Raw genomic sequence first — 57,671 nt, forward strand, 5'->3', positions numbered from 1 at the left:
TATCAGAAGGGCGAATGTTGTTACAGAATAAACAGGAACAGGTAACAGTTTTGACTCTCCTTCAAAACAAAGTATGCTATAATGTCTAACTTAGAGGACAGCCCTTAACAAGGCACAAAGAGGTGGAATAGCATGCGAGAAACGACAAAGCGGGCTCTAGCATGTATACTCATGCTCACTCTGGCGCTTACGGCTTGTACATCTTCGGAACCCGAGGAGGCTCAGCCTGTAGTTGTAAAGGAAGAGCAGCTGGAGGATGGCCAGACGATTACGCTTATTGAACCGAGCAATTATGAAGTAGCTGAAGTGAACAAGTATCAAATTCAGACACGATTAACGGACTTTCAATTAATCCATGGTTATGGCGGTCTAGCTTGGGGAGTAACGAGAAGCGAACTGCGTTTATACTATACCCGTGACAATGGGGAGACGTGGACTAACATTTCTCCATCATCTAATGTAAAATTTGCGACAAATCCGGTTTATGGAGAAGATATATTTTTCCTTGACGGCATGAATGGCTGGATTGTGCGTTCCGGGACTGACGGAACCGACAATGTGGTACTACGCACGAGTGACGGCGGTGAGAGCTGGATGATATCTTCGCTAGAGGAAACTCAGAAGGTAACCGCGCTTCATTTTGCCTCGGCCAAAGAAGGGTTCTTAATGACAAGTGACAATGCGGGTACCGGCAAAGAGGAGAAAAAAATATTCTCGACGCTGGATGGCGGGATGAATTGGTCTGAAGTGATGACTAGCTCACCGCTTCAACAAACGGATCACGCAATACCTCTTCGCGGATATGCCGAGGGTATGCAGTTCATGAGTGGTGATCGTGGTGTCGTATCCGTACTTGAGCTTGGTGCTCCAAAGATCTATTTAACCAAGAATGCAGGGAAGGCCTGGTCTATTAACGAGTCCTATTTCAACAGGTCATCAGCTTTGTACGAATCCTGTTCTTCTTATTCTCTAGGCGAAATAGAGAGTTTGAATACAGATCATCAGCAGATGTATCTTCCACTAGGCTGTGCGGAAGGCAGCGGTGTACAGTACAGCGGTTTGTTTACGACAGATGGAGGCTCCGTTTGGGAGCATATCCAGTTTAACCTGCCTTCACAGAGCGGTGTGAACAAGGATTTGTATCCTACTTTTCTCAGTGAGTCTGAAGGCTGGGCACTGCAGGGGTCTTATGTTTATCATACGATAAATCAAGGTGAGGATTGGGACGTATTGCCTGTAAGTGAAGTTTTATCAGAGAAGCTTGTAGATTATCCAGAGGTTGTCAAGCTGCAGTTCGTAAGCCCTAAAGTGGGATGGGTGCTGCTTGAGAATGCAAGTGAGAAAAAATCGATATTAATGCAGACAATGGATGGCGGGACAAGCTGGAATGTCCTTTAAAATTAATCCCATGAAGTATTTCTTCCCCTAACTGACAAGTTGACCGCCCTACAGCATATACATAAACAAGTAGTCGGTTATTTACAGACAATAATCAGAGGACGGGAGGAGACGGCATGGGATTTGAATCTTTCTGGATGTTTGATTTTTTCGGAACGGTATTCCCGGCAGTATTTGTCGTGATTCTCGGTATTATCGCATTGACCCTGGGAAAAGAGCTCCTTGCATGGGGACGGAACAATAAGCAGCCGGTATTGACTGTCCCTTCACGGATTACAGGAAGAAGGATTCAGGTATCGCAGCAGAGTCAAAACGAGGGGCAGAGTACTCGAACGATCTACTTTATTACGTTTGAAGTGGACAGCGGAGATCGGATTGAGTTCAAGGTCGGTGGAGATGAATATGGTCTTTGCTCTGAAGGCGATGAGGGCCAGCTTACTTTTCAAGGAACTAGATATCTTGGATTTAAGCGCTATAACAGGGTATATACCGAACGTGTTCGAGGGTAGAATTTGATTAATCATCCGTCCATTCAATGGGCGGTTTTTGTTTTCGGTTCCTAGTTGAGTTAAACCGTTTCAAACAAGACGTAGTCGATTAATTATTTTTGTTGGGGGAATCAATTTCATAATACCTTTAGCTGCTTAAATCATGTGTGTATATAGTTTTAAATTCACCATTTTAATGATTTATGAAATTGATTCGGATTTATGCAATGTAATAACCTCAATTGTGTAGTATAAAGACATTAGAGTAAAATTGCTCAATCTATAGTCGTAAGGAGAGGTATCATGAAATTCAAAGACTATGTTGTCATCGTCACAGGCGCAGCGCAAGGTATTGGTAAAGGTATAGCCGAAGCGTACGCTGAGCAAGGAGCTAAGGTTGTCCTTACCGATCACAACGAGGAAAAAGGAGCTGCTACAGCCGCTGCCATTCGTCAAAAGGGTGAAACTGCCATATTTATCGCCTGTGATGTTAGGTCTGAAGAAGCAATTGTACATTTAATGAATACTGTCGTGGAGGATTACGGGAGAATCGATATCCTCATTAATAATGCGGGTTATGGTATTTGGAAGTCTCCGCTTGAATTGTCTCTTAATGAATGGGATGACGTCATGAATACCAATGCCCGCAGCTGTTTCTTAACAACAAGAGAAGCGGCAAAATATATGGGAGATAATGAACACGGCGGAGCTGTAGTTAATATGGCCTCAACGAGAGCAACGATGTCCGAGCCGAACTCTGAAGCCTATGCTGCTTCCAAAGGAGCAATTGTTGCACTTACTCATGCGATGGCTGTTTCTCTTGCAGATAAACGGATTCGGGTCAATAGTATCAGTCCAGGATGGATTGAAACAGGGGACTATAGTGAACTTAGAGAAATAGATCATGTGCAGCATCCATCGGGAAGAGTCGGCAAGCCAGAGGATATTGCAAGAGCTTGTTTGTATTTAACGGCACCAGACAATGATTTTGTAACGGGGGAGAACCTGGTCATTGATGGCGGCATGACAAGAAAAATGATATATGAGCCCTAAACCTGGGACTGTAATTGAATAATCAGGCATAAGACTGAATACAGAAGAATGAGTCCAAGTTGAGCACCTGGGCTCATTCTTTTACTATTGTCCACTGCTATAATAACGTTGGTTCAAAAAAGAGAGGAGAATTGGAGGGAGGATATGAAACGCAATCATTCCCGCGGTTTGTTATGGTTTGTCTTATTCATAAGTGTTATATTAATGACCGCTTTTGAATCGACAAATCCATCCACGCGGGCAACGGCAACATGGTTATGGCAGGCAGAGACCATCGCAGATGGCGGCCAAGAAGTACTTGAATATGCCGACAATCAAAATATTGATCATATTTACTTAAGAATTGATATGAATCAGCCAGAGGAAATGTACCAGACTTTCGTACGAAACGCCCAGGAGCAAGGAATCAAGGTTGATGCACTCGCCGGCCATCCTTATTGGGCGACAGAAGGTGGAAGAGAACGGCTGCTTCAATTTGCTAACTGGGTTGTTGATTACAATGCTGTATCTGAGGAATCGGAACGATTTGCAGGTATTCATCTGGATATCGAACCGTATGTTCTGAATGGTTGGGACGAGGATAGCGAGTCAATAATTCAGTCCTATCTATCTAATCTTGAGCTGTTTTTGGACGTTGTTAATCAGGATGCTTCCCTTATCAGGGCCATTGATTTGCCTTTTTGGTATGACCAATATGAAGTACCAGAAACAGATATGCCGCTAATTCAATGGTTCATGAACGAGTTTGATCAAATCACTTTAATGGCTTATCGTGATAAAGCAACAGGTGACGACAGCATTTCTCATGTGATTGAGGAAGAGATGGAATGGTCGGAATCGTATGACGCGAAGATCGTAGTTGCTGTTAACACGAAACCGATGCCAGGAGAAGAGTACACCTCCTTCGCAGGCAAGTCACCAGAAGAAATGGAAGCCGTACTTAACGAGGTGTCTATATCTCTGCAGGAATACCGCAATTTTGCAGGCGTAGCGGTGCATGATTATGTGTACTGGTCCAACCTTAGCGAAAACGGTACAGAACCAGAGCCAACACCGGATCCAGAACCAACGCCAGAACCAGAGCCAACGCCGGATCCAGAGCCAACACCGGATCCAGAACCAACGCCAGAACCAGAGCCAACACCGGATCCAGAGCCAACGCCAGAACCAGAGCCAACACCGGATCCAGAGCCAACGCCAGAACCAGAGCCAACACCGGATCCAGAGCCAACGCCGGATCCAGAGCCAACGCCGGATCCAGAGCCAACACCGGATCCAGAGCCAACGCCAGAACCTGGCTCCATTCGGGGGACGTACATCTGGCAAGCAGAGCAAGTGATTCATGACAGTGAGCGCGTTCTACAATTTGTAGATGAGAAGAATGTGAATTATTTGTATGTAAGACTTGATTTGGAGCAGCCGTTTGAGCTGTATCGGAATTTCGTAAGTCAGGCAGCAGCCATGGGTATCGAGGTCCATGCAATGGGTGGTCACCCAATATGGGGCCTTGAAGAAAACCGACCACGTATTACCCGGTTAATCAATTATGTAAAGGAATATAATCAACATGCTTCGGAGCTCGAGAAATTCCATGGAATCCATGTTGATGTAGAGCCGTATACCAATGAAGCATGGCATATTGACCGTGACCGTGTACTTACAGAATGGGCTGCCAATATGGAGTATTTCGCACGCGAGACCAAAAAGAATTCTGATCTGGAGACGAGTGCCGATCTCGCTGTATGGCTTGACGCATATGAGCTTCCAGGGAAGAATATGACGGTAAGTGAATGGATGATTCGAACACTTGATCATGTTTCACTAATGGCCTTCCGTGACACAGCAGAGGGATCAAACGGAATTGCAGCAGTAGTGGCACAAGAAATGGAGATTGCAGACCGTTTAGGTAAGCCGCTTCTCGTCTCTGTTGAGATGAAACAAAGCCATGAAGGCGATCATATTACCTTCTACGAAGAAGGAGAAGCTTACATGGAAGAAGAGCTAGCTAAATTACCGGATTTGCTTGCTAACTATGCTGCTTACCAAGGTTATGTTGTCCATTCCTATGATTACTGGATTACTGCTAATCCGTAACGCAAGAGTTGAACAGCATGACAGTAATTAGAGAGTTGCCCAAACCAGGGCGGCTCTTTTTTTATCCATAGATGATTATACATAATTAGGATTCATAAAAAGAGACAATTCTGTTACACCATTTAACTAGAAATTTTATGTGGAGGATGAGATGAGCTGGACGAATATTCGTACTTCTTTTGGAAGCATGCTGATATGGGAAAGAGGTTCTACATATCCTGTATATCGCTGATTGATGCGAATACAGGATATTTTTGTATTTTTTTTGTAGAGAAGTGTCACGAACTGGGTGAATGCACAATAGGATATATGGTATTAGGCATGAGGCTAACGACATATAAGGGAGGTGGGAACGTATTTGGCGGTTATTAAAGCAAATTCTGAGGATGTAAAAGTGCTTGCAAGACTTATGAGAGCCGAAGCAGAGGAAGATGGAGAGACCGGGATGCTTCTGGTAGGTAACGTGGGTGTCAACCGGATCCTCGGCGGATGTCTTGATTTTCGTAACATTCGCTCCGTCAACGATATGGTATTTCAATCACCAGGCGGCTTTGAGGCAGTTCAAAAAGGATACTTTTATCAAGCGGCAAGAGAGTCCGAACTTCGCTTGGCCAGACGTGTAATTAACGGCGAAAAAATATGGCCTGCAAGCAATGCTCTCTGGTTCTTCAGACCAGCTGGTGCATGTCCGGCAACTTGGTATAATCAACAGAATACCGGAAGATACCGTGCACACTGTTTCTTCAGCCCATCTGGGGCAGATTGTCCAGCGGTTTTTTAGCTCTAAGCTGTACACCTTATTATTAGGGAGGTATTTAAATGTTTAACCAACCATATCAGCCTGTATCGTATAGGATCGGAAATTCAGGGCCTGCAAATGCACCGAGAAATATGCAAGGGATGCAGGGGGGAATGACTGTTGTTCCGCCGGAAGTTTCCAGCGGAAGTGTAATGACTCCGAATGGTACGGTCATTCAACAAAATATTCCGTTTACAGAACAATCTTTTGTTGAAAATATACTTAGATTGAATCTTGGGAAATTTGGTACTTTCTATGCGACATATGAAGGTAACAGAGAGTGGAACGCTAAAATTTTCCAAGGCATTCTTGAAGCGGCAGGCCGCGACCACATTATTATCAGTGATCCTAATACTGGTCAACGGATCATCATTCTGATGGTTAATTTTGATTATGCCACATTCGATGAGCCGCTGAATTATGAATATCCGTATGCACCAACAGCGCCTCGTGGAGGAAGACGGTAATAAGGGTTACTCAAAATAAGAAATAAGGAATAGTCTTTGATTATCCAGGGAGTTAAGAAGTCTGGATATCAAAGACTATTTTTTTGCCATTAAATCATTCGGAGCAGCATATATATCAGCATATCGGGAAACGGGACCCTTAATTGCAGCTGACAAAGCTAAATATCATACCAGTTGTCAGCTTGGCATGTTTTTTGCCCGTTATTGGACCGAATAATCTCCACAACAATAATAGTTGGAGGGAGCAGATATCTAATAAGACGATGGACTCCAATTCGTATCTTATTCGAATCACAATAAATATAAATCACGTTCTTTAACCCTACAGAAGTCCTCTATAGCAGGATTATTCATGTAGGATTTTTTTGGTGTTTTATTTTCTTGAAACTATGTAACCTTATGGCGATATACTCCGTACTATTTGTTAGATTTATCTACAATTACATATTGAGGAAAGGTGATGTCAATGTTTAAAGCTAAGAAGAATCAAAGAATCAGAATGCTGTTCCCTCTAATGCTGGTTTTCTCCCTATTTGCGGCCAGCTTCGCAGGTGCTGAAGAACTGCTTGAACCAGGAGCATTAACATCGAAGCCGCCTGAAGAAACAAGCTTAATTGCTCCACTTGCAACGTATAATTATATTACGAGTTTCTATTCAAGTGCTTCAAAGAGCGGTAACGGGATCTTGGTCTCGGGAAATACACGTGCAAATCTTGCTGCTGACTTTATTAGTGTGGATGTTACACTTCAGAAGTGGACTGGTTCAATCTGGACGGATGTTAGGATTATTACGAATTCAGCATATAACTCAAGCGGTGTTGATAAAAGCTTAACCGTTAGTAATCTTGAAAAAGGTTATTATTACAGAACAACTTCAACGCATACCGTAAGAATGGACGGGACGGTCGAAAAGGCAATTTTCAATTCATCATCCCAATTATTTGATTAGGCTGAGAATTAGAGGTTTTCAACTGAGTGCGTCATTGTTGAATTTCATTTAACAACTGATTTATAACTATGCTTAAGCGTGAAAAAGGTGTCTATACAGAAATGTAAGACACCTTTTTCGTATTACTGTTTCATTTGAAAGTGGTTCGTTTGTTGAATAGAATCAGCAATAAATATTAAGTTATCCTTAGAAATGGAGCCAGAGATCGTCACGAGTATTAGATTTTTTCTAAAAATGAGTTGATCGAAATTTCCATTCTCGTAATATACGGCATAAGATCCATCTTTGAGCTGTATTTCCTCAGGAACTCCACTGAATGCAGGGGATTGTTCAGTAAAACCCGGATTCTCTGAGAACATCTTATTAAAATTGACGGTGACTTTTCGTTCATTGCTCTCGTAGAACTCGATCTTAATTTCATCGGATTTGTAAGAATTTTCGGGATATACTGGATTCTCTTCATCTAGAAGCAGATAATGCTTGATGTTAGTCGGAGTAAAAGGAACCTCGAACTTATTTACGACAAATGTGGTATTGTTCAATGCTTTTTCCTCCGGTACCTCCACAAAAAACAAAGTGTGGTCTGAAGAAATCAAAAATTTATCTAATTTTGAAGACTCCTCATTTTCCTTGTAGTCTGGATTGCTCAAAATATCTGGAGGTGGAGGAGTTAGTGCACCAGAGTAATCCTGTTCAGGTCCCTCAAAAACAAGAATAAAATCATCGCCGATCTGCTGCAGCTTTTGAATAATCGTGCCAGCATAGGTTCCAATTGGAATACTGAATATGGTTGCGCCAATCGTAATGGAAGCAGCGATAACACCTACAAGCTGCCAACGTTTGATTCTTTCCTTGCGTCTCTTTATATTCTGAACCTCATGATTGACCTTGTCCCAAGATGCTGCCATCGCTTCCTTGTTCACCGATGTGGAGGCAGCTGCAGCATTCTCGAAAGCGAGGTCAAAGGCCTCTTCAAACTCTCGTTCATAGGCTTCGTCAAATTGCTCATCGAGCCAATCATCTGACTTTTCTTTGTTCATGTGCTGCACCCCACTCTCTATGCAACAATTTTTTGATACGTTCTCTGGCGCGGAAGAGACGCTGCTTAATTATATCTTCACTCGTGTCCAGCAGTTCAGCCATTTCACGATAGCTGAGTCCTTCCTTCCACCGTAATTCGATCAGAGATCTGTATTCGGGCTTGAGCTGATCCATATAGTGCTCTATGGATTCCTGCATCAGCTTCGTTTCCACTACGGATTCTATAGAAGCTGACGTCTGCTGCACAGCTTCTACATCTAAGAAAACACTGTCAGTGTCCAGTTGGTTACGATATTTTTTATTTTTTCTTAAATAATTGATTGCCGTGTTTTTGGTAACGACTTTGAGCCATGCTTTCAGCTTGGCTTCATTTTCAAATTCGGGCTTCTTTTTAATAATTTTGATGAATGCTTCCTGAATAATGTCCTCAGCGGCGGAGTGATCCTTCAACATATATACGATAAATCCGTACATCATCTGATAGTATTCATAGTAGATCTCTCTCTGCAGGGATTCGCCTAGATCATTATAGTCCGCAGCCAACAGCAGTTGGATCCGGTCTGACATAAATATCCCCTCTCTATCATGAAGCTTCTCTATTTTTGGACAATCATTCCATTATTTTACTATAATTTGAAAGTTTACTCCATAATTTTGAACGTTTCTATTGACATTGGACCCATTCCATAAAAAATCTCATGATTCTGATAGTTAATCTAGTCATGTGGTTAAAGTATGCGAGAAAGGAGTGATTTTTAAATGAAAGCTTTAACATATCAAGGTAAACAGAAGGTAAAAGTGAAAGAGGTCGCTGATCCAGCCTTGCAGGACAATAATGATATCATTATACGTGTCACTTCCAGTGCGATATGCGGATCCGATCTGCATATTTATAATGGGCTGATTCCTGGTATGCATGAAGATTATGTGATCGGGCATGAGCCCATGGGGATCGTCGAAGAAGTTGCCAAAGGCGTAACCCATGTCAAAAAAGGTGACCGTGTCATCGTACCGTTTAACGTATCCTGTGGTGAATGCTTCTTCTGTAAGCATGAAATGGAAAGTCAATGTGACCATGCCAATGATACAAAGGATAGTGGTGGTTACTTAGGGTATTCGGATACTTATGGAGGCTATCAGGGAGGTCAAGCGGAATACCTCAGAGTGCCATATGGTAATTTTATGCCCTTTGTTATTCCAGAAGACGCTGAATTGGAAGATGACAAATTGTTGTTCTTATCCGATATTCTCCCGACGGCCTATTGGGGCGTCAAGAATGCCGGAGTGAAGCCTGGCGATACGGTGATCGTGCTCGGCTGTGGTCCTGTGGGCCTCCTCACTCATAAATTTGCTTGGCAGGCGGGTGCCAAACGAGTCATTGCTGTCGATCATTTGAATTATCGTCTTGATCATGCCAAGCGGACGAATCAGGTTGAGACTTATAATTTTGAAGAAATTAAGGGCTTTGAAGGATATATGAAAGAAATTACGCATGGCGGGGCCGATGTCGTCATTGATTGTGTCGGTATGGATGCCAAGAGAACAGCTGTAGAAAAGGTGGAGACAGCACTGATGCTGCAAGGCGGGTCACTCGGTGCGTTCAGAACTGCATCCGAGGTTGTACGCAAGTTTGGTACGATTCAATTAATCGGTGTATATGGGGCCAATTACAATATGTTCCCACTCGGTCATTTGTTCGAACGAAATGTAGTGCTGAAGATGGGACAGGCACCGGTGATTCACCTGATTCCAGAGCTGTACGCACAGATTAAGTCAGGCAAAATTGACCCGACTGATATCATAACGCATCAGATGAGATTAGAAGAAGCGGAGCGGGCTTACGAGGTATTCAATAATAAGGAAGAAAACTGCATGAAGGTTATTCTCAAGCCTTGACCGAGCAGAAGCTTGATCGTACGACCCTGAACTGAACGGCAATTCCTAACATTGAACACAATCAAGAGCCCAGGTCTTAGGACCTGAGCTCTTTGATGTATTTATTCGATTAAAACGCCCAATTTCCTTTGAGGAAGATCGGTTCTTCCTTTCCGTCAGCTGTGATGCCATAAATGTCCATCTCACCAGAGCCAATCATGAAATCCACATGAGTTAGGCTGGTATTCAGTCCGGCAGCAGCAATTTGCTCCTGATCCATTTCTTTGCCGCCTTCGAGACAGAAGGCATACGCGCTTCCGATTGCAAGGTGATTACTCGCATTCTCGTCAAACAAGGTATTGTAGAACAGAATGTTCGTGTCCGAGATCGGAGATTTATGCGGTACAAGTGCGACTTCACCAAGGTAGTGAGAGCCTTCATCAATCTCTACCAGGTTTTGCAGTGCTTCAAGTCCTTCTTCGGCAGTTACGTTAACGATTCTTCCGTTCTCGAATGTGAGGGAGAACTTATCGATCAGGTTGCCCCCATAACTGAGTGGTTTGGTGCTGGATACAGTACCATTAACACCGGTCTTGAGCGGTGCAGTGAATACTTCTTCTGTCGGCATATTCGCTACAAAAGTAAAGCCCTTCTCATTGATACTGTCGCCTTGAGCCCAGAGATGTCCTTCCGGAAGCTCAATCGTAAGATCCGTACCCGGCGCTTTGTAGTGCAGCTTCTTATATTTCTTCTCGTTAAGGGTTTTAGACTTGCTCTCAAGTGTGGAGAGATGTGACTGCCAAGCAGCTACCGGATCGGCTTCGCCAATACGCACGGTTTGGAAGATAGCGTCCCATAACAGCGATACTTGTTCTTCTTGTGGAGCATCAGGGAACACTTTAGCTGCCCATTCTGGAGAAGGTACGGCAACGAGACACCAGCTGAATTTGTCAGCCTGCTGATAAGCGCGGTACTTGGCCATGGCTTTGCCGCGGGCTTTTTGAGAGGCGACGATTCGTTCCTGCTTGACTCCCTTTAGCAGGTCTGGATTTTCAGACAAGATATGTAACACGGCTGCGCCTTGCTCAACGAGCTCTGTCATCTCTCCGGCATACCATTTCGGCTCTTTCGAGAATACTTCATCAGCAGCAAGATCGTACTGCATCCGGGTAATCTGCTCATCATTCCATTGGACCTTGACCAGGGCCGCTCCGGCATCATAGGCTTCCTTGACGATCAGACGAACGAAATCCTTGGATTCGACCGGGGCATGAACGATCAGGGTTTGGCCTGGCTGAATGTTGATGCCAACTTCTACAGTAAGCTCAGCATAAGCTTTTAATTTGTGTGCAAAATCATTCATTTAATAATCCTCCAATACACGCTTGTACATACACAGCGCAATAATAATTTACCTATGGTAAAAAAGATGGGTGAAACGCATACCCAGTTTAACGTAAACGGGTTGCTTTCGTATATCTATTTTATTATTGTACAATATACGTGGTATTCATGAAAAAAACCATCAAAAATTTCATTAACAAGCTAAATTCAAAAATAGCAGTCTAATAAGGAGAGAAGAAAAGTGAGTTATAAAGTAATCAGAGCCTCTATGGGTAAGAATGAGGATAACGAATGGCTGGGCAGTACAGTATTTACTATGGATGAGAGTCCAGTGGAATATGAAATTTCTTTCTACAGCAAGAAAGGGAAGGACTGGGATTACAGTCTTCATTTTGCCGGAGAGCCTGGAGAAGAAGAGGAATTTATGAAGCTGGATGCCAGAATTGAAGAAGACGATAATCTGTTCGACGATTTGCTGGATGCGGCGATTGATACGATTCCAGAGTAAGAGAACTCATCAGCCTTATCATATTTTAAGTCTTGGTCAGTTAGTACTTGGTCTATTCCTATGACATGCTGACTATATTTAATAAGGTGAGTTCTCTGTTGTCTAACCATGTATACCTGAAGAAGGCTTGGGGTACTCTATAATCTGGTTACATAAAGGAGCGCATTCCAATATATTAATGGGAGGTATCCGTCATATGGAATCTGACAATCTGATTACTGAGGGCAAGACGGCACTGGAAGAGGTTGCACCCGATATATTGAGTTTGCGCACGTTATTTGTCAATATCTTGTTTGTAGGCTTGCCGGGTGCTAGACAATGGGTACTGATTGATACAGGTCTTGCAGGCTTTGCGAGCGACATTATCCATATTGCTGAGGAGCGGTTTATGGGGCCGCCGACGGCGATCATCTTGACGCATGGCCATTTTGACCACGTAGGCAATGTTATAGAACTGGTGCAGCATTGGGGAGCTCCTGTGTATGCCCACCCTATGGAACTTCCCTTTCTGACCGGAGTAAGTGATTATCCTCCTGCGGACCCGTCAGCGAGCGGAGGACTCCTTGCCAAGCTTTCTTTTGCATATCCGAATGAAGCCATTCATCTGGACGATCGGGTGGCTGAGCTGCCCACAGATCATTCCATTCCCGGAGCGCCGGATTGGCGCTGGATTCATACGCCAGGACATTCACCGGGACATGTTTCGTTGTTTCGAGACTTGGATCATGCTCTTATTGCAGGGGATGCAGTCATTACCGTTCAGCAAGAGTCACTATGGCATGTATTGTTTCAGGATAAAGAACTGAATGGACCCCCTACTTATTTCACAACGGATTGGGATCAAGCGAAACGCTCTGTAGAGAGCTTGACCAGACTACAGCCGGATCTGCTCGTTACGGGTCATGGTCATGTAATGAAAGGCGCCCAAATGAGTGATCAGCTCGAAAGGCTGGCCCGTAACTTTGAGATTCAGGCTGTGCCTAAACACGGGAGATATGTGTAACAGGAAGAGCTGATTGATTTAATAAATGATGAGAATAGCTTTAGCGAAGATTGTGGCCTCGATATATGTGGGGCTGCAATCTTTTTTTCGTTTGGAGCCGATGGATTGTTCTTTTTAGAATTTATGCAAATTCTCGTGCGTATAGATGCGGCTGCTCTTCTGTCCACGATAGAATTTTTTTGAATAACATGGTATATTCGTTCAGTAGGTAAACCAATTTCAAGTTATGAAATTGATTCAGGGAACTAGTTCAATACTAGATATGAAAGCGCTACATAATAGGAGGAATGATGAGAGAATGGCATTAGAACAAATTTATTCCGCAATTGAAGGCGTGTATGGTGGGCTAGCTGCAATCAAGCTGAAGCACGGTCCATATGAAGCTGCGCTCATTCCAGAAATCGGAGGCAATCTCGTCTCTTTTCGAGATGTAGAGCGTAATCATCAATATCTCAGAGAGCCCGGGGAAGATCATGTGGAGGAATTGAAAGCGAATCCTGGCATTTATGGTATCCCTGTACTATTCCCGCCGAATCGATATGAGGACGGAAAATTTCCATGGAACGGTGAGGTATATCAGCTTCCCGTAAATGAAGAAGCGACGGGGAATCATCTGCATGGATTTTTGCACTACATCCCTTGGAATGTAGTCAGTTATGGTGCGAATGATCAGGAGAGTTATGTCATTGTTGAACAGGTGGTTAGAGAGGGACATGAGTACTATCAATACCTCCCGTTTGAATATACGATTCGTTTACGCTATACACTGAGCAGAGCAGGTCTTCAGCAGCAGATTACGATTCAAAATGAAGGTCAGACATCCATGCCGGGTCTTCTTGCATTCCATACAGCCATTAATGCGCCGTTTGAACCGAACAGCACAGCGGCCGATTATATAGCCAAAGCTACCATTGGTCAGCGAGTAGAGCTGAATGAACGCAATCTTCCTACAGGCAGCACACAGCCGTTGACCGACGATGAAGTGCTGCTGAAGACGGAAGGAGTCAGCCCTTATTTTGCATCGATGGACAACCACTACACCGTAGAACCTCAGAACGGACGCAATTACATGGAGCTGACGAATAGGAAGTCCGGAACCAAGCTCGTTTATGATGTAGGCACGTCTTACAAGCACTGGATGATCTGGAACAACAATGCGTGTGAGCAGTTCTTCTGTCCTGAACCTCAAATGAACCTGGTTAATGCTCCCAATGTATCAGGACGCTCTGCAGAGGAGATTGGACTTGTTTCACTTAAACCGGGAGAGATCTTTGAGGAGACAAGCCGTCTGTATATTGTGAATCCAAAGTAACGCCCGATTTATATGTCAAGATGATAAAACATCCTATATCATATGCCTAAGGAGGAGTTGCAAGTGGAATATCGCATTGAGAAAGACACATTGGGTGAAATGAAGGTGCCTGCTGACCGATTATGGGGCGCACAAACGCAGCGCAGCAAGGAGAACTTTCCGATCGGGCAAGAGAAGATGCCAATAGAAGTGATCCGGGCTTTTGCCATATTGAAAAAAAGTGCGGCTGAGAGCAACTTGAAGCTTGGTAAATTGTCTGAAGACAAAGCAGCGGCGATTCGTTATGCAGCGGATGAGATTCTTGCGGGGCGCATTGATGATCATTTCCCATTGGTTGTGTGGCAGACCGGAAGCGGTACACAATCCAACATGAACACAAACGAAGTGATTGCCAATCTGGGTAATAAGTGGCTTGCTGAGCAGGGCAAAGAGGAAAGGCTTCATCCGAATGACCATGTGAATATGTCTCAGAGCTCTAATGACACGTTCCCAACAGCACTACACGTCGCAGGTGTATTGGCAGTGGAAGATCAGCTCCTTCCTGCCATCTCCGTGCTTAAAGAAACATTCCGCAATAAAGCAGAACAGTTTCAGGACATTATCAAGATAGGCCGAACTCATTTGCAGGATGCAACTCCAATAACATTAGGTCAAGAAATAAGCGGCTGGGAAGCGATGCTGGCAAAGAGCGAGCGAATGATCAAGACCAGTGTTGAATCCATGAAAGAGCTGGCCATCGGCGGAACAGCTGTTGGTACGGGTATTAATGCTCATCCTAAATTCGGTGAAATGACAGCTGCCGAAATAAGCAGCATTACGGGTAAAGATTTTGTCTCAGCTCCGAATAAATTCCATGCCCTGACGAGTCATGATGAAGTCGTATATACTCATGGTGCAGTTAAGGCTTTAGCGGCTGATCTGATGAAGATTGCTAATGATGTTCGCTGGCTTGCGAGCGGTCCGCGCAGTGGGCTTGGTGAAATTACGATTCCTGAGAATGAGCCGGGCAGCTCGATCATGCCAGGTAAAGTGAACCCGACACAGAGCGAAGCGCTGACCATGGTTGTAACTCAGGTTATGGGGAATGATGCGGCAATTGGTTTTGCTGCAAGCCAAGGAAATTTTGAGCTGAATGTATTTAAGCCGGTCATTATCTATAATTTCTTGCAGTCTGTTCAATTGCTGGCAGACTCGATTATTGCATTCAATGACAAATGTGCAATCGGAATCGAACCGAACCGTTCACAGATTGAACATAATCTGAATAACTCACTAATGCTGGTGACCGCGCTTAATCCACATATCGGATATGAGAACGCGGCGAGCATTGCCAAGCTGGCGCATAAGAAAGGCCTCTCCTTAAAGGAAGCAGCTCTGGAAACAGGACTGCTGACAGAAGAACAGTTCGAGGAGTATGTCGTTCCAGCCAAAATGATCGCACCAAAAGCATAATCATTGATATCATCGAACCAAAGCCAGAGAATTGTTCTCTGGCTTTTTTTGCATGGGAACAGGAGAAGAATTAGAAAATAGTAATTGACAAATCGTAAAGATTACGATAAATTAATTTCTGTTGTTCGTAATAGTTACGAAATGGCATAACACGAACTGCTACAGATACAATGCATTAATAAGGAGGTATCTTACGCAGTCACCTCTTATACATAACGCACGATCTGTTCAATAGGATAGTAGGTCAATAAGCGTGCTGCAGTTCCCAATTATAATACCGATACTAAAAGGAGAATCATTCTATGAAACCGAAACAGAGCAATTTGAATCATCTGAATTCTAATAAATACAAAACTAATACAAGAACTTACCTTCTTAAGATAAGTATGTTGTTAATATGTATTTGTTTGATCAGTGCTTGTTCTTCACCCTCACAAAGCAGCAGCGAGGGAGACAAACATCTCCATTTTCTATACAATTTTTCAACGAACTCGTTAGATCCTCATGTGGATTCAAGCTACGTTCCTTTAAGAGCGGGAATCACAGAAACTCTAGTGCGTCTTGATGAAGAAAATCTGACTGTTGCTCCCTGGCTTGCTGAAAGCTGGGAAGGCGAGGATGGTCAGCATTGGACAATTAAGCTAAGAGAAAATATTAAGTTTCACAATGGTAATCCAATGGATGCAGCAGCAGTGAAGGCTTCCCTTGAGCGGGCAATGAATGAAAATGTTGCAATACAGAATGCACTTAAAATAGATACAATCAAAGCTGAAGGATACCTACTCGAGATTACAACCAAAGAGCCATTCCCAGAGTTTGTATCTGAACTAGTAAATCCTAATGTCTCGATCATTGATGTAACAGAGACAGATTTTATTAACAATCCTGTAGGAACCGGCCCATTTGTATTACAATCCTTTGCTCCAGGCAGCAAGCTTGAGCTAGAGCGCTTTGAGGGTTATTGGGATGGTGCTTCAAAGCTAGATTCTGTTACGTTTTCGTTTAATGAGGATGCTAATGCCAGAACACTAGCTTTGCAATCCGGTCAAGTTGATATTGTGTATCGTCCGGAGACGGAGAGTTTAGAATCACTTGAGGCTCAGGGTGGAATTAAAGTTGAGTCTACTGCAACATTCCGTGTTCATCAGATGACAATGAATATGGAGCGAGAGAGTCTTCAGGATATCAATGTGCGACGTGCCGTAGATGCCCTGATTAATCGCCAAAAGCTTGTCGATAGTATTCTATTAGGTCATGCAGAACCAGCCGTGGGCCCATTTTTACCGTCACTGCCTTTTGCCCCAACCTACGAACCAAGTGAAACGGGAGCAGAAATTGCGGTCGAGCATTTGAAAAAAGCGGGATATTCTCTCGTTGATGGTGTTATGCAAAAAGACGGTGAACCGCTTAAATTCACCCTGCTAACCTATAGTGCAAGAGCTGACTTGCCGTTAATAGCTCAAGTGTTTCAATCTGACGCCAAACAAATAGGAATTGAGGTTGAAATTCGTCAAATCGATGTTCCTGAGGAATATATGGCTTCAAACCGAGATTGGGATCTTGCGACATATAGTAATCTTACAGCCCCTCGGGGGGACGCTGGGTACTATCTAAATGCAACCTATCATCCTACTGGCGCCCTCAACTTTAGCGGTACTGAGGAGCCTGAGCTGACGGCTATTATTGATGAACTTAACCGAACGGTCAATCAGGAAGAACGTGCGGCATTGGCAGAGCAAGCTGCTGACTATGTCCACGAGAATGTGATAAATTCGTTTGTACTGCACCCTTCGACGATCGTTGCCTACAACGAAGATAAAGTGAAAAATTGGGTGACTACTCGGAGTGAATACTACATGATTACAAACAAGTTGGATGTGAATTAAATGCTTCGAATTCTAGCTCGAAAATTATCCGAGATATTATTCTTTTTATTATTTATTACATTTATCAGCTTTTTATTTATTCGGCTTGCACCTGGCGATCCGGTACTCACCATCCTTAATGTGGATGAATTATCTGTAAGCCAGGAGCAGGTTGACGCTTTACGAGAGGAAATGGGATTTAATGAACCGCTGCTTGTTCAATACGGACAATGGCTGCTTAATTTCATACAGCTTGATTTCGGCAACTCCTATATTACCGGTCAACCCGTAATGGAGGTCATTCTAACCGGTGTTCCGGCAACACTAGAATTAGCTGTTGGAGCCTTGATTGTAATGCTGATTGTTGCCATTCCTCTGGGTTCTCTATCGGCACTTTACCGGAATAGCTGGATTGACCATTTAAGTCGGGTTCTCTCCATTCTTGGAGCAGCCGTTCCTAGTTTTTGGTTGGGTCTCATCTTCATTGATTTGTTTGGTGTACGTCTTCACTGGCTTCCGACCATGGGAAGAGACGGCTGGATCACTCTGATCCTGCCTTCTCTAACTCTCGGTCTAGCTATCTCTAGCGTATATGTACGCCTGCTTCGTTCGAGCTTGCTAGAGTCGCTCAGCCAGGATTTTATCCGTGCAGCAAGAGGGCGTGGATTGTCGGAGCAGAGAATATTTTTTATGCATGCATTTCGCCATAGTCTCCCTCCAGTCATCACTTTTTTCGGAGTTAGTCTCGGAAGTCTGATTGGCGGAGTTGTCGTTATTGAAGTATTATTTGCCTATCCAGGGGTTGGTAAGCTTGTTGTGGATGCGATACGTCAGCGTGATTATCCCTTAATTCAAGGTTACATTTTAATTATGGCGGTCACTGTATTTATTGTGAATACATTCGTGGATTTATCTTATCGTTATTTAAATCCTGAAATGAAGCTTAAAGAAAGGGAGACTTACTAATGAAAGGCTTGACTCTACAATTGCCAAGATCTAAAAAGCGTGTGTGGCAAGGGGGAGTAGCAATAGTGAGCTTACTCCTCATCCTTTTTCTTACCATCTATGCTTTCTTATTCTTACGGCATGATCCTACATTAACCAACCTGGATCAGCGTCTACAGGGAATGAGTCTACAGCATCCATTTGGTACAGATCAGCTTGGCAGGGATGTTCTTACCCGGATATTACTAGGTGCTCAGCAAACGATTGGATTCAGCCTCCTCGCATTATTGGTTTCCCTTTTGATCGGAATTCCTTTTGGACTTATTTCAGGATTTAAACGTGGAATGGTTGATCGTATTTTTATGCGGATAGCTGATGGATTTCTAGCTTTACCAGACACGATTGTCGCTATTGTCCTTAGTGGATTGCTCGGCGCAGGCATTAACAACCTTGTTCTTGCAATTGTTATGGTAAAATGGGTAAGCTACGCTCGCCTCGTAAGAAGTACAGTATTATCCGAGTCTCAAAAAGATTATATTCTCATTGCTAAAACGAATGGGCTGTCATCATCCAAAATCATGCGTAAGCATCTGTTCCCTCACATTGTGGGACATGTTCTCGTCCTTGCTAGTCTTGATTTGGGTAAGATCATTTTGCTTATTTCTGCTTTTTCTTATATCGGACTCGGAGCTCAGCCTCCTATTCCGGAATGGGGAGCTATGTTAAATGATTCACGGCCTTATTTCCAATCCAAACCAGAGCTTATGCTGTTTCCTGGTTTATCGATTGTACTTGCGGTACTGCTAACCAATATGCTCGGCGACTATTTGCGCGACTATTTTGACGTGAAGAAAGAGGTGGGATAATATGCTTTCGATTAAGCAAGTTTCAGTAAGCAGCAAAGAAAAGAAGCTTGTCGATCATGTATCCCTTTCTATCCGTGAGGGGGAATGGTTTGCACTAGTTGGTCAAAGCGGGAGTGGAAAAACTTTGCTCTCTCATGCAATTGGTCGAATGCTTCCGGCTAACTTGCAGGTACATGGGAATATTCATTTTAAACAACAGGATCTTATGTCTTTGACAAATAGAGAGATGAGATCCCTTCGGGGTAAGAAAATATCATATATTTTTCAAGATTATCAAGGCTCCTTCACTCCATTTAGAACCATCGGGCAGCACTTTGAAGAATATCAGAAGATTCATGGAATTTCAGATGCATCCACTCGGCTGAATAACACCTTGGAAGCACTAAATTCTGTTGGTTTAAATGGTTCTCTCTTGAAGCGATATCCATTTCAATTAAGCGGTGGGCAGCTTCAACGTGTATCTATTGCAACGGCACTTCTGCTGTCACCAGATTTAATTATTGCGGATGAAATTACTACGGCACTTGATAGTATCTCTGGACATAAAATTCTTGAGTTGCTGGCAAGACGACAAAAAGAGATCGGATTCGCCATACTATTTATTACACACGATTGGCGTCATGTCAGACGATATGCGAACCATCTAGCTGTGATGAAGGAAGGGCAGATCATTGAATCAGGTAAGAAAGACCAGATCCTTTTTGAACCACAGCATGCATATACTAAAGAACTAATCAAGGCCGCTCCGACACTTCAGCGCAGCGTTTCTAATCACTTGCAGGAGGGGGTCATCATATGAAGCTGCTTACTGTTAAACAATTAACTAAATCTTATGAGGGAGAAAAAACGGCAGTAGACAACATCTCTTTTGAGCTGAATCAAGGGGAATGTTTAGGCTTGGTTGGTGAAAGCGGTTGTGGTAAAAGTACGCTTGCCCGTTGTTTGCTTCGAATTGAACCAATCAGCGATGGTTCAATCTATTTCAAGGATGAAGCTATTGAGAATCTTAATGAACGCAAGCTGCAGCCTTTTCGGCAAAAGATGCAGATCGTTTTTCAAAACCCTTCTGCTGCTTTGAATCCAAAAATAAAAGTAAAAGATTCGCTAATAGATCCTTACGAGCAATATCATAAAAAGCTTAATCTTCAGCATTTTACCTATACTTCTAAGGAAGCCTATGTTAAGCAGCTTCTCGAAGCAGTCGAATTACCTGAGAAGCTTGCCAATCAGTATCCGCATGAATTGAGTGGCGGACAGCGTCAGCGTGTGACCATTGCACGTGCCATAAGTATCGAACCGGAGTTGATTGTATTAGATGAACCTACCGCAAGTCTTGATGTCATCTCTCAAGGTGCGGTTCTTTCTTTATTGACAGAACTCCGCCAGACCTTAAATCTGTCTTACCTATTTATCTCTCACGATTTAGCTGCTGTGGCCCAAATGAGTCAACGTATTATGGTAATGAGAGAAGGGAAAATTGTTGATCATTTCGGTCTTGATCGGTTGTTCTCTGAGGAACGACATGACTATACTAAAGAGCTGATTTCAATTTTTTAAGGTCTTTTATGTGTAAAGGAGGAAGACAGGCACTTGAGTCAGCTTAAGCCTCTTTCGATATCATTTATTCGTTTTTATATTTTAGCGTTTCTATTCTTTGCAGCTAATTCCTTACTGACCATTATTCTGCCGCTTCAAAGTGAAGCCGAAGGCATCGGACAAGCCGAAATAGGTCTTATGATGGGGGCATACATGCTGACATGTATGTTTCTGCGTCCCTATGCGGGACAGCTCTTGGGGAAATATGGACCTTTGGCAGTGATGAGAGGCTTGTTGCTTGTTCACTTTCTATGTCTCGTCTTGTATACCTTCAGTGGAGCAGAAGGGTTTATATGGCTGCGAGCGCTGCAAGGAGCAGGAACGGCTTTCTTCTCCATGACGATGCAGACAGGCATTGTTGAACAGCTTGCAGACAAAGACCGTGCACAGGGCATGTCCATGTACACACTCTTCACCATGGTTCCCTCTTTGTTTGTACCCATCGTAGCAATGGAGGTATGGGAGAGCGGAATGGGTTGGATCTATACACTCGTTGTCATCTCTATCGGGGCACTAACCCTCTTGGTCGGCTTCAGCGTTTCACTTCCAAAGCAGACGGAACACAAGAAATCTTATACGTTGACAGAGATGTTTAAGTCATTTGGGATGATTGGAAAGAGCAGACCGCTTCTTGTCAGTTCAATCGTCATGCTTCTAGGCTCTTGTATCTTCGGAGCGACGGCAACCTTTCTTCCGCTATACATGGTGTCAAATGGAGCAGGCAGTGCCGGTTTGTATCTTATGATTCAAGGTATTGTCGTTGTCGGCTGCAGATTTGTACTGCGCAAAAAGATCCCTTCTGATGGAAGCTGGAATACGGCTCTGATCTCATCCATGCTTCTATGTGCCGCCGCAGGATCGTTACTGCTCGTGCTGATGGATTCAATTGGAGGCTTTGTATACATCTCTGCCGTCTTTAACGGAATTGCTGTTGCACTGCTTTATCCGACACTGACGACATATTTGTCTTTTGTGCTGCCTGTGGAATCAAGATACGTACTAATGGGGCTATTCATGTCCTCGTATGACCTTGGGTATTCTTTAGGCGGGCTCGTTATGGGGATTGTAATCCAGTCTCTATCTTACCAAGCGATGTTTGCTGTTTGTACCGTACTGGCACTTGCCGCAGTGCTTGTGGTATGGGTCAGCAAGAAGCAAATGGAGAAGACTCCGAAGAACTCATCTCTAAGTGTATAGAGGAGAGCAGATATATATAGGGTTCGAAGAACACAGATAACGGTATCCTAGATACGATACGGTTATCTGTGTTTTTTTATTTTGAGGACATATGTCCTTTTCTAATGCTTCACCGTGTTATTTAATAGTAACAGTCAGATTCAACAAAGTAAGCTACACGTAACGACGAAAGGGGAACACGGCAAGTGAAAGGTATTTTATATGCAGCATTGGGAGGAGCCTGTATTACACTGCAAGGAATCGCCAACGCAAAGATCAGTACCGATGTAGGGACATGGCAGGCTGCAACCATTACACAGCTAACTGGATTTATTCTAGCTTTATTCATTCTTATGCTTATACGTGATCGAAGCTGGAAAGAGCTGAAGAATGTGAAGCCGCTCTATATAACCGGTGGAGCTATGGGGGCGATTATCATTTTTAGTGAAGTATCTGCCATTCAACAGGTAGGGGTTACGTTGACCATATCAGCACTGCTGATTGCCCAGCTTAGTCTTACTTATCTTGTTGATACAAACGGGTGGTTTGGTGTGATGAAACGGAAAATTACGCTTCCCGGCTTAATAGGCATAGCGATGATGATATCGGGTGTCATCATATTAAAGCTGTAAAGCAGAAAGGAAATTATATTATTATGGCACTTGGAATTATATTGGCTCTGGTTGCCGGAGCATTCGTAAGTCTGCAGGTGATCTTTAATAGCAAAATGAACGAGCACACCGGCTCTTGGCTGACAACTACCATTGTGCTGGGACTTGGAGCGATCGCTGCCTTGACTGCCAGCCTCATCTTTGAAGGGGCAGATACGTTCGAGCTTCAGCATATGAAGCCTTGGTACTGGTTCAGTGGAATGATTGGAGTAGCGGTTGTGTATAGCCTCATGCAAGGGGTTAAGCTGCTCGGTCCGACCTTCTCAACGTCGATTACACTCACCTCTCAGCTTGGCTTTGCCGTGCTGTTTGATTCGTTAGGACTGTTCGGACTGGAAAAAATCGATTTTTCAGTAAACAAAATGCTGGGTGTTCTGGTCATCATCGGAGGGATCCTGCTGTTTAAATACGGTGAACGATTGGGGGATAAGAAGAGGGGCAGGGTATCCGAATAACAGTTCTGTTATCCATAGAACCAAAATAAATATAGAACAGAACCAAAATAAATATAGAACAGGAACGACTCTAGATGTGGATGGAGGGTCGTTCTTTTTTTGGAGAAAAATATTTATTGTTGTATATTCCCAAAGTGCATTTTGATGTTATAATAGTTAACAATACTCGGTTTAACATTACATAATATGTTAGATATGAAAGAGGTGTGTTCCAATGCAGTTAACGGTAAAAGAAGCCTTATCCATATATCCGCTTTCGGAAGCAAAGCTTGTTGCGGGTGCTGAAGGGACCATGCGGACACTCAAGTCAGTGAATGTCATGGATGCACCTGATATTGCAGATTGGATCAAGTCGGGCGAGATGTTATTCACCACCGCTTTTGTCATGAAGGACAGCGAGGATGATGCGGTTAAGCTGCTGCGCCGGTTGAATGATAGAGGCTGTGCAGGACTCGGTGTAAAGCTGGGCAGATTCTGGCAGAACATTCCTGCACAGATTATTGAGGAAGCGGATGCGCTTCAACTACCGCTGCTTGAACTCCCCTTTCAATTTACTTTTTCAGATCAGATGAATGCCTTGTTTAAGGCCGAATATGAACGGAATACACGAACACTGGAGACCGTTGTAAATAAGCAGAAGCGACTTATGCAGTTTGCGCTTGAACAGGACCAGAAGAACGATGTTTTCTCGAAATTAGCTGCCGTCCTGAATTACCCCATTGCAGTGATCGGTTCCCGTGGCCATATGCTGTATGTTAGCGAAGAAATGAAGGATACGAATATCCAGCAGGGCTGGCCCTTCAAAAATGTAATGCACCGCGTCAAATGGGACCATGGAAGCTGTTATCGTGTGCCTGTTATGCAAAAGGACGAGGATTATGGATTCTTGTTAATTTACACAGATGGGGCGTACGGACTTAAGGCTGAGGAGGAGCTGTTCCAGCAGGCTTCCGAGGTGCTTGCATTTTATATGGATATGACCTATCGGGAGCACATTAATCCTACCGTTCAGGATGAGATTAGAGTAATCGTGAAGCAGTATTTGGACCGCAAGCTGGGCTGTGAAGAGCTGATCCGCAGGTCGGAAGGGCTGGGGGTTCAATTGTTTCAGGATTCGGGGACCTATCAATGTGTGCTAACGACAATCGAGTCTGAGGGATATGTGGAAGGGAAGCTGATCAAGCAGGTGCATCGGGAGCTTCAGTATAATCCGATGATGCAGCTGACTGCATCACACCATATTCAGATGGATGAGGGAATTCTATCCATTTATGCATGTCCGGCGGACAAAGATTACGGTGAAGAGCTCTCTAGGTTTCTAACTTCGCGATTTGAAGATTTGATAGGGGGAAGGAAGCCGGGAGGTGCAGGACCGAGATTCTGGATCAGCAAGATGAAGCATGAGCCGAAATCACTGCGTGAAGCATTCCAGGAGTGCCTCGATACACGGGCGATCGCCAGCCGGTTCGGAATGCAGGATACAGCGCTGCAATTTGAGATGCTCGAATTCGCCTATGTGTTTCAGCATGTTCCTGAATCCATTATGAAGACATACTGCAACAAAGTGCTCGAACCTCTCTTAGTGAAGGATGGAGATCCGACACAGGTGTTAATGAACACTCTTGAAGCGTTTATTGAGAATGACGGACTTATCAATGAGGCTGCGAAGCAGCTCTTTGTGCACCGTAACACCGTGACTTACCGAATGGACAAAATAAGCAGTCTGCTGCAAATGGATTTCAAAAAATCGAATGATCTGCTTAAGCTCAAGCTTGTTTTTACCTTCCGCAAATTTCTTCAGGATCAGGGAGTGCATAAGTAACTGTTGTGAAAATGTAACAATCCATACGTGCATGAGACACAAAGGATATGGCTTGCGTTATTTTATATAACAAAATCGCGTGATTTATATTGTCACATGGCTACTTCGCACACTACAATGCTCATATAAATTCGATCCGGAGGTGAGTCTTTCTGAAATTATCAATAGATGATGTTAACTCTTATACTAAAGAACAGTTCACAGAAGCCTTCGGCACTTTATTCGAACATTCACCTTGGGTTGCAGAGGAGTCGTACAGCAAGAAGCCATTCACTTCGATGGTTCAACTACACGAACAAATGAAGAGCACCGTCGAATCGGCGGATACGGAACGGAAGCTGATCCTTCTGCGAAACCATCCGGATTTGGGAGCCAGAATCGCGATGAGCAATCATTCTGTCCAAGAACAAGCGGGAGCTGGACTTCAAACGTTGTCGGAGGTACAGCACAGTATACTGTCCGAATTGAATCAGAAGTATACGCAGACCTTTGAGTTCCCATTCATCATTGCGGTGAAAGGGAAATCGGCGGACGAGATCATCGCTGCGATCAAAGAACGTGTTCATAACAGCTATGAGACGGAATTTGATACAGCTCTTCGAGAAGTATATCTCATCAGCTGGTACCGGCTTGACGCATGGATGAAAGAACCTATGGAAGAGGAGAGGTAATCAAGATGACAAGAGAGCAGCTGGAATCCAGAACGATGTATTACGGCAAGGGAGATGTGTGGGTGTTCCGTTCCTATGCTAAACCGCTCACAGGGATTACGGTCATTCCTGAATCTCCTTTTCGCGGCAGAGAAAATGTTCTGTTCGGAATGAATATTAAAGTTGCGGTGAAGGGCGAGGATTTTCTTACCTCTTTTACAGAGGGTGACAATTCCCTCGTTGTTGCAACGGATTCAATGAAGAATTTTATATTGAGACATGCCGCTCACTACACCGGAGCTACGGTAGAAGGTTTCTTGGAGTATGCAAGCCGCCGTTTCATTGAGACTTATCCGCAGATGACCGGAGTGCGTATGAACGCTACACAAGTGCCATTCGAAAATGTCCAGATTGGCTCTCCTGATGGCATTGCCCCAAGCGATCTCGTCTTCAAATACTCGCACAACGAAAGTGCAGGAGCGAGTGTAGAGGTAGAGCGAAGCGGCGAGAATATTGAATTAACCTACGCCCAGAGCAGTGTGAAAAATCTACGGCTTATTAAAGTGAAAGGCAGCGGATTTGCAGGTTTTGTCCGCGATGAATATACAACATTACCCGAAACTTCTGACAGACCGCTGTTTATCTTCCTCGATATCCATTGGAAATACAAGAATCCGGCTGACGGACTTGATGATACCCGTCAGAATTACGTTGACGCAGAACAAATCCGCGATATTGCAGCAACCGTTTTTCATGAGAATAACTCTCCATCCATTCAATATCTAATCTATCTTATCGGTCTTCGGATCTTGAAAAACTTCAGTCAGCTGGAAGCAGTATCGTTTGAGTCCAATAACCGTACATGGGAAACGATTGTAGAAACCGTAGATGAAGGTCCGGGTTCCGTATTTACTGAACCGCGCCCACCTTATGGCTTCCAAGGCTTCTCTATGACTCAGGAGGATCTTGCTGCTTATGAGAACAAGCCTCAAGAAGCAGGAAGTGTATAGATGGCAGGCAAACTCACGACCCATGTGTTGGACACAAGCAGAGGTATACCGGGAAGAAGCATGAAAGTTGAGCTCTATTTCATAGAGAGCACAGGTGAAGCGAAATACCTGGTGTCAGCGCTAACGAATGATGACGGAAGAATAGATGCTCCCTTTCTCGAGGAAGAGCTGACAAGCGGAACTTATGAGCTCCGGTTTTATGTGCGAGAGTATTTTGAATCATTTTTGAATGAAACGGGAATCCGCTCGATTTGGGATGTAATTCCGCTGCGATTCTTTGTTGCAAACGGAGAGGAACATTATCATGTCCCGCTGCTGGTTTCACCTGGAGGCTACAGCACTTATAGAGGGAGTTAACATAAGACGGCAGATGCCTCAGCTATAGATAAGCTATGCGTCTTTAAGGGAGGGCTTCTGATGAAATCACATTACGAGATCATTATCCAAGGCGGTCAAGTTGTATTGCCGCATGGAGTAGAGAAGATGGATATCGGCATTAATGACGGAGTCATTATCGCGATTGAGCCGCAATTGATTCCAGATGGGGATACGACGATATATGATGCAGCAGGTCTTGTCGTTATGCCGGGGGCAATCGATGCGCATGTCCACTTCAATGAACCGGGACTGGCTTCATGGGAAGGATTCGAGACAGGCTCTGCATCTCTGGCAGTGGGTGGCATTACAACTTATATTGATATGCCGCTGAATGGTGTGCCTCCGACGACTACAATGCGTGGCTGGGAGCTGAAGGAGGCGCGGGCGAAGGATCACAGTTATGTGGATTATGCTTTTTGGGGTGGTCTGGTTCAAGGTAATCTAGACGAACTAGCACCTCTTGCAAACGCTGGTGCGGCCGGCTTCAAGGCTTTTATGTCTGAGCCGGGTGGTGAAGGGGAAGAAATCTTTACACGTGCGAATGATCAGACCCTGATTAAGGGAATGAAGCGCATTGCCGAGATCGGCGGGGTGTTAGCACTTCATGCTGAGAGTGATGAGATGACCAGCGCATTGTCATACGCCAAGCAATCGCAGGGTTATGTCTCTGCAAGAGATTACCTGGACTCGCGTCCACCCGAAGCGGAGATTGAAGCCGTTCAAAGAGCATTAGTCTATGCCAAAGAGACCGGCTGTCCGCTTCACTTTGTACATATTAGTACACGGCGTGCCGTTGAGCTTATACAGACAGCGAAGATGAACGGACTGGATGTCACCGTAGAGACTTGCCCCCATTACCTGGTCTTGAACGAGGAGGACGTGCTTGAACGAGGAGCCATTGCAAAATGTGCGCCTCCGCTGAGAAGCGTTACAGAGCAGGAAGAGCTGTGGGAAGCTATAGAACGTGAACAGATTGATATCATCGCCTCGGATCATTCACCGTGCCTTCCTTCTATGAAAGAAACCGATAATTTCTTCGAGATCTGGGGAGGTATCGCTGGTGCTCAGAGCACTTTGCTTCTTATGCTTGACGAAGGGTATGTCAAGAGAGGCATTCCACTGACGACAATTGCAAGACTGCTCTCAGCAAATCCAGCGGCAAGATTCGGATTAGCTGGAACCAAGGGAGAAATTCAGATTGGCAAAGATGCAGACTTCGCTATCGTCGATTTCAATCAAGGTTATGTACTTTCCGAGGAGGAAATACGTTACCGCCATCCGCAATCACCCTATCTGAACAGAAGCTTCTCGTGCCGAATTAAAGGTACATTCAGCCGGGGCATTCTAGTCTACAATGATGTTACGGGATTAATAGAGCAGAAGCCGGGAAGATTCCTTCCGGCTGGAGTAAGGAAGACGATTGCAAGCAAAGGAGGAGATATATATGCCTGATTCTGCTGATATTACATCATTGCCGTTGTTTCAGGAAGAAGCGTTCGAGGCATATTCAGCTCTTCTACATAAACTGCTGGATGATTTAGAAGAAATGTCCGCCAGTGAGGCGGGAGGCTGCACTAGGCTGCTGTACTCTCCTTCTTGGCTGAAGGCGCAGCATCATTTGGCGAAATTCATGGAGGAACGAGGGCTTGCTGTATCGTTTGATGAAGCTGGTAATCTGTATGGATTCTTGCAGGGAACAGAGAACGATGCTCCGCTGTATACCGGATCTCATATTGATACTGTTCAATCTGGCGGCAAGTTTGACGGTGCGCTGGGTGTAGCAGCAGGCATAGCCGCATTGCTGTATTTGAAGGAAAGATACGGAGATCCACATCGTTCATTGGTAGCCTTATCACTTAGCGAAGAAGAAGGCAGTCGATTTCCTTTTGCTTTTTGGGGATCAAGGAGCATAACTGGGCTTAGCTGCTGGAATGTAACCGGAGGACTTAAAGACGCTGACGGAATAACATTGCAGCAGGCTGCTGAAGGAGTGGGGTTTGGACCTGGTTCAGGACACACTTCTGGAATCCTAGCACCTGCTGGTTATGTGGAGCTCCACATCGAGCAGGGCTCGGTACTGGAACGAACAAATACATCCATTGGCGTCGTGACCGGAATTGTTGGGCAGAAGCGAATTGATATCAGGGTTCAGGGTGAGGCCAATCATGCAGGCACGACGCCAATGTCTTATCGAAAGGATGCTTTGGCAGGAGCAGCCGAGATGATTAGCGAAGTAAGGAAACTTGCGATAGCTTATGGTGATCCGCTGGTAGCAACCGTCGGCAATGTAGAAGTATTCCCTGGAGCAGTGAATGTGGTGCCGGGAACGGTCGAATTTACACTGGATATCAGACACACGGATCAAGTAATCCTTCATGAATTTACAGAGCTCATCTTACAACGAATTCAAGCTATTGCAGATTCATATGAGCTAATTACCCGTTCAGAGGAGCATCTATCTGTTGAACCGACGCCAATGAATCCAGAATGGGTAGAGAAAACCGTAGATATATGTGAGCAATTAGAGCTCAGTTATCGAAAAATACCAAGCGGAGCCGGACACGATGCCCAGATATTTGCGAGCATATGCAATGTTGCAATGATCTTTGTGCCCAGCAAGGACGGGATCAGTCACAATCCGCTGGAGTATACGTCACGCGAACAGATCGATCAAGGATTTAAAGTGCTCATAGAGCTGCTGTATCAATACGGCTACAGGGGGAAGACAGATGAAGAAATATAAGGAACTAAACCCTTCACTTCGAACAATCATGACGCCGGGACCTGTGGAAGTAGATCCACGTGTACTCCGAGCCATGTCATTTCCTATATTGGGTCAATTTGATCCCGAATTTACGTCCTTAATGAATGAAACGATGGACTTGGTCAGGGATGTATTTCAAACGAATAATCAGTGGAGTTATCCGGTAGACGGCACGTCCAGATCTGGACTGGAAGCGGTGCTTGTAAGCATTATACAGCCTGGTGATAAAGTGCTGGTTCCGATCTATGGCAGATTCGGACACCTGCTGGTTGAAATTGCGGAACGCTGCGGAGCAGACGTCGTCTATATAGAGACGGAGTGGGGCGGTGTATTTGATCCAGAGACGGTGATCCAAGCGATTCATGAGCATAAGCCAGGTATTGTTGCAATGGTGCATGGAGAGACCTCTACAGGGCAGATGCAGCCACTCGCAGAGATAGGCAGAACTTGCAGAGAGCTTGATATTCTAATTGTTGTTGATGCGGTCGCTACCATTGGCGGCGTACCGGTAGAGACAGATAACTGGATGCTCGATGCTGTTATGGGAGGTACACAGAAGTGTATCTCTGTTCCTTCAGGCATGGCTCCGATTACTTATAATGACCGAATCGAGTATAAGCTCTTGTCACGTAAACGAGTTGAGCGAGGACTAAGAGACCCCGCTAATATTGAACTTGCGAATGATGGAAAGATGATTCGAAGCAACTATTTTGATCTGAGCCAGATTCAGGATTACTGGAGTGCTGCAAGGCTGAATCATCACACGGAAGCGACATCCATGCTGTACGCTCTTCATGAAGGACTCAGAATTTTGCTGGAAGAAGGTCTTGAAGCAAGGTTCCTAAGACATGAACTTAATGCCAGAGCTCTCGTGCAAGGAATTAAAGGGATGGGCCTCACATTGTTCGGTAATGAAGAGAGCAAGCTCCCATGCGTAACTTGCATTAATATCCCAGAGGGTGTTGATGGAGAAGTTGTTCGCAGCAGATTGCTACATGAATTCGGAATCGAGATTGCCAGTTCCTTCGGTCCATTGAAAGGGAAAATATGGAGAATTGGAACGATGGGCTTCAGCTGTAATCAGAAAAATGTGCTCCACACCTTGGGAGCTCTGGAGGCTGTCCTCATCCGCGAAGGGTATCGCTTGCCGGCTGGTGAAGCGGTTCAGGCTGCACTGGATGTATACTCTGTGGTTAATAAGGAGGAAATTTCATGCTGAATCAAATGCCTGTAGGTATGGAAGTTATGGTTACCTCACCACATTATCTAGCCAGTAGTGCGGGTGCGAGAATGTTGGCAGATGGCGGTAATGCTTATGATGCAGCGATTGCAGTAAGTGCTGCCCTGGCTGTTGTGTATCCACATATGACTGGACTGGGTGGCGATTCTTTTTTTCTGACTTATAATGCAGAATCAGGGGAGTTATCTGGATACAACGGTTCGGGCCGCTCACCTGGTATGCTGACCAGAGAAATGTTTGAACAAATGCAGCTTAAATCGATTCCGCAGCGCGGCGTGCTGAGTGCGTTGACGGTGCCAGGGATGGTGGATGCCTGGTGGGAAGTATCTCAGAAGTTCGGAAAGCTCGCGTGGTCCGAGTTGCTCGCTCCTGCAGTCTTCTATGCGGAGAACGGATGTCCGGTATCTCGCAATTTGAGAGAATGGCTGGTCAAGGATGAGGAGTTCATCCGGGCGGATCAAGGACTATCATCCGTATTTTTAAAGGATGGAGAACTGATCGAGGAAGGCGACATTCTTGTTCAGCAAGAGCTGGCAGCATCGCTTAAATTACTGCAAAGCGGCGGGAAGGACGTCTTCTATAAGGGGGCACTTGCGGATCAGATTACGAATGCCGTGAAGAAGGATGGAGGCTTTCTGCAAAAAGAGGATTTTGAGAATCATGCCGGTGAATGGGTAACCCCTGTATCTACAGATTATCGGGGTTTTGATGTATATCAAATGCCTCCGAACTCGCAAGGCTTCTCTGTGCTGATGATGTTGAACATGCTTGAGCATACGGAGCTATCCTCTGTCGAACGCATTTCCAGTACTTATTATCATCTCATGACAGAAGTGACGAAGAAGGCTTTCCGAGATCGTGATCGATATTTAACAGACCCGGATTTTAGAGAGATTCCTCTGGACAAATTATTGTCTAAGCCATATGCCGATAAGCTATGGCAGGAGATTGAACAGCATCCGAATAAGGCGGAGCCGACACTTTCCAAAGCAATGGGTCAGGATACGGCCTATGCAGCGGTTGTGGACCGTGAAGGAAACGCAGTTTCCTTTATTCAAAGCCTCTATTTCGACTTTGGCTCTGGTTATATGGCAGAGGGTACCGGTATCGTCTTGCAGAACAGAGGTTCCTTCTTCTCTCTTGATCCAAGTGAAGCAAATGTACTGGAACCAGCCAAACGCTCCTTCCATACCTTGATGCCTGGAATGGTATTCAAAAATGATAAGCCCTACCTGCTGTTGGGGACCCAAGGCGGTGAAGGACAGCCGCAAACCCAGCTGTCACTCCTCACTGCTGTGCTGGATTACAACTTATCCGTGCAAGAAGCCATCGGTCTGCCTCGCTGGGTGTATGGGCGCACTTGGGGAGAAGAAGGGGATGAACTGAAGCTGGAACAGAGATTTGATAATGCCATATTAAGTGAGCTCGAAGAGATGGGACATAAAGTACGTGCCCTCGGTCCATGGGATGATCTGATGGGTCAGGCGCAGGGAATTCTGATTCAAGAGAACGGATTACGAAGCGGGGCTGCTGATCCGCGCGGCGATGGCGCTGCCATCGGATGGTAAGAGATCAATTGATTTGTGAAGAGCACCCAAGCATTTGAATCTAGATCAAGGGAGGTCGTTATATGGGAACGATCCTCATTAAAGGGGCTCAAATCGTCACCATGAATCCGAATGAAGAAGTGCTGGAAGGTGATTTATTAATAGAAGATAACCGGATCAAAGAAATTGCTGCAAGTATTGAGGTTGCAGCTGATCAAATCATTGATGCCCAAGGCAAAGCACTTCTGCCTGGATTCATACAAACACATATCCATCTGTGCCAAACCTTGTTCCGTGGAAGAGCGGACGATCTGGAGCTCATGGATTGGCTTCGCAAGCGGATCTGGCCGCTGGAAGCAGCGCATGATGAGGAGTCGGTCTATTATTCGGCTCTGCTCGGGCTGGGTGAGCTGATAGCCAGCGGGACGACCACCATTCTGGATATGGAGACCGTTCACCATACAGAATCTGCATTTCAAGCCATTGCACAGAGTGGAATCAGAGCCCTCTCTGGAAAGGTCATGATGGATCACGGTGATGAGGTACCGCTGCCGCTGCAAGAGACAACAGCGGATTCCGTCCAGCAGAGCGTCGCTTTGCTTGAGAAATGGAACGGATTTGGCGGAGGAAGGATCCAATATGCCTTCTGCCCGAGATTTGTTGTGTCATGTACAGAGGAGCTCTTGACCGAAGTTCGTGATCTGTCTGCACAATATAATGTGAAGGTGCATACCCATGCTTCGGAGAATCAAGGGGAAATTGAGCTTGTCGAGAATGAGCGGGGCATGCGCAACGTCGTATATCTGGATCACATTGGACTGGCGAATCAAAGGCTAATCCTTGCACATTGTGTGTGGCTAAGTGAAGAAGAGAAGGAGATTATTCGCAAACGGGATGTCAAGGTAACGCATTGTCCAGGCTCGAATATGAAGCTGTCCTCCGGTATCGCTGATATACCGGATCTGTTGAACCGACAGGTTCACGTAGGCATTGGTGCGGACGGTGCTCCTTGTAATAACAATCTGGATATGTTCCAGGAGATGCGATATACAGCACTCATCCATAAAGTAGAGCATGGACCGACGGTCATGGATGCGAGAACGGTGCTTCGCATGGCTACAATGGGCGGTGCTGAAGTGCTCGGTCTGGCCAAAGAGATTGGAAGCCTTGAGGTTGGGAAGAAGGCAGATCTGGTTCTGCTCGATCTGAATGATTTTCATACGTATCCATCTCATGCGGTTGATATCTATTCCCGAGTTGTCTACTCAGCCACGAGAAGCAATGTCGAAACAGTGATAATTGATGGTCAGATTGTTCTTGAGAATCGGATGGTCAAGACCATCGACAGGGGCATTGTTCTGAGAGAAGCAGATCAAAGTATAGCCAGATTATTGAAAAGAAATAAGCATATTTCATAATTCCAGAGCTTGCATAATTCAATTTCGTATATTATGCGAGCTCCAGAGCCACATGGATTGTCCCGAATACGGGCGGCAGCTGCCGCTCGTATTTATGCATTCTGAAGCCATGTCAGCTTTGTGCAACCAATATCATTAGGAGGGATTCGGTATGGATATGCATGATATCTGCAAGCTGGTTCAGTCCACTGAAACGAAGCTTGTGCTTGCTACCGCTGTATATGTAGAAGGTCATGCCTACCGTAAGCAAGGTGTATCTATGCTGTTCGCAGAACAGGGGCTCATGTATGGAAGCATTAGTCCTGGATGTATAGAGACCGATCTCTCCTTGCATGCAGAGCATGTAATGTCTACAGGACTGCCACAAAAAATCGTCTACGATATGCGCCCGGATGATGATCTCTCTTGGGGCGAAAATATGGGCTGCGGCGGTTTGCTCCACATTCTGTTGGAGCCCGTCGATGCTGCATTGAAGCAGATACTGCTGGAAATGGGAGGGCTGCTAGATCGCGGAATCCAAGTTGATTTGCGTAGAACCTGCTCTGGCGAAGTGGGGGGAATTCGAGACTATTCCGTTCAATGCATCCCTCATATGAATAGCGAACCTTCCAAATCGCGTGCCAAAATAACCAGCTATCTAAGCCCCGCAGCTCAAGAGTGGCACAGTGGGGCGTGGCTGTACTCTCATACCTACACACCGAAGCCGAGGCTTATTGTAATCGGTGCGGGGAATGACACGATTCCTGTCGTTCGCATGGCACTGGCGTCCGGGTTTCGTGTAGTGGTAGCGGATTGGCGTGAAGCGTTAGTCACCGCAGAACGATTTCCGGGTGCAGAGCTCTTGGTCGGTTTTCCAAATGACATCTATCCACGTCTCAAAGTAACAAGCCAAGATTATATTTTGCTGATTAGTCATCACTATCCACATGAACGGACCTTCCTTGAACTGTTGTCGGCTGCTGATACAGATACAAATATAAACATGTCTTACGCCTATTTAGGTATTTTGGGTTCCCGTACGAGAACTTCCAAATTGATTGAAGGGCTACCGGCCTTGCCTCGTCTTCACGCACCTGTGGGCTTAGCCATTGGATCAGAAGGTCCTGAGGAAATTGCGATTGCCATTGCCGCAGAGCTTATTTCAGTTAAGCGAGGTCAACAATGGGGGGCCGGTAAGGAGGAGAAGGCAGATGCGGAAGGCAGGAATCATTCTGGCTGCAGGAAGCAGTCAGCGAATGGGTGAACCCAAGGTGAATCTTCCTCTGATGGAAGGGATGACTATGGGAACCGCGGTACTTCATACTGCAGTGGCTTCTGAGCTGGACTTCATCGTCGTGGTTGTTAGACCAGATGATCCGCTGACATGGGTGAAGACAGCCGAAGAGCAAAGGGTATATATATCCGTGTGCCAAGAAGCCCGGAATGGAATGGCTTATTCACTTAGGCAAGGGATTTGTACCGTGAAGGAATATGGCGCAGCGTGTGCGATGATACTGCTAGCAGACCAGCCCCTCATTCAACAGGTTCACATCAATCAATTGATTGCATGCTTTATATCTTCTCCTGAGCTTGATTATGTAGCAGCCAAAGACCTTGACGAGCTTAAGCCGCCCATTTTGTTCAGCAGTACAATGTTTGAAGCTATGATGCAGCTCAAAGGGGATGAAGGAGCCAGAAAATTGCTGCGAAGCAGCTCTTATCAAGGAATCGGCATTTCTTTTGAGAAGGATGTGTTTCTAGATGCGGATACAAAGGAAGAGCTTGCTGTAATCAAGCAAAAGCTGCACTGAAGGCAGGTAGCCAGTACATTTCTGCATTCAGGTGATCTCTCTATAAAGATACATAGGAAGCTAAAGGGGGTACTTCAATGTCATTGAATGAGCATAATCCAATAACGTATCCGACGGTTTGGCAGCCTGCCAATATATATGAAGCGAGGACTGTGGCAGAAAAATTACATGCAGGTTATGTCTGGGCTTCGGGAACCACGCTTCTGCGAACACAGTGGGAGATGGGCACAGCGCTGATGCCCGATCATCTGATCAGTCTGGATCGAATTCAGGAGATCCGTAATATATCAGAAGATCCAGAGAAGCTGAGTATTGGTGCCATGTGCAAGCTCCGGACATGTAGCGAGCATCCTCAGATTCAGGACAGCTTCCGGCTCATTCAAGATGCAGCCGAAGTCATTGCCGCTCCCTCTATACGGAATCTAGCCACAATCGGCGGCAATGTCGCTTCGGGTGTGGGGGATACCATTCCAGCACTTCTCGTCTATGATGCTTCACTGCTATGGATAACCGAGAACGGGCTTGAAGAAAAGAGTCTTGAGTCCTGGCTCGAGGAGTGGAGAACAGGACAGCGTAATGCATCGGATCTGCTGCTGAACATCTATATACCTAAAGAAACGAAGAAGAATACGAACGGACAGAAATACCAGCCTGTATCCTTCTTCCACAAGATTGGCAGGAGAGAAGCCTTTACCCCATCACTTGTGACCGTCGCTGTACATGGATTAATGAATGAGGCAGGGGAGTGGGATTCCATAGCTATTGCAGCAGGCGGGGGCTCAGGTCACGCGATGAGGCTTAGAGAAAGTGAAGCATTGCTGCGCGGCCACAAGATGAACGCATCCTCTTTATCCAAGCTTGCGGAAACGATTGAAGCTGAATTTATGACCTTCACAGATCTGTACGCCTCAGAATCTTATCGCAAGCAGTCGGCTTCTAATCTGATTGTATCGGGCTTATGGAAGTCCTTGAAATAGTAGTCATGGGAGAAGGAGTGAAGCTTAATGCTGCTAAACAAGGAAAACAGCGGAAAGAGATGGTATACCCGCCCAGATGGCAAAGAAAAAGTAACAGGCACGCTTCAATATTTAACAGACAAATCTCTTCCCGGTATGCTGTATGGAAGGGTACTTCGGAGCATACATCCCTATGCAAGGATAGGGAGTATAGATATAGCCGCTGCCATAGAGCTCCCTGGTGTGCAAGCAGTGCTTACGCATAAAGATATTCCTGGAATGAACGCCTTCGGTATTGCTACCCCTGACCAGCCTGTCTTCTGTGATGAATTCGTTCGCTATACAGGAGATGCAATCGCAGCGGTCGCCGCAGATACTCCACAAATTGCGGAAGCTGCCCTTAAGCTGATCAGGGTCGAATATGAAGTGCTGTCACCACTCAGCTCACCAGAAGCAGCGATTGCACCAGATGCGCCTAAGCTACACCCGCATGGAAACATTTTACATCGTACAGAAGTGAAGCGGGGGGATGCATCAGCTGCATTCAGAGTGACGGAGCATATCATCAAGGAGACATACTATACCCCTCGTCAAATGCACACTTATATGGAAACAGAGGGTGGATTGTTCGTTCCGGAGGAGAACGGCAGACTCAGTGTGTATGCACCTACTCAGCATGGCTACAAAGACAGAATGCAGTTATCACGAATATTAAATATGGATGAGGAAATGATTCGGGTCGTCTCCAGTCCAATCGGGGGATCGTTTGGGGGCAAGGATGAGCTGAATGTTCAGCCCTATGGCTCGCTTCTTGCTCTTAGAACCAAACGCCCAGTCAAAATTCATAATTCTCGCAAAGAGTCTGTGCGTGCCGGCTTGAAGCGGCATCCGATGAAGATTGAGATGGAGACCGGATTTACAAAGGAAGGAATGATTACAGCTCACCGTGTACGAATTATGGCCGATACAGGAGCATATGCGACACTTGGCGCACCTGTATTAAACTTTGCGACAGAGCATTCCATGGGGCCCTATGCGATTCCTCATGTGGATGTAGAAGGACTCTCGGTATATACCAATAATGGGGTTTCGGGTGAGTTCAGAGGGTTTGGCGGAAATCAGGCAATCTTTGCTATGGAAGGTCAGATGGATCGTGCCGCTGCACAGCTGGGAATAGATCCATGGGAGCTCAGAAGACGAAACCTCAGAAGTAACGGTGACCCGGGACCACTGGGTCAGCAAATTCTGGTTACAAACGGTCTACAGGAAGTATGGGAAGCTGTTCATCATTCCGATCTATGGATACAAGAGGAGCGTACAGAGCTTCCCCCTTGGATTCATAAAGGGAAGGGAGCTGCCATTGCGATGCACGGTGCGGGTCTGGGTTATGGCATACCTGATCCAGCAGGAGGCAGATTAAGGCTGAATGAGGAAGGCAAGATCGAAGCTGCTTTTAGCTACGAGGAGTTTGGGCAGGGGCTCGTGTCAACGCTGGAAATTATGCTGTGTGAGCTGTTTAACTGCATCAGGGAGGATCTTGAGATCGTAATAGGGGATACGGATCGTGTACCACATAGCGGTTCCAGTACAGCGTCACGTTCTACAACGATGGCTTGGATGGCATTGCAGCGGTTAAAAACACCTTTCCAAGATAAATTAATTCTGCTAACCAGTGAAGCGATCGGTATTCCTGCACATGAGCTTGTAACCGGTCCAGGGGGAATATGGCGCTTGGGCCAGGAGAATCAGCAGGATAAACATAGGGTCATATCGTTTCAAGAAATTACACAGCTTGCGTCAGCCGAAGAGCTCACTTTTGATACCAAATTTGACTACCCAACAACACCGGACGAAGTCGTCGGTGGACATTATTTATATACGTATGCAGCGGTTATGGCCGAAGTTGAGGTGAATACCTTGTCAGGTCAAGTTAAGGTTGAAGACATCAGACATGTCGTAGCTGCGGGTCCGGTTATGAATCCGATGGGATATGTGGGCCAGATAGAAGGCGGCAGCGGGATGGCTCTCGGGTTTACTCTTATGGAAGATACGATCATGGAGAATAGTGAATATATGACGACGAATCTGGACACGTATCTCATTCCAACCATTCAAGATATGCAAAAAAGACTGGATGTAGAAGCTATTGAGAATTTGCCGGAAAATGATCCATTTGGTCCTAGGGGAATCGGAGAAATCGGGTCGGTTGCCTTGGCACCTGCTATTGTCAGTGCCATATATCAGGCAACCGGGATTTGGCTCAATAGGCTGCCCATTCAGAGAGAGCAGCTGATCAGGCCCATATTCAGCGACACGAAGGAAGGAGTGCAGCCATCATGATGGGAAATGAAATGATCGAGTGGAGCTGTACGATTAACGGAACGGATGTTCAGCTGACGGTTCCGGCAACCGAAAGACTGGTGACCATCCTCCGGGATCGTCTTCAGTTGACAGGTACGAAAATAGCATGTGAGATCGGTCGCTGTGGAGCCTGCATGGTACTCTTGAATGATGAGCCGGTAAACTCCTGCCTGCTTATGGCTTATCAATGTGACCATCAGCAGATCGTTACGATTGAAGGTCTCGCACCTTCTAATGCGGATGAGCTTCATCCCATACAGCAGGCCTTTATTGATGAAGGGGGATTCCAGTGTGGATATTGCACACCAGGCATGATTTTGACTACAAAAATATTGCTGGATGCACATCCTGATCCGAGTCTGGAGCAAATTGAGAAGGCACTATGCGGCAATTTGTGCCGTTGTACCGGGTACGGGGGAATTGTCCGAGCTGTACAGCAGGCAGCCTGTGCGAAAGCTGCGAAGACGGATCAAGCTTCGGCCGAGTAGAATAGCTGGACGACTTTATTTTTTTCTGGGTGCGTTTGGCAATGGAGACTGGAAAGACGTCTTATCCTATCCGCTTAGTCCTGGTCAATTGGTCTTGAAAATGGCATGAAGATAACTTGGTGCATTGTCTGATCATGCGAATTGCACTATGATACATAGCAGAGCAGTCAATTGAAAAGAATGAATTATCCAATTAATCCATGCATATAGGAGAGTTTACTTCATGTTATTAAGAGAGATTGAAGAGAGAGATAATAAGCAAGTTGAGGATTTGATCAGAACCTGTCTGATTGAATTTGGAGCGAACAAACCGGGGACCGCGTGGACGGATCCGAATTTGGGAGATTTCTACCATCTATACAACCACGAAGGCTCTAAATATTGGGTTGTTGAGGTGGATTCCAAGATTATAGCTGGCTGCGGCATCGGACCCATCAGTGGATTTCCGCATATATGCGAGCTGCAAAAAATGTATGCGTACAAGGAAGCGCGCGGTACTGGAGCAGCAAGTGAGCTGCTGGAAGTCGCTTTGGATTACGCCAGATTGCACTACAATGAATGTTATCTTGAAACCTTTAACAATATGGTTGCTGCCAACAAGTTCTATCAGAAGAACGGATTTAAAGCCTTAACGAAGCCTCTGATGGAAACGGAGCATTTTGCTTGTGATGCATGGTATATTAAATCTCTATAACTGGGTTAGATAGAGGGATTTTATTCCTATAAGGCGAATAATAGGGTTGAGAATTCATTTTCTATAAGGGAGCGGGAACGGTACGATGATTAGTAGAATAGGCCAGATTATGCTGTATGTGAATGACCAAGATGGGGCCGTGAAATTTTGGACTGAAAAAGCAGGCTTCCATGTCATCTCAGAACAAAATAATGAGCACGGCATGAGATGGATTGAAATTGCACCATCCAAGGAGTCCGAAACGAGCATCATATTGCATGATAAGGAAACGGTTGCTCAAATGTCTCCCGGCCTACATCTGGGCACTCCTTCGCTTATGTTTTTCACAGAGGATTTAGATCATCTATACTCACATTTATCCAGCAATAAGATTACGGTTGGTGAGATCGTGACCATGCCAACGGGCAGAGTGTTTAACTTCTCAGATGATGAAGAGAATTATTTTGCGGTTATGGAAGTTAGTAAATCATAATAACATATAGTAAGAGAAGGCGGCTCGCTTAGGCGGCCGCTTTTTTGTTTTCTTAAGCCTTTTGTCTTATAGGCACACAGATTTCACATCGATCGTTGATTATCATATAACCAACATATCTTTCTATAACCGGTTTATGATCTATTTGATATCTGCTTTTTTCGATATAAGGGTATTCATGTTATAATTTCCTTTCCTTGAGTCTATTTTGTTCATTGATGAATCTAACATGGTATAAAAATATATTCATTATTTCTTTTTATAAGGAGCTGCTAAATCAGGAATAATTAATGTTCGTCTAAATTGTGCTAAAGTGAGGACTTATTAATCAAGGTTTATGAAATGTAAATAAAATAAAATGGTGTACATATGAACAAACAAAGTAAAAAAGATGGATTGGAGTGCATCGTATGCAGTACACAAACCCCGTTATTTCCGGATTTCATCCTGATCCGAGCATTTGCAGAGTGGGCGAAGACTACTATTTGGTCACTAGCTCATTTCAATACTTTCCAGGTGTACCGATATTCCATAGTATTGATCTTGTGAATTGGAAACAGCTTGGACATGTGCTCACTACAGAGCAGCAGCTTCCATTGAGGAATGTACCTAGCTCATGCGGAATATTTGCTCCTACACTCCGATATCACGAGGGCTGGTTCTATATGGTGACCACAAACGTAGGCAGCATCGGCAATTTCTATGTGAAGACCCAGAACCCTGCGGGCAGCTGGTCTGACCCTATCCTTGTAGCCCAAGATGGCATTGATCCTTCCCTTTTATTTGACAGGGATGGCAGCGTATATTTTCAATCAACCCGTACAGGAGATCAGGGAGACGGAATCTATCAATGTGAGATTGACATAGAAACAGGAGAAATGCTCACAGACAGTCGTCTAATTTGGAAGGGGACAGGAGGTTCATACCCGGAAGCCCCTCATTTGTATCAAATCGGCGATTATTACTATTTGATGCTTGCTGAGGGGGGGACGGAGTACGGGCATATGGAGACGATCGCAAGAAGCAAGGAGCCTTACGGCCCTTTCGAAGCTTGTCCCCATAATCCGATTCTATCCCATCGCAGTCTGAAGAGCAGCATTCACGCTACAGGCCATGCGGATATTATTGAAGCTCATGACGGCAGCTGGTGGGCTGTGCTTCTTGGCGTTAGGCCAGCTTCTTACCCTATGCGGCATCATTTAGGAAGAGAGGTATTCCTCGCACCCGTGACTTGGACCAAGGATCAGTGGCCGATGATCGGTGAAGGCGGACGAATTGAACCTATTATGGATGCACCGGAATTTATAGGGGAGCCGTTGCCAAGAAAGCCCATCAGGGATGAATTCGATGAGGCTGAGCTTGGTGTGGACTGGATTTTTCTACGTAATCCGAGGCCGGATAGCTGGTCATTGTCAGAACGGACAGGATATCTGGTGCTCCGAGGAGACTCGGTTACACTCGATAATGTGGGATCTCCGGCATTCATAGGGCGCCGGCTCAGTCATTTTAATAGCAGAGTAGCCACTTCAATTGAGTTTGATCCGGCTGAAGATGGAGATGAGTCAGGACTTACCGTTTATATGAATGAGAAATACCATTATGAGCTGGCGATTACTTCGGTGAAAGGATGCAAGAAGATTCTGTTCAGAAGAACCGTAGGTTCCTTGAAAGTCGAAGCGTCCTATGACTGCCCTCCAGGACCTGTTCAGCTTGAGATTCAAACCGATCGAGAATCCTTCACCTTTTCCTTTCGAGATGCGGCTGGTGTAGTTACTGTAACAGCTGGATCGGCAGAGACGGCCTTTCTATCTACCGAAGTAGCTGGCGGTTTTACTGGTGTCATGATTGCTATGTACGCGGCAAGTCTTGCTGGTCATTCTGGACCTTCCTACTTCGATTGGTATGAATATGAACCGAAGGATGAATAGAGAAGAGAAGGAAGAAGACTCTAGTTGCAGAACATCCAGCACTACTGAATGTAAAACTGTAGATTAAGATGACAAAAGAGATAGGTTGACATCAAAACTGATGTAAACCTATCTATTTGTATAATCCGCATTATTCAATTCTCTAAAAAATCAGGATGGTTCACTTTGCCTGAATGCTTTTGGCGACATTCCATATGCTTTTTTAAACTGTCTAGCGAAATAATTACTGTCATTAAATCCGGATTGAAATGAAATTTGCGTAATCGGGAGTCGGGTTAATCTTAATAATTGGCAGGCCCGCTCTAACCTTAGACGCTGCAGGTATGCCATGGGTGAGGTTTGGTAATAGGATTTAAAGATCCGGTTTAAATGCCTTACTGAGATATCAGAATGTTCTGCAATCTCCTCAAGAGTAATCGCCTCCAAATAATGGTCTTCAATGTAGGATACAGCCGTAGCCAAATGCATGACATGGCTGTCTGTATCGGTATCACTGCTCTCATACTGACGGGATAAGTACACAACAAGCTCGATAAGTCGGGAGGTGAGCATTGTTTTATAGCCCGGATGTTTATTTTTATATTCATTCATCATGGCAGTAATCAGTGATGAGACATATTCCAAATTGGTGAGAGACATGTACAATTTACTCTCATTCGACTGAATGTTCCGATAGAGAGGCTCCAATACAAACAGCGCTTGATAACCTTTAGAGGCGTTCAGATCAGAACCAATGTAGGTTAACAAATCAGGCTTGTACATAATATTGCATATTTTGAAATCCTGAGGATCTTTGTATCCGTGAATGGTCTCACCGTTAATTACAAACACATGTCCCTTCTTGATAAAGGATACCTCATTATTGACCACATGGGTTGCATGACCCTGAAGGACGATGACCAGCTCTGAGAAATCGTTATGCCTGTGCAAGGACGTATCTTCGTCATGACCGCCATATTGAATAAAGAAGGGAAATTCTTCATCATTTGTGAACCAGTTTAATTGGACCTTACTCAAAATACCACCACCGAGCAGTTCGTTATCATGTCTATATCATCCTATATTGCTGACTGAAAAATCAAGGTTTGCATTGTTAGAATTCCATATACTTTTAATTGAAATGATGTAAACGCATTCATCTACAGAATTAGAAACGGTGCTATTCGTCGTTAATAATGTAGAAGGAGCAATTCCATAAGAAATAGGGGGATTTTAGAGGATGAGACCAAATGGCAAGAAAATAGGAGCATGGCTTCTGGCAAGCAGTTTACTCCTAGCTGCTGGATGCGGCAGCTCCACGGAAAGTGATGCACCCGCGAGTTCAGATGAGAATGGGCCCATTACATTTACATTCTTCGGGGCAGATGCCAGTCCCAATTGGAACAGAATGCAGGATGCAGTAGGACAAAAAATTACTGAAATGACGGGTGTAACCATCGAAGCGGAATATGATATCTCCAGCGGTGGCGGAAATGACCGGATTTCACTCATGGCTGCAAGCGGCGATTATCCCGATTTAATCTTTCCTAAAGGGAATTTGTCCAGACTCGTCGAAGCTGGAGCCATGCTCGATCTTACAGAGCTAATTGAGGAGCACGCACCGAACATAAAAGAGGCGTATGGAGAACATTATAATCGCTTGAAATACAGCAATGACGATCCATCCATTTACTGGCTTCCAACCAACGGTGCCATTGACCAGACGTATTTTGATGCTACTAATGGGGTTGCTATTCAGCACCGTGTTGTCAAAGAGCTTGGGTATCCCGAGATCAAGACTATAGAGGATTACGAGAATGTGATTAGAGAGTACTATGAGCTGCACCCAACTACAGAAGACGGTCAGCCGACCATCCCACTTACACTTAGCGCAGATGGATGGCGTCGGATGATTACCGTGACAGACCCGGCGGTTATGGCTACCGGTGGTCCTGGTGATGGAGAGTATTTTATTGATCCTGAGACTTATGAAGCGCAGCTTCATTACAAGCGCCCTGAAGAGAAGGAATATTTCAGTTGGTTAAACAAGCTGTGGAATGATGGTCTAATTGATAAAGAAAGCTTTGTTCAGAAGGATGATCAATACAAGGCCAAGATCGCTAGCGGTCGTGTGCTGTCTCTCTTCGATCCAAACTGGGGATTCAGCGATGCAGAGAATGCGCTCAAAAGCGCGGGTCTAGACGAAAACACTTATGGATTTTATCCAGTTACGTTGGATGAGTCCTTCAAACGTGCGGATTTTCAGCCAATGGGCTTTGATGGATACGGTATTGGTATAACGGTTGATGCGGAAGACCCGGTGCGTGCAATCAAGTTCTTAGACTGGATGTCCTCCGAGGAAGGACAGATCTTAAGAAATTGGGGTATCGAGGGTGAGCATTATGTTGTAGAGGATGGGGTACGCAAGATTCCAGCAGATATTCAGGAACGGAAGAACAACGACAACAGTAACTTTACCAAAGAAACCGGAATTGGTCTCTACAATATATTTGGAGCGCATTATGGTGACGGAGTGAAAGATTCGACGGATAACTATTTCACGACGAATTTCCCGGAGCAGATACAAGAGGGTTATTCAGAGGTTGAGAAGGAAGTGCTTGCAGGCTATGGAATCAGTACCTGGAAGGAACTATTCCCATCCGAAGATGAATTCCCGGTTAAAGAGTGGGGAGCAGCATACAATATGCCGATCCCAACTGACAGCGGAAATTACAATGTCATCTACCAAAAAACGCAGGACATTATTCAGAAGCGCATTCCTGAAGCGATCATTGCAACTCCGGATCAATTCGATGCGATTTATGACAATATGCTAGCTGAACTGGATAAAGAAGGCGCAGTTGAGATGGAGCAGCAATATACAGAATGGATTAAAGAGCGGGTCAGATTATGGACGGGTAAGGATGTAGAATAAGTTACAAGGAAATAAGAGGGTTGTTAGTCGTTTGAAATACGATGAATGGATTACGAAGTCGCCTTTTTTGGCGACTTTTTCTATATTTACAATGCTTGATCACACGATACCCTGTGAGGATCAATCGTCAACGTTAAAGAAATGACTTAACAAATAGACAAGGAATGCTTATAATGTTCAGAGCTTTGTCTTTTTCGGAATCTCATGCTTGTGCATGCATCTACAGAGGGACAAGCCAGTGGCTTGTTATTTTAAGACCGAAACAACATAAGCTAAATTTCCTAAGAAAATAGGTGTTTACTACGCATGCTGCACAATCCAACCGGTAAAGAGCGGCTAGCCTTAGCATTTCTGTTGAGCTTGCTCGGAATATTAGGACCATTCAATATCGATATGTACCTTCCCAGCTTCCCCGAGATTGGCGAGGATCTGGGTGCGAGAGCTTCACTTGTCCAGTTAAGCTTAACTTCTTGCTTGATTGGTCTTGCTATAGGTCAGGTTATCGTGGGTCCCATTAGTGATGCCCGCGGGCGAAAGGTCCCGCTCCTGATTTCACTCAGTTTATTTGCATTGTCCTCGCTATTTTGTGCGCTGGCGCCTAATATTACAATGCTTATTGTGGCAAGGTTCCTTCAAGGCTTTACCGCTGCTGCGGGACTTGTTATCTCACGTGCGGTGGTGCGTGACGTGTTTGACGGCAGAGAGCTCACGAAGTTTTTTGCATTGCTATCGGTCATTAATGCTGTAGCTCCGATGGTGGCCCCAATGTCTGGTGGAGCTATCCTGCTCATTCCATCAGCGAACTGGCAATCGATCTTCTATTTTCTCAGTTTGTTTGGACTCTTTATCGTGCTGATCATAGGGATGCGTCTCAAAGAAACGCTGCCTCCAGAGAGAAGAATGCCAAGTTCGCTTGGACATTCTGTGAAAACGATGGGAGAATTGTTCAAGGACCGGGTATTCATCGGATATGCTCTTACCGTTGGGTTTGTTCATGGCGGAAGCTTTGCCTACGTCTCAGGAACGCCATTCGTTTACCAGGAAATCTATGGAGTGTCACCCCAGGTGTTCAGTATTCTGTTCGGCATTAACGGGATTGCGATCATCTTCGGTAGCTTTCTGATTGGCCGTTTTGGCGGTATTGTTCCTGAGCGAACACTGCTTAGAATTGGGGTTTGGATAGCTGTTAGTGCTACACTGCTGCTCTTGATCACGACTGCGCTTCGTGGCCCTTTATTCCTTGTTGTTATTTGTATCTTCATCTATATGATTACCATCGGGATTGTTGCTACAAGCACCTTCACGCTAGCGATGGAGCATCAAGGACATCGAGCGGGAAGCGCGAGTGCGGTATTAGGATTGGTGCCGTTGCTAATTGGCTCAGCCGTATCTCCGCTCGTCGGTATTGATGAAACGACGGCAGTACCCATGGGTGCTATATTATTCGTTACAGCCTGCCTGGGAGCATTCGTATTTACGAAGCTAACCGGTGAGAATAAGGTAAATATAAAGAGTGAGGCAGCCGAATAGGCTGTCTTTTCCTATATACAGTCTTTGTATGAAAAATCACTAAATTCATTTGTATTTCTTCGTTTTGAACTCCGCTGCTTCCGGTTATTAATAGTATAGTTCTTGTAAAATAAGGGGGAACTTAATGTCTGACTTATTTAAAAAAAGCAAGCATTGGGAAAGTCTGTTCTACAGAGCTCCAATCCCCTGTGCTCTTGTGTTGGAAAAAGATGGAGCTTGCGTCAGAGTGAATAAGGCCATGGAGAACTGGCTGGGTGTAAGCAGTGATCGCGAGGAATCAACCCTGACATTATGTGATATCATCGTAAATTCGGATCGTACTAAATTTAATTTTGACCTTATTGTTCAGGAGCTAAGGGCACATGACGAAACGTCAGCAAGCCGCCGTGTTCAAGTGGTGAATCAGCAAGGTGGTGTCTGCACAGCGGAAATGTGGATCAGCCTTCTGGAGGCAGAAGAAGGTTATGCCGTCGTACAGCTTGTCCCTTCTCCATTGAATAGTCCAGTGAGCAAGGTACAGCATACAGAGCCTGAAGATCTGGAACGAGAACTGCAGGAATATAAATCTTTATTTAAATACAATCCGCTCGGTGTAGCCTCATTGGATCTAAATGGTAATTTGATTAGAGTTAATGAGGGTCAATGTGCGTTAACAGGGCATACACAAGAGGAGCTGTTGACAGGTCATTTTTCAGTATTGATTCATACAGACAGTTTGCAGAAAACCCACTATCATTTTTCACAAGCAGCCAAAGGAATCCCCCAAGAGTATAATATCAAAATGCTGCGCAAATCCGGTCATGTCTTCGAAGCGTACGTAATTAATGTTCCTATCATGATGAATGGCAGTGTAGTAGGTGTTTATGGTATTACCGCAGATACGACGGAGAGCACCGTGTATCTGAAGCAGATTGAAAATCTGGGCAAACAGCTCGAATTAATTCTTAATACGGTTAAGGATGCGATCTTCGGTGTTGATCCGGAGGGACGGATACTGTATTTAAACAAAGCGGGTGCAGAGCTGATCACAATGAACGAGCATGCGGTGATCGGATCGCGGCTGACGGATTATTTTGTTCAAATTAATGAGAATTACTATCCATACGACAAGAATCAAATGCCGATCCACAAAGCGATTCTGTCAAATGAAGGGGACACTTGTGTTCAAGAGGCACTCTTCGGAAAAGAAGATGGCAGTACCTTTATTGCTGAATATCAAGTGCATTCCATTATAGAGCAGGAGAAAAAAGGTTCTGTCGTGGTTCTTAGGGATATGACTTCAATCAACGAAATTAGGAAGGCAAAGGATGAGGCAGAGAGGGCTGAGAAGGAAAAATCCGAGTTCTTATCCATCATGAGCCATGAAATACGAACACCAATGAACGCTATTATGGGGATGGCATCACTTCTCGCCGATACGAAGCTTAATGAAGAACAGCTCAGCTATATGGAAATTATACTCAGCAGCAGTGATTCACTTATTCAAACATTGAATAATATTCTTAATCTGAGCAAGCTGGAAACCAGCCAGGTAGAGGTTCGGCATTCCTCATTTTGTTTTCATGATGTGTTAGATGAAGTGACCAATCTCTTCAGTGCACAGGCAAGAAATAAGGGAATCACGCTAACGAAGGAATGTGATAACAGAATACCGCACAGTTTGATCGGTGATGAAGCAAAAATAAGACAGATTCTCATCAATTTAATCAGCAATGCTGTGAAATTCACGGAATCTGGTGAGGTGTTGATCCGAGCTGAATCGATTCATATACCTGGCCGCAAGCGAGTGCTGCTGATGGTACAGGTTCAAGACACAGGAATCGGCATACCGAAGCATAAGGAACGATTGTTGTTTCAATCCTTCTCTCAATTAGATCCCGAGATTAGCCGTAATTACGGAGGAACGGGATTAGGACTAGCCATAACTAAACGTCTCCTTGAGCTTATGGGCGGCAGCATCAGTGTTCAAAGTATCGAAGGGAAGGGCTCGACATTTCAGTTTTTGCTGGAGCTGGAACATATCTAAAATGAGGAATAAAAATAGGGAAAGCAGGCCTAACATCAGGTAAACTCCTGAGGGGGGCCTGCTTTTTGATATCAGAGTAATCATGGATACGATTCATTTGTCGGTGATACCAATATGAATTTTTATTGACATAATCTAGGGGAGTATCTATTATTGTAAGCAATGATGATAATGATAATTATTATCAATAGTGATTATCATCTAGCAGTTATTACAAAATACATATAGGTTATAGGGGGAAATGCAGTGCATAATGCAAAGAGTTTGGTGTTCATTGTTTTGATGTTTGCTCTGGTACTTGCTGGTTGTGGAGGGGGTTCAGGCACCGCTGTCAATGAGACCTCCGGGTCTGGAGAGTCGACGAACCAGCCTGCACAGAGTGCAGATAGCAATACGAGCGAGCCGCAGACGCGAACGATTAAACATGTGCTTGGGGAAACGGAAATTATGGGTGTACCACAGCGTGTGGTTGCTCTTGAGTGGTTATATGCTGAAGATGTGATGGCGCTTGGTGTTCAGCCTGTTGGGATTGCCGACATTGAAGGAATGAATACATGGGTTGATATTCCTGTTGAGATTGGTGCTGATGTGACGGATGTAGGTACGCGTCAGGAGCCGAACCTGGAAATTATTGCATCACTGAAGCCTGACCTCATCATTGGGCTCAAATCCAATCTCGGATCCAATTATGAAGCTTACACCAAAATCGCTCCAACACTTGTGTTTGACCCTTATCCTGCTGAAGGTGAAGGAGATCAGTATGAAGAGATGCTGAGTACATTTAATACGATCGCAGACGTTCTCGACAAGAAAGACGAAGCGGAAAAAGTACTTAGTGAGCTGGATCAAACCTATGCTGACTCCAAAGCCAAGTTGGAATCAGCAGGTATGACAGAACGTCCATTTGCACTTGCGATGGGTTTCAGCAACCAAAATGCAGTGACCTTCCGCATATCCACGGATAATTCACTTGCGGTCAAGATTTTGGAGCACATCGGCTTGACAAATGCATATAAGCCTAGCCAATTTGAGGTTTATGGCTTTACAACGACGGATGTAGAAGCTCTGCCAGCTCTACAGGATGCCAATTTCCTTCATATTATTCAAGAGAGTGATAATGTCATCGATAATCAGCTGAAGGATAATCCGGTCTGGAATGGACTGAATTTCGTTAAAGAAAATCGTGTATATGCGCTTGGCGGCGATATGTGGCCATACGGCGGCCCATTATCCGCTCAGGTTATGGCACAGAAAACAGCTGATTTGCTTACACAATGAATCTAGGGAAATATCAAGCTCAATCTACTGAGCCTGCAAGCATTCATCCAGTCCCCTCCGTCTCATCGGGGAGGGGCTGGAAGCCGTTATGGATGCTAATTGCAGGAGTTGTATCGCTGTTATTACTAACATTTATCAGCCTGACTCAAGGTTTAGCAGATATATCCGTCAAGACAGTAGTGCAGGCACTGCTATCTCCTCAGGACCTGGCAGAGCATCACATGATCCGCAGTGTTCGGCTGCCAAGAACAGTGATAGGACTCTTGGCGGGGGCTGCCCTTGCCGTATCAGGTGTGCTGATGCAAACCGTTACACGAAATCCGCTCGCATCGGAGACGACGCTTGGGGTGAATGCCGGAGCTTATCTGGCTGTCGTCGCAGGAATGGTCTTCTGGCCTGGACTCCAGCATTTATATGCTCTACCCTTGGCCGTCATCGGAGGAACTTTAGCTGCCCTGTCCGTGTTTGCGCTTGCGGGCAAAACAAAAGGTTCACCGCTTCGGATTGCCTTGTCAGGAATGATCGTAACGCTTGTGTTATCCTCGATTACAAGTGCGCTGCTGATGCTGAATCAGCAGACAACGCAAGGTATTTTTTTATGGGGCTCGGGTTCACTGATTCAGAATGACTGGGACGGAGTCGCTTTTACATGGCCCTGGATTATAGGCGGACTCATCGTGCTGATCTTGGGAGTACGGCAATGGGACGTGCTAACACTGAATGAGGAATCCGCACGTTCCATCGGACAAAAAGTAGGGACGATTCGCTTTCTTGCCATGGGTGCTTCCGTATTGTTAGCTTGTGTAACGGTAAGTGTGGTCGGTCCAATCGGATTTATCGGACTCGTTGCACCCCATCTTGTGCGTTTGTCTGGAGTGAACCGGCACGGGGGATTAATCCCGCTTGCTGCACTATGGGGTGCAGCGCTGTTAGTAGGTGCTGATACGATCTCCCGCACCTTCGTCGATGCATACGGAGAATTGCCGGTTGGCGCGATAACGGCAATGATCGGAGCTCCTTGTCTCATTTGGCTTGCCTTGCGTGTATCCCGATCCATGATTGGCAGCAGTGATAGTTCTGGCAGCTCCATGATGACAGGGACCAGCCTGCGTCGTATGTCGTATCCTTTACTAGTTGGTATTTTCAGTGCATTGTTGGTGCTTGTATGGATAGTCAGTCTGATGAATGGAAGCCTGTACATCCCATTTGCGGAAGCAGCAGCATTATTCACCGGAGGCGGTGACGAAATGTATCGCTCAATTCTGCTGGATAACAGGCTGCCCAGGCTCCTGACTGCTGGATTGTCAGGTATGGCGATTGCCGTCAGTGGATGCTTGCTGCAAAATGCCGTTCGTAATCCGCTGGGTGATCCTCAGGTCGTCGGGGTTACCAGTGGCGCAGGAGCTGGAGCACTGCTGATTATGGTTAGTTTTCCGGCTCTATCTGCGAATTGGATTCCAGTCGGTGCAGTGATTGGCGGAATCATCTCTGCTGCGATTGTCTATGGGGTATCTTGGAGACGGGGGCTTCATCCTACCGTACTTACACTCGTCGGGATCGCTGTAGCTGCTTTTGGATCGGCTATTATTAATTTAATGATTATCCATGCAGAGCTTGACGTTGCACCTGCCTTGTCATGGATGGCAGGCAGCACCTACAATCGAAGCTGGACAGAGGTCATGCGTATACTTCCGGCAATCCTGATTCTACTGCCGCTCGCAGCATGGCTGGGCAGAAGGGTGGATCTGCTGACCTTCAGCGAGGATACATCAACAGGTCTAGGGCTTCATGTGCGGAACACCCGCATCTATGTCGCCATTATCGCTGTACTTCTTGCTTCTATTGCAGCCGCAAATGTGGGTTCAGTTGGATTCATCGGTTTACTTGCACCTCATGCGGCGAGGATGCTGGTTGGCTCCAATCATCGGAAGTCAATGGTGATCGCTGCTTTGATCGGCGGCATACTCCTGGCTGGTGCAGATTTGATCGGGAGAGTGGTGATCATTCCAAAGGAATTGCCTTCCGGTATTGTAACTGCATTGCTCGGAACACCGTATTTGTTATATTTGATGAGTCAAACCAATAAGCTGAAACGAAAGTAACAGCAAATTGGCAGAATACCAAGCTATCCCGAGTGTTCATACGAAGGGATAGCTTATTTTGTTATATTTTCTACATGGATTTGCGTTTTATTTGCGATATTTTAGACAGAAAAACTACATTCAGTTAATAGAGGTGAGGAGGATTATTTGCCGGAGATTATAGTATAGCCTTCTTATTACATAATAAGTATTGACATGACTTTAATAGCAGTCTATAAATAAAGAGACTTTATAAAGATTATTTATTAAGTATGCGGCAGGTGAAGAGTATGGAAAAAGCGAGTGTAAACTTAATGAAGCAGATGAATCTAAATATGATTCGGCGAGTGATGAAACAGAGTGGAAGCGCCACCAAGCCACAGCTTGCCCATAAGACAGGGCTAAGTGTTGTCACGATTAACTCGCTTGTGAAGCATTTGGTACACTGCGGAGAGCTGTTTGAAGAGGAGAACCAGGTATCTAGCGGCGGCAGGCCAGCTCTTACCTATCGGTACAATTATAACTATAGTCTGGCACTTGTGCTTCATATGGTGGAAGAGCAGAGTGAAGATGTGATCAACGCTAGTGTCGTGAACCTTAATGAAGAAATATTAAAGCAGGAGAGATATGTTTATCAGAATTTTAACCCTGACATCTTATTCCAATGTATAGATCGATTGATAGAAGAATTTGAGTCTATTAAAGTCATCGGGATCGGAATTCCAGGTCAATCGGTTGACGGGGTGATTACAGTTACAAGTCATGAGCTGCTGTATGGGATGCGATTGACAGAGCAGCTTGAATCTACCTATGGACTACCGGTTGTTGTTGAGAACGATGTAAATGCAGCCATAAGCGGATATGCTTACCGGGAACAAGCAGCTGATGATCAGTGCATTGTAGGCATTTATTTTCCGGAGAAGTATCCGCCTGGTATGGGTACGTATCTAAATGGAGGAGTCATTAAGGGAAGGAATGGAATGGCAGGGGAAATTAAATATCTTCCTGTAGATGTGGATTGGACTAAACCGCTCAATGTGGAAGCTTTTCATGAAATCGCGTGCCGCATTTTACAGAGTGTGAACGCGGTCTTGGCACCCGATATCATTATTATATACAAGGAGCAGCTCGATCAAGAAGCGTTCCTGACAGAATGGAACAACTATCTTACAAGACATTCGATTCCGACTTGTCCTGAGCTTGTCTTTGAACAATCTGTGGCTCGAGATTATGCGGATGGCTTGAAATGGCTGGCTCTCAGCGAGCTTTGAGCCCAAGTACACAGAACTTAGCTAATGACAGCTTAGAAAGGGATGGTGAAATGGCAACTTGGTTTTTGATTATTATCTATTTAGCATTTATTAGTCTGGGGCTGCCGGATTCGATGCTTGGCGCAGCATGGCCAGTCATGCAGCCCGATATTAGAGCATCATTTGAGTCGGCAGGGCTGCTGTCGATGATTATTGCTGCAGGGACAATCGTATCGAGTCTCGCGAGCGGCAGGTTAATCCAGGCTTTTGGAACAGGCAAGATTACTCTGTTCAGCTGTATCCTGACTGCAGGTGCACTGATCGGCTTTTCTTTTGCACCTTCACTTGCTTGGCTGATTATTCTGGCCATTCCGCTTGGTCTGGGAGCAGGCGCAGTCGACTCAGCTCTGAATCACTATGTAGCAGCGAATTATAAAGCCCGCCATATGAGCTGGCTGCATTGCTTCTGGGGAATTGGAGCAACCGGCGGTCCCATCATCATGTCTTATTATATCGCTGAGCAGGGTTCATGGAGAGATGGGTATTTCGCCGTTTCAATGATTCAGTTTAGTCTTGTTCTCTTGCTCTTCATCACACTTCCTCTGTGGAAAAAAGTCGCCCAGCTGCATCAATCAGACCGGAAGAAGGACCAAGAGAATATTGAAGAAATGTCTCCCTCAAATCAGATTATGCCTACCACACCGCAACATCCCCTTCGGATGACAGGTGTTAAATATACACTTATTGCGTTCTTATTATACTGTGGTGTAGAGATGACCGTTGGTTTATGGGGGGCAAGTTATCTGGTAGGCGAAAGAAATGTACCGGCAGATACCGCTGCAGTATGGATCTCACTCTATTATGGCGGGATTACCATCGGCCGCTTCATTACCGGATTTATAACACTGAAATTAAGCAACCGTGTATTAATTCTTGCCGGTCAGCTCATAGCGGTTATTGGCGGCTTATGCTTATTGCTCCCGCTTCCTGAGGTGTTCCTTCTTGCAGGCTTCGTTCTCATTGGTCTCGGATTTGCTCCGATCTACCCCGGGTTTATTCATGAGACGCCAGCGAGGTTCGGCAAGGAGCATGCTGCAAAATTAATCGGGTACCAAATGGCCGTTGCCTATACAGGGACCACGTTTCTTCCGCCTATATTCGGATATATCGCAACAAACTTCGGAATCAGCCTATTCCCAGCTGTCGTATTGCTGTTTATATTGCTCATGCTGGTCAGCTCGGAGCGAGTTAATCAATTATTGCGCAACAAAAATCTAGGAAAACTTAAATAAAATATTCGTCAGCATGGGGCCTATTCATATTACATGTCATCGCTGACGAAGTTGGAATTTACATGGACCTGTAATTGCACGGTGGGATAGATGCGGGACCATTCTTCCTCATTCCAGTTACGATCCCTTGAGCGAGCAATAGAACCGATCCCGATCGGGTCAATCTTTGCTGTTGAACAGATCGACGCATTTTTTCCATATTCATACTCAAGTCTTGATCGAGTGCTTTCTTGATTACACGGAATTCTGATTGTGTAGGCATAGTGAAGATATGCGTAGATGATTCATAGAGCATAGCTTTGATGGACTTAAGCTATGATGGTGTAGCAGGCTGTACTGCCTGAATATAAGGAAGCAAAATGAAGGATCATCTAAGGAAGTGTGAACTATGCAACCGGGTCGTCCCAGTCACAACGGTGCATCATCTAACCCCCCGTGAGTTGGGTGGAAGTCATAAGGAAACGGTGAATCTCTGTATTCCATGCCATAAGCAAATTCACCATTTATTTACGAACAGAGAGCTTGTTGTTCTTGGGTTGACTTCAATTGAAGCATTAAAAAGTGACCCGAAAATCAGCTCTTATCTAAATTGGATCTACCAACCTCCATTCCAAGATCCGTTAATCAAAGCATGTTCGAAGCCGGGACGATAAATCGGCCACTTGTCTTAACATGTCGAAAGCTGTATTAAACAATAGGTCAGTGTTACCATTTTGAACATTTTTACAGAAAAAACTAAATATAATAACAAATATTCACATTTCTTGTGCTATACTGATACCATTCTCAGGTAATTTGTAGTAGATTAGTACATAATATCAAGTATATTAGAATTATATGAATGTTAACAAACCGAATAGTCAGTCTAATTATAGGAGGTGAGTATTAGAGAGGAAATAAACATTTCTACCCATTAAAAGACCGGACGGTCAGTCTAAGTTCCCAATTGGTATCCTAACTATAGGAGGATGTATATGCTTGCTATAATTGATAACTTTGATTCATTCACATACAACTTAGTGCAGTATTTATCTGAACTTGGACAACAGGTCACAGTATATAGAAATGATTCCATTACATTAAATGCATTAGAAATTTTAAATCCAGATTACATTGTCATTTCTCCAGGTCCTTCCAATCCTTCGAATGCGGGAATCTCTCTAGAACTCATCAACTACTTCGCTGGAAAAGTTCCAATACTCGGCGTTTGCCTTGGTCATCAAGCAATTGGACAAGCCTTTGGGGCTGAAGTCAGACCTGCAGATCGACCTATGCATGGTAAAACATCCCTTATCCATCATGAGGGCAAAGGTCTCTTTCAGAATCTTCCAAACCCCCTGACGGTAGCAAGATATCATTCCCTAATCGTTCATCATGAGGTTCCAGATGATATCGAAGTGACGGCGACGTCTGAGGCAGGGGAAATCATGGCACTTAGACATCGGAAGTATGATATCGAAGGTGTACAGTTTCATCCCGAATCCATTATTACTCCCTACGGTAAACAAATATTAAACAACTTTCTCCAAATCTATTCCGTACAGAAACGAGCAACAGAATTAAAGTATGTTTAATACTAACCGGCACTTATAGGAGGCTACCGTTTAATGAACTTTAATAAGGACAATCCCTATATCATTTTGGATTTCGTAAATGAAGAGAAGTGTAAGCAACGGAAAGTATTTAGCAATCCACGAGAAGTTATTATGGCAAGGAATGTTTCAGAAGTTAAAGAAGCGTTACAAAGAGTTGAGCAGTACACAAAGGAGGGGTATTATGCAGCTGGTTATGTTTCCTATGAAGCCGCCCCTGCGTTTGATTCAGCATTCAGGGTTCATCAGAATACCGTTTTGCCTCTACTCTGGTTTGGAATTTTTGATCATGATCATGGCGGCGCAGTTCATTTTGAATGCGAGAAGTTTGAGGTCTCAGCGTGGAGTCCTACCATAGAAGAAACCACATACAATGACCACATACGTCAAATCCATGAAGCAATAAGACGTGGAGATACATATCAAGTTAACTATACCATGCGGCTCCGATCTTCATTTGAAGGTAATCCTTATAACTTCTACACAAGATTGTGTCTTGCCCAGCAAGCAGATTATTCAGCAATGCTTCACATGGGAGACTTTAGTATTCTGAGTGCCTCTCCCGAATTGTTCTTTAAGAAAAAAGGCAGACAGATTGAAACCCGCCCGATGAAAGGAACCGTTAGACGCGGCGTTACCTTGGAAGAGGATAAGGTTTTATCTGAATGGTTACGTAATTCTGATAAGAATCGAGCGGAAAATGTAATGATTACAGACCTGTTGAGGAACGATCTTGGAGTTATCGCTGAGCCAGGAAGTGTAGATGTACCCAGCTTATTTAATATTGAGAAGTATTACACACTGTTTCAAATGACCTCTACGGTAACGGCTAA

At 45.0% G+C, this 57,671-nt stretch carries 52 protein-coding genes (1 of these 52 only partly in view); 47 read left to right on the forward strand and 5 right to left on the reverse strand.

Annotated elements, in window-relative coordinates; all coding sequences use genetic code 11:
- Window positions 1-132: 132 nt before the first annotated feature.
- The 7 genes from ACFQ3J_RS03675 (at window position 133) to ACFQ3J_RS03705 (ending at window position 7,248) form a co-directional block, all read left to right on the forward strand.
- Window positions 133-1,398 (forward strand): YCF48-related protein, encoded by a 1,266-nt coding sequence (locus tag ACFQ3J_RS03675; protein ID WP_251581213.1) that lies wholly within the window; start codon window positions 133-135, stop codon window positions 1,396-1,398.
- A 116-nt stretch (window positions 1,399-1,514) separates the two neighbouring features.
- Window positions 1,515-1,907 carry a DUF2500 domain-containing protein gene (locus ACFQ3J_RS03680; protein WP_251581215.1) on the forward strand — a complete coding sequence of 131 codons (393 nt, stop codon included), beginning with the start codon at window positions 1,515-1,517 and terminating at the stop codon, window positions 1,905-1,907.
- A gap of 282 nt (window positions 1,908-2,189) precedes the next feature.
- A complete protein-coding gene (locus tag ACFQ3J_RS03685) occupies window positions 2,190-2,939 on the forward strand; it encodes an SDR family NAD(P)-dependent oxidoreductase (RefSeq protein ID WP_251581217.1) in 750 nt (249 codons plus the stop codon).
- Window positions 2,940-3,083: 144 nt separating this feature from the next.
- A complete protein-coding gene (locus ACFQ3J_RS03690) occupies window positions 3,084-5,033 on the forward strand; it encodes a hypothetical protein (protein ID WP_251581219.1) in 1,950 nt (649 codons plus the stop codon).
- Between the two features lie 358 nt (window positions 5,034-5,391).
- Complete coding sequence (locus ACFQ3J_RS03695) at window positions 5,392-5,814, forward strand: cell wall hydrolase (protein ID WP_091157521.1); 423 nt, start codon at window positions 5,392-5,394, stop codon at window positions 5,812-5,814.
- 38 nt (window positions 5,815-5,852) lie between these two features.
- Complete coding sequence (gerQ, locus tag ACFQ3J_RS03700) at window positions 5,853-6,299, forward strand: spore coat protein GerQ (protein ID WP_091157519.1); 447 nt, start codon at window positions 5,853-5,855, stop codon at window positions 6,297-6,299.
- A gap of 460 nt (window positions 6,300-6,759) precedes the next feature.
- On the forward strand, window positions 6,760-7,248 hold the full coding sequence (locus ACFQ3J_RS03705; protein ID WP_251581221.1) for a DUF6147 family protein: 489 nt from the start codon (window positions 6,760-6,762) through the stop codon (window positions 7,246-7,248).
- A gap of 122 nt (window positions 7,249-7,370) precedes the next feature.
- On the opposite strand, the gene ACFQ3J_RS03710 is transcribed toward ACFQ3J_RS03705, so the two are convergent.
- On the reverse strand, window positions 7,371-8,288 hold the full coding sequence (locus tag ACFQ3J_RS03710) for a DUF4367 domain-containing protein (protein ID WP_251581224.1): 918 nt from the start codon (window positions 8,286-8,288) through the stop codon (window positions 7,371-7,373).
- Complete coding sequence (locus ACFQ3J_RS03715) at window positions 8,266-8,856, reverse strand: RNA polymerase sigma factor (protein WP_251581226.1); 591 nt, start codon at window positions 8,854-8,856, stop codon at window positions 8,266-8,268. Before ACFQ3J_RS03715 ends, ACFQ3J_RS03710 begins: the two co-directional genes overlap by 23 nt.
- Window positions 8,857-9,048: 192 nt before the next feature.
- Here ACFQ3J_RS03715 and ACFQ3J_RS03720 point away from each other — a divergent pair, with 192 nt between their 5' ends.
- Window positions 9,049-10,185, forward strand: a complete 1,137-nt coding sequence (locus ACFQ3J_RS03720) for a zinc-dependent alcohol dehydrogenase (RefSeq protein ID WP_251581228.1) — start codon at window positions 9,049-9,051, stop codon at window positions 10,183-10,185.
- Window positions 10,186-10,294: 109 nt separating this feature from the next.
- On the opposite strand, the gene ACFQ3J_RS03725 is transcribed toward ACFQ3J_RS03720, so the two are convergent.
- The gene (locus tag ACFQ3J_RS03725) at window positions 10,295-11,527 is read right to left on the reverse strand and encodes an aminopeptidase (RefSeq protein WP_091157507.1); all 1,233 of its coding nucleotides are present in this window, start codon (window positions 11,525-11,527) and stop codon (window positions 10,295-10,297) included.
- A 222-nt stretch (window positions 11,528-11,749) separates the two neighbouring features.
- On the opposite strand from ACFQ3J_RS03725, the gene ACFQ3J_RS03730 reads away from it, so the two are divergent.
- The 29 genes from ACFQ3J_RS03730 (at window position 11,750) to ACFQ3J_RS03870 (ending at window position 42,875) form a co-directional block, all read left to right on the forward strand.
- Window positions 11,750-12,016 (forward strand): hypothetical protein, encoded by a 267-nt coding sequence (locus ACFQ3J_RS03730; protein WP_244533205.1) that lies wholly within the window; start codon window positions 11,750-11,752, stop codon window positions 12,014-12,016.
- A 196-nt stretch (window positions 12,017-12,212) separates the two neighbouring features.
- Complete coding sequence (locus ACFQ3J_RS03735) at window positions 12,213-13,019, forward strand: MBL fold metallo-hydrolase (RefSeq protein WP_251581230.1); 807 nt, start codon at window positions 12,213-12,215, stop codon at window positions 13,017-13,019.
- A gap of 298 nt (window positions 13,020-13,317) precedes the next feature.
- The gene (locus tag ACFQ3J_RS03740) at window positions 13,318-14,331 is read left to right on the forward strand and encodes an aldose 1-epimerase (RefSeq protein ID WP_251581232.1); all 1,014 of its coding nucleotides are present in this window, start codon (window positions 13,318-13,320) and stop codon (window positions 14,329-14,331) included.
- Between the two features lie 63 nt (window positions 14,332-14,394).
- The gene (fumC, locus tag ACFQ3J_RS03745) at window positions 14,395-15,783 is read left to right on the forward strand and encodes a class II fumarate hydratase (RefSeq protein ID WP_091157500.1); all 1,389 of its coding nucleotides are present in this window, start codon (window positions 14,395-14,397) and stop codon (window positions 15,781-15,783) included.
- Window positions 15,784-16,169: 386 nt separating this feature from the next.
- Window positions 16,170-17,669, forward strand: a complete 1,500-nt coding sequence (gene nikA, locus ACFQ3J_RS03750; RefSeq protein ID WP_251581673.1) for a nickel ABC transporter substrate-binding protein — start codon at window positions 16,170-16,172, stop codon at window positions 17,667-17,669.
- Entirely contained in the window at window positions 17,670-18,614 is a 945-nt protein-coding gene (gene nikB / locus ACFQ3J_RS03755) for a nickel ABC transporter permease (RefSeq protein ID WP_251581234.1), read from the forward strand.
- Window positions 18,614-19,459, forward strand: coding sequence for a nickel transporter permease (gene nikC / locus ACFQ3J_RS03760; RefSeq protein ID WP_091157493.1), 846 nt, complete (start codon window positions 18,614-18,616; stop codon window positions 19,457-19,459). The genes nikB and nikC overlap by 1 nt, the downstream gene beginning before the upstream one ends.
- A gap of 1 nt (window position 19,460) precedes the next feature.
- A complete protein-coding gene (locus tag ACFQ3J_RS03765; protein ID WP_251581236.1) occupies window positions 19,461-20,258 on the forward strand; it encodes an ABC transporter ATP-binding protein in 798 nt (265 codons plus the stop codon).
- Window positions 20,255-21,016 carry an ABC transporter ATP-binding protein gene (locus tag ACFQ3J_RS03770; protein ID WP_091157487.1) on the forward strand — a complete coding sequence of 254 codons (762 nt, stop codon included), beginning with the start codon at window positions 20,255-20,257 and terminating at the stop codon, window positions 21,014-21,016. Before ACFQ3J_RS03765 ends, ACFQ3J_RS03770 begins: the two co-directional genes overlap by 4 nt.
- Window positions 21,017-21,049: 33 nt before the next feature.
- On the forward strand, window positions 21,050-22,252 hold the full coding sequence (gene cntE, locus ACFQ3J_RS03775; RefSeq protein WP_251581237.1) for a staphylopine family metallophore export MFS transporter CntE: 1,203 nt from the start codon (window positions 21,050-21,052) through the stop codon (window positions 22,250-22,252).
- Window positions 22,253-22,437: 185 nt separating this feature from the next.
- A complete protein-coding gene (locus ACFQ3J_RS03780) occupies window positions 22,438-22,863 on the forward strand; it encodes a DMT family transporter (protein WP_091157482.1) in 426 nt (141 codons plus the stop codon).
- A gap of 23 nt (window positions 22,864-22,886) precedes the next feature.
- Window positions 22,887-23,357 (forward strand): DMT family transporter, encoded by a 471-nt coding sequence (locus tag ACFQ3J_RS03785; RefSeq protein ID WP_091157478.1) that lies wholly within the window; start codon window positions 22,887-22,889, stop codon window positions 23,355-23,357.
- 214 nt (window positions 23,358-23,571) lie between these two features.
- Window positions 23,572-25,179, forward strand: coding sequence for a PucR family transcriptional regulator (locus tag ACFQ3J_RS03790; RefSeq protein ID WP_251581239.1), 1,608 nt, complete (start codon window positions 23,572-23,574; stop codon window positions 25,177-25,179).
- A 164-nt stretch (window positions 25,180-25,343) separates the two neighbouring features.
- Window positions 25,344-25,850, forward strand: coding sequence for a 2-oxo-4-hydroxy-4-carboxy-5-ureidoimidazoline decarboxylase (uraD, locus tag ACFQ3J_RS03795; protein ID WP_251581675.1), 507 nt, complete (start codon window positions 25,344-25,346; stop codon window positions 25,848-25,850).
- A 5-nt stretch (window positions 25,851-25,855) separates the two neighbouring features.
- Complete coding sequence (gene pucL / locus ACFQ3J_RS03800) at window positions 25,856-26,839, forward strand: factor-independent urate hydroxylase (protein WP_251581242.1); 984 nt, start codon at window positions 25,856-25,858, stop codon at window positions 26,837-26,839.
- Window positions 26,840-27,196: a hydroxyisourate hydrolase gene (gene uraH, locus ACFQ3J_RS03805; protein ID WP_091157467.1), complete on the forward strand. Its 357-nt coding sequence runs from the start codon at window positions 26,840-26,842 to the stop codon at window positions 27,194-27,196.
- A 60-nt stretch (window positions 27,197-27,256) separates the two neighbouring features.
- Window positions 27,257-28,669, forward strand: a complete 1,413-nt coding sequence (locus ACFQ3J_RS03810) for an allantoinase (RefSeq protein WP_251581244.1) — start codon at window positions 27,257-27,259, stop codon at window positions 28,667-28,669.
- Window positions 28,662-29,960, forward strand: a complete 1,299-nt coding sequence (locus ACFQ3J_RS03815; protein WP_379292280.1) for a M20 family metallo-hydrolase — start codon at window positions 28,662-28,664, stop codon at window positions 29,958-29,960. Before ACFQ3J_RS03810 ends, ACFQ3J_RS03815 begins: the two co-directional genes overlap by 8 nt.
- Entirely contained in the window at window positions 29,947-31,200 is a 1,254-nt protein-coding gene (locus ACFQ3J_RS03820) for a pyridoxal-phosphate-dependent aminotransferase family protein (RefSeq protein ID WP_251581248.1), read from the forward strand. The genes ACFQ3J_RS03815 and ACFQ3J_RS03820 overlap by 14 nt, the downstream gene beginning before the upstream one ends.
- Complete coding sequence (gene ggt / locus ACFQ3J_RS03825; protein WP_251581250.1) at window positions 31,194-32,789, forward strand: gamma-glutamyltransferase; 1,596 nt, start codon at window positions 31,194-31,196, stop codon at window positions 32,787-32,789. Before ACFQ3J_RS03820 ends, ggt begins: the two co-directional genes overlap by 7 nt.
- 62 nt (window positions 32,790-32,851) lie before the next feature.
- The gene (locus ACFQ3J_RS03830) at window positions 32,852-34,186 is read left to right on the forward strand and encodes a 5'-deoxyadenosine deaminase (protein WP_251581252.1); all 1,335 of its coding nucleotides are present in this window, start codon (window positions 32,852-32,854) and stop codon (window positions 34,184-34,186) included.
- A gap of 151 nt (window positions 34,187-34,337) precedes the next feature.
- A complete protein-coding gene (locus tag ACFQ3J_RS03835) occupies window positions 34,338-35,429 on the forward strand; it encodes an XdhC family protein (protein ID WP_251581254.1) in 1,092 nt (363 codons plus the stop codon).
- A complete protein-coding gene (locus ACFQ3J_RS03840; protein ID WP_251581256.1) occupies window positions 35,377-35,976 on the forward strand; it encodes a nucleotidyltransferase family protein in 600 nt (199 codons plus the stop codon). Before ACFQ3J_RS03835 ends, ACFQ3J_RS03840 begins: the two co-directional genes overlap by 53 nt.
- 77 nt (window positions 35,977-36,053) lie before the next feature.
- On the forward strand, window positions 36,054-36,953 hold the full coding sequence (locus tag ACFQ3J_RS03845; protein WP_091157445.1) for an FAD binding domain-containing protein: 900 nt from the start codon (window positions 36,054-36,056) through the stop codon (window positions 36,951-36,953).
- A 27-nt stretch (window positions 36,954-36,980) separates the two neighbouring features.
- Complete coding sequence (gene pucD, locus ACFQ3J_RS03850; protein ID WP_251581258.1) at window positions 36,981-39,272, forward strand: xanthine dehydrogenase subunit D; 2,292 nt, start codon at window positions 36,981-36,983, stop codon at window positions 39,270-39,272.
- Window positions 39,272-39,781, forward strand: coding sequence for a (2Fe-2S)-binding protein (locus tag ACFQ3J_RS03855; RefSeq protein ID WP_379293239.1), 510 nt, complete (start codon window positions 39,272-39,274; stop codon window positions 39,779-39,781). The genes pucD and ACFQ3J_RS03855 overlap by 1 nt, the downstream gene beginning before the upstream one ends.
- A gap of 223 nt (window positions 39,782-40,004) precedes the next feature.
- Window positions 40,005-40,475 carry a GNAT family N-acetyltransferase gene (locus ACFQ3J_RS03860; protein ID WP_251581261.1) on the forward strand — a complete coding sequence of 157 codons (471 nt, stop codon included), beginning with the start codon at window positions 40,005-40,007 and terminating at the stop codon, window positions 40,473-40,475.
- An 85-nt stretch (window positions 40,476-40,560) separates the two neighbouring features.
- The gene (locus tag ACFQ3J_RS03865) at window positions 40,561-40,947 is read left to right on the forward strand and encodes a VOC family protein (protein ID WP_091157437.1); all 387 of its coding nucleotides are present in this window, start codon (window positions 40,561-40,563) and stop codon (window positions 40,945-40,947) included.
- A gap of 410 nt (window positions 40,948-41,357) precedes the next feature.
- Window positions 41,358-42,875, forward strand: coding sequence for a glycoside hydrolase family 43 protein (locus ACFQ3J_RS03870; RefSeq protein ID WP_251581263.1), 1,518 nt, complete (start codon window positions 41,358-41,360; stop codon window positions 42,873-42,875).
- Between the two features lie 150 nt (window positions 42,876-43,025).
- On the opposite strand, the gene ACFQ3J_RS03875 is transcribed toward ACFQ3J_RS03870, so the two are convergent.
- Complete coding sequence (locus ACFQ3J_RS03875) at window positions 43,026-43,892, reverse strand: AraC family transcriptional regulator (RefSeq protein ID WP_251581265.1); 867 nt, start codon at window positions 43,890-43,892, stop codon at window positions 43,026-43,028.
- Between the two features lie 202 nt (window positions 43,893-44,094).
- Between ACFQ3J_RS03875 and ACFQ3J_RS03880 the strand changes: the two genes are divergently transcribed.
- The 7 genes from ACFQ3J_RS03880 (at window position 44,095) to ACFQ3J_RS03910 (ending at window position 55,246) form a co-directional block, all read left to right on the forward strand.
- A complete protein-coding gene (locus ACFQ3J_RS03880) occupies window positions 44,095-45,789 on the forward strand; it encodes an ABC transporter substrate-binding protein (RefSeq protein WP_251581267.1) in 1,695 nt (564 codons plus the stop codon).
- Window positions 45,790-46,095: 306 nt separating this feature from the next.
- A complete protein-coding gene (locus ACFQ3J_RS03885) occupies window positions 46,096-47,319 on the forward strand; it encodes a Bcr/CflA family efflux MFS transporter (protein WP_251581268.1) in 1,224 nt (407 codons plus the stop codon).
- Between the two features lie 124 nt (window positions 47,320-47,443).
- Window positions 47,444-49,345 carry a PAS domain S-box protein gene (locus ACFQ3J_RS03890; protein WP_251581269.1) on the forward strand — a complete coding sequence of 634 codons (1,902 nt, stop codon included), beginning with the start codon at window positions 47,444-47,446 and terminating at the stop codon, window positions 49,343-49,345.
- A 282-nt stretch (window positions 49,346-49,627) separates the two neighbouring features.
- Window positions 49,628-50,623: an ABC transporter substrate-binding protein gene (locus tag ACFQ3J_RS03895; RefSeq protein ID WP_285850002.1), complete on the forward strand. Its 996-nt coding sequence runs from the start codon at window positions 49,628-49,630 to the stop codon at window positions 50,621-50,623.
- Window positions 50,620-52,725 (forward strand): Fe(3+)-hydroxamate ABC transporter permease FhuB, encoded by a 2,106-nt coding sequence (gene fhuB / locus ACFQ3J_RS03900; protein WP_285849939.1) that lies wholly within the window; start codon window positions 50,620-50,622, stop codon window positions 52,723-52,725. Before ACFQ3J_RS03895 ends, fhuB begins: the two co-directional genes overlap by 4 nt.
- Before the next feature lie 269 nt (window positions 52,726-52,994).
- Window positions 52,995-53,975, forward strand: a complete 981-nt coding sequence (locus ACFQ3J_RS03905; protein ID WP_251581272.1) for an ROK family protein — start codon at window positions 52,995-52,997, stop codon at window positions 53,973-53,975.
- Window positions 53,976-54,025: 50 nt separating this feature from the next.
- Window positions 54,026-55,246 (forward strand): MFS transporter, encoded by a 1,221-nt coding sequence (locus tag ACFQ3J_RS03910; protein ID WP_251581273.1) that lies wholly within the window; start codon window positions 54,026-54,028, stop codon window positions 55,244-55,246.
- Window positions 55,247-55,275: 29 nt separating this feature from the next.
- Here the strand turns inward: ACFQ3J_RS03910 and ACFQ3J_RS03915 are convergent, their stop codons facing one another.
- Window positions 55,276-55,530: a Ger(x)C family spore germination C-terminal domain-containing protein gene (locus ACFQ3J_RS03915; protein WP_379293242.1), complete on the reverse strand. Its 255-nt coding sequence runs from the start codon at window positions 55,528-55,530 to the stop codon at window positions 55,276-55,278.
- Between the two features lie 75 nt (window positions 55,531-55,605).
- On the opposite strand from ACFQ3J_RS03915, the gene ACFQ3J_RS03920 reads away from it, so the two are divergent.
- From ACFQ3J_RS03920 to pabB, 3 genes are all read left to right on the forward strand, one after another.
- Window positions 55,606-55,899 (forward strand): HNH endonuclease, encoded by a 294-nt coding sequence (locus ACFQ3J_RS03920; protein WP_379292281.1) that lies wholly within the window; start codon window positions 55,606-55,608, stop codon window positions 55,897-55,899.
- A gap of 321 nt (window positions 55,900-56,220) precedes the next feature.
- Complete coding sequence (locus ACFQ3J_RS03925; protein WP_251581275.1) at window positions 56,221-56,820, forward strand: anthranilate synthase component II; 600 nt, start codon at window positions 56,221-56,223, stop codon at window positions 56,818-56,820.
- A 33-nt stretch (window positions 56,821-56,853) separates the two neighbouring features.
- On the forward strand, window positions 56,854-57,671 hold the start of the coding sequence (gene pabB / locus ACFQ3J_RS03930; protein ID WP_251581277.1) for an aminodeoxychorismate synthase component I. The gene runs 979 nt beyond the window's last position; the window shows 818 of its 1,797 coding nt (coding positions 1-818); it begins with the start codon at window positions 56,854-56,856; its stop codon lies beyond the right edge, outside the window.

Source organism: Paenibacillus provencensis (genome assembly GCF_042678545.1).
GTDB classification, from domain to species: domain Bacteria; phylum Bacillota; class Bacilli; order Paenibacillales; family Paenibacillaceae; genus Paenibacillus; species Paenibacillus provencensis.

Coding starts and splice junctions, on each gene's coding strand:
- ACFQ3J_RS03925 (WP_251581275.1), top strand. CDS start 56,221: ATGCTTGCTATAATTGATAACTTTGATTCATTCACATACAACTTAGTG.
- ACFQ3J_RS03690 (WP_251581219.1), top strand. CDS start 3,084: ATGAAACGCAATCATTCCCGCGGTTTGTTATGGTTTGTCTTATTCATA.
- ACFQ3J_RS03890 (WP_251581269.1), top strand. CDS start 47,444: ATGTCTGACTTATTTAAAAAAAGCAAGCATTGGGAAAGTCTGTTCTAC.
- ACFQ3J_RS03720 (WP_251581228.1), top strand. CDS start 9,049: ATGAAAGCTTTAACATATCAAGGTAAACAGAAGGTAAAAGTGAAAGAG.
- ACFQ3J_RS03840 (WP_251581256.1), top strand. CDS start 35,377: ATGCGGAAGGCAGGAATCATTCTGGCTGCAGGAAGCAGTCAGCGAATG.
- ACFQ3J_RS03870 (WP_251581263.1), top strand. CDS start 41,358: ATGCAGTACACAAACCCCGTTATTTCCGGATTTCATCCTGATCCGAGC.
- ACFQ3J_RS03725 (WP_091157507.1), bottom strand. CDS start 11,527: ATGAATGATTTTGCACACAAATTAAAAGCTTATGCTGAGCTTACTGTA.
- ACFQ3J_RS03860 (WP_251581261.1), top strand. CDS start 40,005: ATGTTATTAAGAGAGATTGAAGAGAGAGATAATAAGCAAGTTGAGGAT.
- ACFQ3J_RS03765 (WP_251581236.1), top strand. CDS start 19,461: ATGCTTTCGATTAAGCAAGTTTCAGTAAGCAGCAAAGAAAAGAAGCTT.
- uraH (WP_091157467.1), top strand. CDS start 26,840: ATGGCAGGCAAACTCACGACCCATGTGTTGGACACAAGCAGAGGTATA.
- ACFQ3J_RS03770 (WP_091157487.1), top strand. CDS start 20,255: ATGAAGCTGCTTACTGTTAAACAATTAACTAAATCTTATGAGGGAGAA.
- ACFQ3J_RS03810 (WP_251581244.1), top strand. CDS start 27,257: ATGAAATCACATTACGAGATCATTATCCAAGGCGGTCAAGTTGTATTG.
- ACFQ3J_RS03845 (WP_091157445.1), top strand. CDS start 36,054: ATGTCATTGAATGAGCATAATCCAATAACGTATCCGACGGTTTGGCAG.
- ACFQ3J_RS03910 (WP_251581273.1), top strand. CDS start 54,026: ATGGCAACTTGGTTTTTGATTATTATCTATTTAGCATTTATTAGTCTG.
- ACFQ3J_RS03675 (WP_251581213.1), top strand. CDS start 133: ATGCGAGAAACGACAAAGCGGGCTCTAGCATGTATACTCATGCTCACT.
- gerQ (WP_091157519.1), top strand. CDS start 5,853: ATGTTTAACCAACCATATCAGCCTGTATCGTATAGGATCGGAAATTCA.
- fhuB (WP_285849939.1), top strand. CDS start 50,620: ATGAATCTAGGGAAATATCAAGCTCAATCTACTGAGCCTGCAAGCATT.
- ACFQ3J_RS03830 (WP_251581252.1), top strand. CDS start 32,852: ATGGGAACGATCCTCATTAAAGGGGCTCAAATCGTCACCATGAATCCG.
- ACFQ3J_RS03790 (WP_251581239.1), top strand. CDS start 23,572: ATGCAGTTAACGGTAAAAGAAGCCTTATCCATATATCCGCTTTCGGAA.
- ACFQ3J_RS03920 (WP_379292281.1), top strand. CDS start 55,606: ATGAAGGATCATCTAAGGAAGTGTGAACTATGCAACCGGGTCGTCCCA.
- pucD (WP_251581258.1), top strand. CDS start 36,981: ATGCTGCTAAACAAGGAAAACAGCGGAAAGAGATGGTATACCCGCCCA.
- ACFQ3J_RS03710 (WP_251581224.1), bottom strand. CDS start 8,288: ATGAACAAAGAAAAGTCAGATGATTGGCTCGATGAGCAATTTGACGAA.
- ACFQ3J_RS03735 (WP_251581230.1), top strand. CDS start 12,213: ATGGAATCTGACAATCTGATTACTGAGGGCAAGACGGCACTGGAAGAG.
- ACFQ3J_RS03880 (WP_251581267.1), top strand. CDS start 44,095: ATGAGACCAAATGGCAAGAAAATAGGAGCATGGCTTCTGGCAAGCAGT.
- ACFQ3J_RS03855 (WP_379293239.1), top strand. CDS start 39,272: ATGGGAAATGAAATGATCGAGTGGAGCTGTACGATTAACGGAACGGAT.
- ACFQ3J_RS03835 (WP_251581254.1), top strand. CDS start 34,338: ATGGATATGCATGATATCTGCAAGCTGGTTCAGTCCACTGAAACGAAG.
- ACFQ3J_RS03820 (WP_251581248.1), top strand. CDS start 29,947: ATGAAGAAATATAAGGAACTAAACCCTTCACTTCGAACAATCATGACG.
- ACFQ3J_RS03865 (WP_091157437.1), top strand. CDS start 40,561: ATGATTAGTAGAATAGGCCAGATTATGCTGTATGTGAATGACCAAGAT.
- ACFQ3J_RS03885 (WP_251581268.1), top strand. CDS start 46,096: ATGCTGCACAATCCAACCGGTAAAGAGCGGCTAGCCTTAGCATTTCTG.
- ACFQ3J_RS03740 (WP_251581232.1), top strand. CDS start 13,318: ATGGCATTAGAACAAATTTATTCCGCAATTGAAGGCGTGTATGGTGGG.
- ACFQ3J_RS03715 (WP_251581226.1), bottom strand. CDS start 8,856: ATGTCAGACCGGATCCAACTGCTGTTGGCTGCGGACTATAATGATCTA.
- ACFQ3J_RS03705 (WP_251581221.1), top strand. CDS start 6,760: ATGTCAATGTTTAAAGCTAAGAAGAATCAAAGAATCAGAATGCTGTTC.
- ACFQ3J_RS03785 (WP_091157478.1), top strand. CDS start 22,887: ATGGCACTTGGAATTATATTGGCTCTGGTTGCCGGAGCATTCGTAAGT.
- ACFQ3J_RS03815 (WP_379292280.1), top strand. CDS start 28,662: ATGCCTGATTCTGCTGATATTACATCATTGCCGTTGTTTCAGGAAGAA.
- pucL (WP_251581242.1), top strand. CDS start 25,856: ATGACAAGAGAGCAGCTGGAATCCAGAACGATGTATTACGGCAAGGGA.
- nikC (WP_091157493.1), top strand. CDS start 18,614: ATGAAAGGCTTGACTCTACAATTGCCAAGATCTAAAAAGCGTGTGTGG.
- ACFQ3J_RS03685 (WP_251581217.1), top strand. CDS start 2,190: ATGAAATTCAAAGACTATGTTGTCATCGTCACAGGCGCAGCGCAAGGT.
- ACFQ3J_RS03895 (WP_285850002.1), top strand. CDS start 49,628: ATGTTTGCTCTGGTACTTGCTGGTTGTGGAGGGGGTTCAGGCACCGCT.
- ggt (WP_251581250.1), top strand. CDS start 31,194: ATGCTGAATCAAATGCCTGTAGGTATGGAAGTTATGGTTACCTCACCA.
- nikA (WP_251581673.1), top strand. CDS start 16,170: ATGTTGTTAATATGTATTTGTTTGATCAGTGCTTGTTCTTCACCCTCA.
- nikB (WP_251581234.1), top strand. CDS start 17,670: ATGCTTCGAATTCTAGCTCGAAAATTATCCGAGATATTATTCTTTTTA.
- ACFQ3J_RS03905 (WP_251581272.1), top strand. CDS start 52,995: ATGGAAAAAGCGAGTGTAAACTTAATGAAGCAGATGAATCTAAATATG.
- ACFQ3J_RS03680 (WP_251581215.1), top strand. CDS start 1,515: ATGGGATTTGAATCTTTCTGGATGTTTGATTTTTTCGGAACGGTATTC.